Annotated in this window: 56 protein-coding genes (1 of these 56 cut by a window edge); 31 read left to right on the forward strand and 25 right to left on the reverse strand. The window is 65.4% G+C overall.

From position 1 onward, the window contains the following. Nucleotides 1-52: 52 nt before the first annotated feature. Nucleotides 53-337, reverse strand: coding sequence for a DUF6602 domain-containing protein (locus tag QUV18_RS17010; protein WP_300895217.1), 285 nt, complete (start codon nt 335-337; stop codon nt 53-55). Nucleotides 338-1079: 742 nt separating this feature from the next. Beyond that, nucleotides 1080-4637 (reverse strand): AAA family ATPase, encoded by a 3558-nt coding sequence (locus QUV18_RS17015; protein WP_300895218.1) that lies wholly within the window; start codon nt 4635-4637, stop codon nt 1080-1082. Nucleotides 4638-4955: 318 nt separating this feature from the next. On the opposite strand from QUV18_RS17015, the gene QUV18_RS17020 reads away from it, so the two are divergent. The 3 genes from QUV18_RS17020 (at nt 4956) to QUV18_RS17030 (ending at nt 7107) form a co-directional block, all read left to right on the forward strand. Beyond that, on the forward strand, nt 4956-5861 hold the full coding sequence (locus QUV18_RS17020) for a homocysteine S-methyltransferase family protein (protein WP_300895219.1): 906 nt from the start codon (nt 4956-4958) through the stop codon (nt 5859-5861). 8 nt (nt 5862-5869) lie between these two features. Further along, the gene (locus QUV18_RS17025; protein ID WP_300895220.1) at nt 5870-6607 is read left to right on the forward strand and encodes a DUF1353 domain-containing protein; all 738 of its coding nucleotides are present in this window, start codon (nt 5870-5872) and stop codon (nt 6605-6607) included. 98 nt (nt 6608-6705) lie between these two features. After that, nucleotides 6706-7107 (forward strand): hypothetical protein, encoded by a 402-nt coding sequence (locus QUV18_RS17030; RefSeq protein ID WP_300895221.1) that lies wholly within the window; start codon nt 6706-6708, stop codon nt 7105-7107. A 68-nt stretch (nt 7108-7175) separates the two neighbouring features. Here QUV18_RS17030 and QUV18_RS17035 read toward each other — a convergent pair whose 3' ends face one another. The 6 genes from QUV18_RS17035 to QUV18_RS17060 all read right to left on the reverse strand — a co-directional run bounded on the left by QUV18_RS17035 (nt 7176) and on the right by QUV18_RS17060 (nt 13510). Further along, on the reverse strand, nt 7176-7646 hold the full coding sequence (locus tag QUV18_RS17035; protein ID WP_300895222.1) for a GNAT family N-acetyltransferase: 471 nt from the start codon (nt 7644-7646) through the stop codon (nt 7176-7178). Nucleotides 7647-7742: 96 nt separating this feature from the next. After that, nucleotides 7743-8870 (reverse strand): ABC transporter permease, encoded by a 1128-nt coding sequence (locus QUV18_RS17040; RefSeq protein ID WP_300895223.1) that lies wholly within the window; start codon nt 8868-8870, stop codon nt 7743-7745. Further along, the gene (locus tag QUV18_RS17045; RefSeq protein WP_300895224.1) at nt 8867-9985 is read right to left on the reverse strand and encodes an ABC transporter permease; all 1119 of its coding nucleotides are present in this window, start codon (nt 9983-9985) and stop codon (nt 8867-8869) included. The genes QUV18_RS17040 and QUV18_RS17045 overlap by 4 nt, the downstream gene beginning before the upstream one ends. Then, the gene (locus tag QUV18_RS17050; protein WP_300895225.1) at nt 9982-11739 is read right to left on the reverse strand and encodes an ATP-binding cassette domain-containing protein; all 1758 of its coding nucleotides are present in this window, start codon (nt 11737-11739) and stop codon (nt 9982-9984) included. Before QUV18_RS17050 ends, QUV18_RS17045 begins: the two co-directional genes overlap by 4 nt. Then, nucleotides 11726-12727, reverse strand: coding sequence for an HlyD family efflux transporter periplasmic adaptor subunit (locus QUV18_RS17055; protein WP_300895226.1), 1002 nt, complete (start codon nt 12725-12727; stop codon nt 11726-11728). Before QUV18_RS17055 ends, QUV18_RS17050 begins: the two co-directional genes overlap by 14 nt. Before the next feature lie 105 nt (nt 12728-12832). Then, nucleotides 12833-13510, reverse strand: a complete 678-nt coding sequence (locus QUV18_RS17060) for a TetR/AcrR family transcriptional regulator (RefSeq protein WP_300895228.1) — start codon at nt 13508-13510, stop codon at nt 12833-12835. 404 nt (nt 13511-13914) lie between these two features. On the opposite strand from QUV18_RS17060, the gene QUV18_RS17065 reads away from it, so the two are divergent. From QUV18_RS17065 to QUV18_RS17100, 8 genes are all read left to right on the forward strand, one after another. Continuing rightward, nucleotides 13915-14913 (forward strand): YihY/virulence factor BrkB family protein, encoded by a 999-nt coding sequence (locus QUV18_RS17065; protein ID WP_300895229.1) that lies wholly within the window; start codon nt 13915-13917, stop codon nt 14911-14913. An 80-nt stretch (nt 14914-14993) separates the two neighbouring features. Then, a complete protein-coding gene (locus QUV18_RS17070; RefSeq protein WP_300895231.1) occupies nt 14994-15347 on the forward strand; it encodes an SgcJ/EcaC family oxidoreductase in 354 nt (117 codons plus the stop codon). A gap of 11 nt (nt 15348-15358) precedes the next feature. Further along, nucleotides 15359-15715: an iron chaperone gene (locus tag QUV18_RS17075; RefSeq protein WP_300895232.1), complete on the forward strand. Its 357-nt coding sequence runs from the start codon at nt 15359-15361 to the stop codon at nt 15713-15715. Between the two features lie 475 nt (nt 15716-16190). Next, entirely contained in the window at nt 16191-17480 is a 1290-nt protein-coding gene (locus tag QUV18_RS17080; protein WP_300895234.1) for an ABC transporter substrate-binding protein, read from the forward strand. Nucleotides 17481-17546: 66 nt separating this feature from the next. After that, nucleotides 17547-18515, forward strand: coding sequence for a hypothetical protein (locus QUV18_RS17085; RefSeq protein ID WP_300895235.1), 969 nt, complete (start codon nt 17547-17549; stop codon nt 18513-18515). Further along, nucleotides 18512-19657: a branched-chain amino acid ABC transporter permease gene (locus QUV18_RS17090; protein WP_300895237.1), complete on the forward strand. Its 1146-nt coding sequence runs from the start codon at nt 18512-18514 to the stop codon at nt 19655-19657. Before QUV18_RS17085 ends, QUV18_RS17090 begins: the two co-directional genes overlap by 4 nt. Beyond that, nucleotides 19654-20400, forward strand: coding sequence for an ABC transporter ATP-binding protein (locus QUV18_RS17095; protein WP_300895238.1), 747 nt, complete (start codon nt 19654-19656; stop codon nt 20398-20400). The genes QUV18_RS17090 and QUV18_RS17095 overlap by 4 nt, the downstream gene beginning before the upstream one ends. Nucleotides 20401-20404: 4 nt before the next feature. Next, nucleotides 20405-21118 carry an ABC transporter ATP-binding protein gene (locus QUV18_RS17100; RefSeq protein WP_300895239.1) on the forward strand — a complete coding sequence of 238 codons (714 nt, stop codon included), beginning with the start codon at nt 20405-20407 and terminating at the stop codon, nt 21116-21118. A 9-nt stretch (nt 21119-21127) separates the two neighbouring features. Here QUV18_RS17100 and QUV18_RS17105 read toward each other — a convergent pair whose 3' ends face one another. Beyond that, nucleotides 21128-21877: a LuxR family transcriptional regulator gene (locus QUV18_RS17105; RefSeq protein ID WP_300895240.1), complete on the reverse strand. Its 750-nt coding sequence runs from the start codon at nt 21875-21877 to the stop codon at nt 21128-21130. A gap of 571 nt (nt 21878-22448) precedes the next feature. Between QUV18_RS17105 and QUV18_RS17110 the strand changes: the two genes are divergently transcribed. From QUV18_RS17110 to QUV18_RS17145, 8 genes are all read left to right on the forward strand, one after another. Then, nucleotides 22449-22760, forward strand: a complete 312-nt coding sequence (locus QUV18_RS17110) for an urease subunit gamma (protein WP_300895241.1) — start codon at nt 22449-22451, stop codon at nt 22758-22760. Between the two features lie 22 nt (nt 22761-22782). Then, nucleotides 22783-23280, forward strand: coding sequence for an urease subunit beta (gene ureB, locus QUV18_RS17115; RefSeq protein WP_300895242.1), 498 nt, complete (start codon nt 22783-22785; stop codon nt 23278-23280). A gap of 61 nt (nt 23281-23341) precedes the next feature. Then, on the forward strand, nt 23342-25051 hold the full coding sequence (gene ureC / locus QUV18_RS17120) for an urease subunit alpha (protein WP_300895243.1): 1710 nt from the start codon (nt 23342-23344) through the stop codon (nt 25049-25051). Nucleotides 25052-25057: 6 nt separating this feature from the next. Further along, nucleotides 25058-25555, forward strand: coding sequence for an urease accessory protein UreE (locus QUV18_RS17125; RefSeq protein WP_300895244.1), 498 nt, complete (start codon nt 25058-25060; stop codon nt 25553-25555). Beyond that, nucleotides 25497-26267 (forward strand): urease accessory UreF family protein, encoded by a 771-nt coding sequence (locus QUV18_RS17130; protein WP_300895245.1) that lies wholly within the window; start codon nt 25497-25499, stop codon nt 26265-26267. The genes QUV18_RS17125 and QUV18_RS17130 overlap by 59 nt, the downstream gene beginning before the upstream one ends. A 19-nt stretch (nt 26268-26286) precedes the next feature. Continuing rightward, nucleotides 26287-26901, forward strand: coding sequence for an urease accessory protein UreG (gene ureG, locus QUV18_RS17135; RefSeq protein WP_300895246.1), 615 nt, complete (start codon nt 26287-26289; stop codon nt 26899-26901). 10 nt (nt 26902-26911) lie between these two features. After that, on the forward strand, nt 26912-27772 hold the full coding sequence (locus QUV18_RS17140; RefSeq protein ID WP_300895248.1) for an urease accessory protein UreD: 861 nt from the start codon (nt 26912-26914) through the stop codon (nt 27770-27772). 89 nt (nt 27773-27861) lie between these two features. Beyond that, nucleotides 27862-28449, forward strand: coding sequence for a HupE/UreJ family protein (locus QUV18_RS17145; protein ID WP_300895249.1), 588 nt, complete (start codon nt 27862-27864; stop codon nt 28447-28449). Between the two features lie 166 nt (nt 28450-28615). Here the strand turns inward: QUV18_RS17145 and QUV18_RS17150 are convergent, their stop codons facing one another. The 3 genes from QUV18_RS17150 to QUV18_RS17160 are packed head-to-tail and all read right to left on the reverse strand — an operon-like array spanning nt 28616 to nt 32007. Continuing rightward, nucleotides 28616-29824 carry an ABC transporter substrate-binding protein gene (locus QUV18_RS17150; protein WP_300895250.1) on the reverse strand — a complete coding sequence of 403 codons (1209 nt, stop codon included), beginning with the start codon at nt 29822-29824 and terminating at the stop codon, nt 28616-28618. Beyond that, nucleotides 29814-31355 carry a hybrid sensor histidine kinase/response regulator gene (locus QUV18_RS17155; protein ID WP_300895252.1) on the reverse strand — a complete coding sequence of 514 codons (1542 nt, stop codon included), beginning with the start codon at nt 31353-31355 and terminating at the stop codon, nt 29814-29816. The genes QUV18_RS17150 and QUV18_RS17155 overlap by 11 nt, the downstream gene beginning before the upstream one ends. Next, nucleotides 31333-32007, reverse strand: a complete 675-nt coding sequence (locus QUV18_RS17160) for a response regulator transcription factor (RefSeq protein ID WP_300895254.1) — start codon at nt 32005-32007, stop codon at nt 31333-31335. Before QUV18_RS17160 ends, QUV18_RS17155 begins: the two co-directional genes overlap by 23 nt. A gap of 413 nt (nt 32008-32420) precedes the next feature. Here QUV18_RS17160 and QUV18_RS17165 point away from each other — a divergent pair, with 413 nt between their 5' ends. From QUV18_RS17165 to QUV18_RS17190, 6 genes are all read left to right on the forward strand, one after another. Beyond that, nucleotides 32421-33659 carry an ABC transporter substrate-binding protein gene (locus QUV18_RS17165; protein WP_300895256.1) on the forward strand — a complete coding sequence of 413 codons (1239 nt, stop codon included), beginning with the start codon at nt 32421-32423 and terminating at the stop codon, nt 33657-33659. A 77-nt stretch (nt 33660-33736) separates the two neighbouring features. Beyond that, nucleotides 33737-34663, forward strand: coding sequence for a branched-chain amino acid ABC transporter permease (locus QUV18_RS17170; protein WP_300895258.1), 927 nt, complete (start codon nt 33737-33739; stop codon nt 34661-34663). Continuing rightward, nucleotides 34656-35744, forward strand: coding sequence for a branched-chain amino acid ABC transporter permease (locus tag QUV18_RS17175; RefSeq protein WP_300895260.1), 1089 nt, complete (start codon nt 34656-34658; stop codon nt 35742-35744). Before QUV18_RS17170 ends, QUV18_RS17175 begins: the two co-directional genes overlap by 8 nt. 4 nt (nt 35745-35748) lie before the next feature. Beyond that, nucleotides 35749-36477, forward strand: coding sequence for an ABC transporter ATP-binding protein (locus QUV18_RS17180; protein WP_300895262.1), 729 nt, complete (start codon nt 35749-35751; stop codon nt 36475-36477). Between the two features lie 12 nt (nt 36478-36489). Further along, entirely contained in the window at nt 36490-37476 is a 987-nt protein-coding gene (locus QUV18_RS17185) for an acetamidase/formamidase family protein (RefSeq protein WP_300895264.1), read from the forward strand. A gap of 20 nt (nt 37477-37496) precedes the next feature. Beyond that, nucleotides 37497-38192 (forward strand): ABC transporter ATP-binding protein, encoded by a 696-nt coding sequence (locus QUV18_RS17190; protein ID WP_300895265.1) that lies wholly within the window; start codon nt 37497-37499, stop codon nt 38190-38192. 46 nt (nt 38193-38238) lie between these two features. Here QUV18_RS17190 and QUV18_RS17195 read toward each other — a convergent pair whose 3' ends face one another. Then, nucleotides 38239-39189: a LysR family transcriptional regulator gene (locus QUV18_RS17195; RefSeq protein ID WP_300895267.1), complete on the reverse strand. Its 951-nt coding sequence runs from the start codon at nt 39187-39189 to the stop codon at nt 38239-38241. Nucleotides 39190-39328: 139 nt separating this feature from the next. Between QUV18_RS17195 and QUV18_RS17200 the strand changes: the two genes are divergently transcribed. The 3 genes from QUV18_RS17200 (at nt 39329) to QUV18_RS17210 (ending at nt 43891) form a co-directional block, all read left to right on the forward strand. After that, nucleotides 39329-40339: a TAXI family TRAP transporter solute-binding subunit gene (locus tag QUV18_RS17200; protein WP_300895268.1), complete on the forward strand. Its 1011-nt coding sequence runs from the start codon at nt 39329-39331 to the stop codon at nt 40337-40339. A gap of 95 nt (nt 40340-40434) precedes the next feature. Continuing rightward, a complete protein-coding gene (locus QUV18_RS17205) occupies nt 40435-42648 on the forward strand; it encodes a TRAP transporter fused permease subunit (protein WP_300895270.1) in 2214 nt (737 codons plus the stop codon). Continuing rightward, nucleotides 42623-43891, forward strand: coding sequence for an FAD-dependent oxidoreductase (locus QUV18_RS17210; RefSeq protein WP_366914676.1), 1269 nt, complete (start codon nt 42623-42625; stop codon nt 43889-43891). Before QUV18_RS17205 ends, QUV18_RS17210 begins: the two co-directional genes overlap by 26 nt. A 62-nt stretch (nt 43892-43953) precedes the next feature. On the opposite strand, the gene QUV18_RS17215 is transcribed toward QUV18_RS17210, so the two are convergent. From QUV18_RS17215 to QUV18_RS17240, 6 genes are all read right to left on the reverse strand, one after another. Then, entirely contained in the window at nt 43954-44697 is a 744-nt protein-coding gene (locus QUV18_RS17215) for an ATP-binding cassette domain-containing protein (RefSeq protein ID WP_300895272.1), read from the reverse strand. Nucleotides 44698-44708: 11 nt separating this feature from the next. Continuing rightward, complete coding sequence (gene cysW, locus QUV18_RS17220) at nt 44709-45569, reverse strand: sulfate ABC transporter permease subunit CysW (RefSeq protein ID WP_300895273.1); 861 nt, start codon at nt 45567-45569, stop codon at nt 44709-44711. After that, nucleotides 45554-45814 (reverse strand): hypothetical protein, encoded by a 261-nt coding sequence (locus tag QUV18_RS17225; RefSeq protein ID WP_300895274.1) that lies wholly within the window; start codon nt 45812-45814, stop codon nt 45554-45556. The genes cysW and QUV18_RS17225 overlap by 16 nt, the downstream gene beginning before the upstream one ends. Next, on the reverse strand, nt 45807-46640 hold the full coding sequence (cysT, locus tag QUV18_RS17230; protein WP_300895275.1) for a sulfate ABC transporter permease subunit CysT: 834 nt from the start codon (nt 46638-46640) through the stop codon (nt 45807-45809). Before cysT ends, QUV18_RS17225 begins: the two co-directional genes overlap by 8 nt. Then, nucleotides 46637-47653: a sulfate ABC transporter substrate-binding protein gene (locus tag QUV18_RS17235; RefSeq protein ID WP_300895276.1), complete on the reverse strand. Its 1017-nt coding sequence runs from the start codon at nt 47651-47653 to the stop codon at nt 46637-46639. Before QUV18_RS17235 ends, cysT begins: the two co-directional genes overlap by 4 nt. A gap of 146 nt (nt 47654-47799) precedes the next feature. Then, a complete protein-coding gene (locus QUV18_RS17240) occupies nt 47800-48261 on the reverse strand; it encodes an Rrf2 family transcriptional regulator (protein ID WP_300895277.1) in 462 nt (153 codons plus the stop codon). A 127-nt stretch (nt 48262-48388) separates the two neighbouring features. Here QUV18_RS17240 and QUV18_RS17245 point away from each other — a divergent pair, with 127 nt between their 5' ends. Further along, nucleotides 48389-48859, forward strand: a complete 471-nt coding sequence (locus QUV18_RS17245) for an Lrp/AsnC family transcriptional regulator (RefSeq protein ID WP_300895279.1) — start codon at nt 48389-48391, stop codon at nt 48857-48859. 24 nt (nt 48860-48883) lie between these two features. Here QUV18_RS17245 and QUV18_RS17250 read toward each other — a convergent pair whose 3' ends face one another. Beyond that, nucleotides 48884-50080, reverse strand: a complete 1197-nt coding sequence (locus tag QUV18_RS17250; RefSeq protein ID WP_300895281.1) for a mandelate racemase/muconate lactonizing enzyme family protein — start codon at nt 50078-50080, stop codon at nt 48884-48886. A 335-nt stretch (nt 50081-50415) separates the two neighbouring features. On the opposite strand from QUV18_RS17250, the gene QUV18_RS17255 reads away from it, so the two are divergent. Next, complete coding sequence (locus QUV18_RS17255; protein WP_300895282.1) at nt 50416-51462, forward strand: methyltransferase; 1047 nt, start codon at nt 50416-50418, stop codon at nt 51460-51462. 14 nt (nt 51463-51476) lie between these two features. After that, nucleotides 51477-51929 carry a thioesterase family protein gene (locus QUV18_RS17260; protein WP_300895283.1) on the forward strand — a complete coding sequence of 151 codons (453 nt, stop codon included), beginning with the start codon at nt 51477-51479 and terminating at the stop codon, nt 51927-51929. Nucleotides 51930-51947: 18 nt separating this feature from the next. Here the strand turns inward: QUV18_RS17260 and QUV18_RS17265 are convergent, their stop codons facing one another. The 5 genes in view from QUV18_RS17265 to QUV18_RS17285 are tightly spaced (at most 53 nt apart) and all read right to left on the reverse strand, a layout consistent with a single transcriptional unit that may run on beyond the window. After that, nucleotides 51948-52526 (reverse strand): maleylpyruvate isomerase N-terminal domain-containing protein, encoded by a 579-nt coding sequence (locus QUV18_RS17265; RefSeq protein WP_300895284.1) that lies wholly within the window; start codon nt 52524-52526, stop codon nt 51948-51950. Beyond that, the gene (locus QUV18_RS17270) at nt 52523-53632 is read right to left on the reverse strand and encodes a cupin domain-containing protein (RefSeq protein ID WP_300895285.1); all 1110 of its coding nucleotides are present in this window, start codon (nt 53630-53632) and stop codon (nt 52523-52525) included. The genes QUV18_RS17265 and QUV18_RS17270 overlap by 4 nt, the downstream gene beginning before the upstream one ends. 20 nt (nt 53633-53652) lie before the next feature. Next, complete coding sequence (gene maiA, locus QUV18_RS17275; protein ID WP_300895286.1) at nt 53653-54300, reverse strand: maleylacetoacetate isomerase; 648 nt, start codon at nt 54298-54300, stop codon at nt 53653-53655. Continuing rightward, nucleotides 54297-54992: a fumarylacetoacetate hydrolase family protein gene (locus QUV18_RS17280; RefSeq protein WP_300895287.1), complete on the reverse strand. Its 696-nt coding sequence runs from the start codon at nt 54990-54992 to the stop codon at nt 54297-54299. Before QUV18_RS17280 ends, maiA begins: the two co-directional genes overlap by 4 nt. Before the next feature lie 53 nt (nt 54993-55045). Then, nucleotides 55046-55996 carry the final stretch of a benzoate-CoA ligase family protein gene (locus QUV18_RS17285; protein WP_300895288.1) on the reverse strand. 1803 nt of this gene lie beyond the right edge of the window, so only the last 951 of its 2754 coding nucleotides appear in the window; its start codon lies off the right edge, out of view; the stop codon is at nt 55046-55048.

The raw sequence follows: 55996 nt of genomic DNA on the forward strand, positions 1-55996 counted from the left end.
TGCCTAAGCCTCCTGGTTCAGGCCCAGGTGTCCGGTCGAAAATGGGGCCAGTTCAGGTGGCCTCCGGCGTATCATTGATAGAGAAAACGGGACATAGGTGCTTCTCAAAAACGACTATGTCTTGTTGCTTACTCAGGCCACCAAAACTATCAACTACAATGCCGGAGCCGATGCCGACATTTCCCGGCAAGACCCTCTCCAGCTGCAATCGTGCTGGAGTTTCTCTCGCGGCGCCTATTAGGCCGGGATGACCTGCTCCCGCAGCCTCGTCGAAATCGTTGACGAGCCGCCGGGCCATCAACTGAAGATGATCAAATCCCGAAAAGCTTTTAGCCATTGACGCCTCCTTAAAAAGCGACCGTATATCAGACTGGTTGCGCGCGTAATCACTATATCGATGACGGCTTCTTCGGCCGTGTTCACCAGATACGCCTATCCGCTACCGAGCCCAAATCGGGCACTAGTTGCAACTATGTCGAAGGACGTCTTCGTCCGGCAACTACGACGTCTGGTCGCGCGTTACCCTCGCGGCCGCAGCGAGCGGCTGTAATCGCAACCTTGAGCAGCTCCGACCTACGGCAGGTTTGGGCCGTTCTGCCAAACTTAAAAAGTCCGCTCCCTGCACATAGCCGCTAGTGCGTCGATATGCTTGGGTATCGATCTAACCGTGCGAAGCTGCGCATCGTCGGGCCGTGGTGCGGCGAACCGACGTCTGTGAGGGGCAGTTTATGGCTGCCAAGGACGTCCATCCTTTGCGCGTGGCGCTCCATCTGCGAAATCGCCGTGCCGTCACGCCAGAGGCGTGCCGGGTATGGGCGGCGCACCCTTGGTGCGGCGGGGCGGCCCACCTCTCGGCGATTGTTGGCAATCGCCTTCCGGCCGGCGGGCGATGCGTGGCGGGCTGGCGCCCCTTGTTCTGCGCGGTATGGCTTTGCTCGAATTTCCGGGATCCCCCGATCTCTTGCCTTGCCGGGGCGACCGCGGCGCGGCCAGGGAAGGCCGGGGCGTCGTGGCCCTGCGGACAGGGCCCGCGGAAACGCGCCCAGTGCCGCGTGTGACACGAGCGCGGCCTGCAAGGGTCAGGGTCTCGCGTAGTCCTGCTCGGGGCTGAGAAGGATCTGGGCGCAATCCTCGAGGCATGCGGAGCGGACGACGTCGGCGTGGCTTCGACGATCGGCCTCGGACGAGGGCCACAGGAGAAGCTCGGCGGTGCGTATGTAGAGCGACACGATCCCGATCGGCTCCTCCGCCGCGAAGGCCAGCATCGCGTCGATCACCTCCCGCGCCAGCGCGCGGTCGTCATCCATCACGGCGCGTTCCAGGACGCTGGCGTGATACCAGAAGACCGAATGCGCGAGAGAGCCGCGCGCGATGCATTCCCGGCCCTTTGCGATCCAGTCATCGCGCGCCGCGCGGTCTTCCGCCAGCAAGGCCGCGAGGCCCAGGATCTTGCCGCCGATATACGCGTCGGAACCGGCGTCGTCGAGAAACGGCCGGATATAGTCGCGCGCCGTCTGCAGATCGCCCCGGCGCATGTGGAGATAGGCATACAGGGTCTGCACATCCTTCATGAACCGGGTTTCGCCACGGGCCGTGGCAAGCTTGGATATCGCGACCAGGTCTTCCTCGAGGCCCGCCAGGTCACCGTTGGCCGTGCGCATTTCCGCCCGTATCTCGCGGGCGATGAGTTCCGTCCGGGCGGCGCCGCACTGGACCGCGCTGTCGACGGCGACGTCGGCCAGCAGAAAGGCCTGCGGACCGGGATCGGCGAAGAAGAGCGAGAAGGCCCGCATGAACATGTATTCTTCCCGCACGAGCCCGAGACCGGCCTGTTCGGCTGTTTCGATGGCCTTGGTGAAATGGCCATACGCGGTGGTGAACCGACCGGCGGCATAGGCCGCGTCGCCGATGCCACCGTGGCCGCGGGCTATTCCGCGCGGATCGCCGGCAAGTTCGGCCGCGTCCAGCGCCGCCGCGTGATGCGCCATGCAGGCGGCATGATCCCCCCGCACGAACGCGCGGTTGCCGCGCTGTTCGTGTATTTCCGCGCGGCCGGGGCCGGCAAGACCGATGGAATCGGCGATGTCTTCGGCCGCGTCCAGCGCCCGGTCGGCCGCGTCCCCCTGGCCGAGCCGGTGCAGAACGAGCGCCTGGCGCGTCAGCATGGCGACGCGTGTTTCGGCCCTGGTGGCCAGGGCATGGGCGGTGCGATAATCCTCGAGCGCGCCGGCCATGTCGCCCCGGGTGCGACGGATGCTGGCGCGGCAGGAATACAGTTCCGCGTGCGATTCAGGGTCGGCATCGCGGGCAAGACCCTTGTCGATATAGGGAAAGGCGGCCGAAAAGCGGCGCGCGGCGACCATGGCATTCGCCGCCGCCACGGTGGCGTGCCCGGCATCGGCGTCATCCGGGGCCCGCAGCGCGTGATCGGCCCAGCGCAGCGGATCGCCGCCGCGGAAGAATGCCGCCGCACGCGCATGCCAGTCCTGCCGTGTTTCCTCGGGGATGGCCTCGTAGATCGCCAGGTGGACAAGATCGTGCCCGAAGGCCAGCCCGGTTTCGGTTTCGTGCAGCAGGTCGCCACTTGGTCGCAGGCGTGCGGTGGCGGGAAAGATCGCGGCGGCCTCGGCCGGATCGAATCCGGCCCCCAGGACCGCTGCCTGCCGCAACGCGCCGCGCTCGGCTTCGGGGAGGCGTTCGACCTGTTCCTGTACCAGTTCCGCGACGCTGGTCGGCAGGGCGCCATCGGTCCAGTTCGCCTCGAGCAGGCGGATGAGGAACAGGGGGTGCCCCGCGGCCCGTTCGATGGCCGCCTCGGGGGCGGTGTTGCCGGGCGCCAGCGCCCGGACAAGGTCACGCGCCCTGGCCTCCGGCAGGGGCGGGAGCGTGACACGCACCAGGCCGGGCAGGGCGCGCACCGCCAGCCGGCGATCGAGGCTGCGCGACCCGGGACGTTCCGTCAGCAGAACGACGGCGCGGCTGTTCTGAAGTTCCTTCACGAGATCGAGGATGAAATCGCCAGCGCCTACGGGCCTCCAGTGGCAATCCTCGATAACCACGAGCAGACCGGATGGCTGCGCCGCCCGGGTCAATGCGGCGGCGAGAACGTCGACGATCCGCTCCTGCTGCGCCTCGGGAGAGAGGGCGCTCATTCGCAACTCGACCTCGTTGCCAATATGCTCGTCGCGCAGCCACGACCACACGGCCCGGTCAATCGAGGAGGCCTCTTCGGGGCGAGGAAGCGCCGGCAGGGCGGCCATGATCCTTTGTGCCAAGTGGCGCGATCCGGGAGAGAAGGCCTCGAACCCGGCCCTGGCGATGCGCATCCCGGATTCCCCGACACTCCGGGCGATTTCGGCGGCCAGCCGGCTCTTGCCGATCCCGGCTTCACCGGCAAGGTGGATCGTCAGGCCGGACCCGGCCGTCTGCGCCGCCGTGATCGCGGCGGTGATCTGCGCCAGTTCGGTATCGCGTCCGATGATCGGCAGGTCGGGGCGCTTTCGCATCGCGCCGAGCTGCAGGGATACGGCGCGCTGGCTGCTTTCGACGGTCAGCCCGAGGCGCGGGGCCAGCTCGGCGATGACGAGAACGTCTCCGGGCTCCGCCATCGCCGCCAAGCGCCGGACCTGCACGATGGCCCGGGATGTCGCGTGCTCCGCGGTCTCCGCCGCCGCCAGGCCGAAGGACAGGGTCGGTCCTGCATCCGCGGCAAGTTGCAGGGCGGTGTTGGACACATCGTGCAACGGCTGGCCGGTGAACACGAATGCCACTTCGCCCGGCCGCGCCTCGAGCTCGACCGCCCCGTGGGCGCTGGCCGTTTCCCGCAGGGAAGCGAAATCCGGTGTGCCATCCGCCTCCATGCACAGCAGGAGGAAGGCCGTCTCGGGCGTCGGGGCATCGCTGTTTGCGCCGGTATCCGGCGCGGGGGGGCGCGGCGCGGTACCGGCGCCGCGGCGCAGCCGGTCGTAGAGAGCGCGCGTCTCGGGGTCAGGGGCGGTGCCCAGGTCACGCCGCAGCGCGGCCTCCAACTCGTTGTAGCGCGACCTGACCGCCCCGCGCATACCGCGCGCGGCATCCAGCGTCATCAGCCGCCGGTGCGCCGCCTCGTTCAGCGGATCGTGTGCCAGCAACCGGTGCGCCAGCGCCGCGGCATCGGGGCTGTCGCCCATGCGCTCAAGCTCCCGCGAGAGCGCGTCGGTGACCAGTCCCGCGAGCCTTGCGCGATGCTCCGCGACAACCTGTCCGAGTTCGAAGGCACCAACGTCGAGCCCATCCAGAAACGGCCCCCCGTACAGGCGCACCGCCTCGGTCGGATCGTTGCGCGCCAGGGCGTCGTGGAACACGTCGAGATCGGTGACCACGCCCGCGCCGAGGCGCAGGTCGTCTCCCTCTGCCTCGACCCAGCCATCGCCCCCGGCGCGACGTATCTGGAGCAGCGCCTGGCGCAGGCTTGCCCGCGCCTGATCGCTGTCGCTGTGCTCCCAGAGCAAGGCAGCAAGACGCTGCCGGGACATGGTCCGCCGCCGCGCCACGGCGAGGAGTCCGGCCAGCAGCCGGGGCTTGCGGGCGCTCAATGCCACCCGGTCACCGTCTCGAGTCATCGCGAACCCGCCAAGACATTCGAGCCGGAATTCCATTTTTAACGCACCTTTCACGCTTGAAGGCCCGGAAAGTTTAACGCCGGCCGGGCAGAAGGCATCTCACCAGACACGTTCAGAGAGCCGACACATGATTCACTTCAATTCAAAACCGGGTTCCGGCTGCAGGCCCGGACCGGCGAGGCCGCGCAAATGGCACGACCTGATCATCCGCATTCTCGGCCTGCCGCGGATAGACCCCCTCGACGAGGTGACCGGTCTGCCGCCGCAGAGCCCGAGCGTGCTTCGAAACCCTAATCTATGGTGACCCAAATGGCGACTTATCGCAATAATCTTCCCCAGGCCGGCAAAACGCTGATGCTGACCGATTCCGGGCTCGAAACGACGCTGATCTTTCACGACGGTCTCGACCTGCCGGCCTTCGCCGCCTATCCGCTGATGGAAACGCCCGAGGGGCGCGACACGCTGATGCGCTATTATCGCCGGCATATCAGCATTGCCGCGGACCACGGCACCGGTTTCGTGCTGGAAGCGCCGACCTGGCGGGCCAGCCGCGACTGGGGCGCCCGGCTGGGCCATTCCCCGGAAGACCTGGCGCGGATCAATCGCGCGGCGATCGGGTTCCTGTCGGACCTGCGCGGCGCATCCGGGTCGGTGCGGCCGATGGTGATCTCCGGCAACATCGGTCCGCGGGGCGATGGCTACCGGCCGGATACCGCCATGACCGCCGCCGAGGCCGAGCGCTACCACGGCGAACAGATCGGCTGGTTCGCCCAGACCGATGTCGACATGGTGACCGCGGTCACGCTGTCGACCGTGACCGAAGGGATCGGTGTGATCCGGGCGGCGAAAAAGGCCGGCCTGCCGGTCGTGGTGGCCTATACCGTGGAAACGGACGGCCGTCTGCCCGACGGCACGCCGCTTGGCCGGGCCTTCGAGGAAACGGATGCCCGCACCGACTGTGCCGCGGCCTATTTCATGGTCAATTGCGCGCATCCCGACCATTTCCGCGGCGCGCTCGAAGCCGGTTCCGGGTGGCTGAAGAGGATCGGCGGCGTGCGCGCCAACGCGTCCCGCCTCAGCCACGCAGAGCTGGACGACGCCGAGGAGCTCGATGCCGGCAACCCCGCCGAGCTGGGCCGCGACTATGCCCGGCTGCGCCGTCTCCTGCCGAATCTCAGCGTCCTGGGCGGCTGCTGCGGCACCGACCACCGCCATGTCGAAGCAATCGCCGATTGCTGCGTGGCCAGTTACGCGGAGTGACCCGCGCCATGACCCCCTCGTTCGCTTTTCGGCAGCTCGCCCCGGGGCGGCGCCACAGCAGCCTCATCCTTTCCCGACGGGCCCGGCGGCTGACCTCGCTGGCGATCCTGATTGGGCTTGGCGTGCTCGTTCTCACGGCGGATCCTTTCGGCGCCGGGCAGGCCTGTAGCGATGCGACGGTCGGCCGCTGCTCATTCATGAGCACGACGCCGAAAGTCGGAGCGGAGGCGATCCGGATCCCCGGCAAGCCGCATGTCTACGCGCGGCTTGCGACCCCGCTCAGCTTTACCGATCCGGCAGGCGCCGTCTGGACGGCGCCGCGCGGCACGCTGACCGACGGCGCCTCCATTCCTCCGGTTTTCGTGCCGCTGATCGGGGAGCCGCGACGCGCCGAATTCCTCTCTCCGGCGGCGCTGCACGATGCCTATTGCGGTGCGGGCAACGAAGACCTGCCCCAGTTTCGCACGCGGTCGTGGGAGGAAACGCACCGGATGTTCTTTCACGGCCTGCTTGCCGCAGGTGTTCCGCCCGCGAAGGCAAAAGTCATGTTCGCCGCCGTCTACCTGGGCGGGCCGCGATGGGATGATCCCGCGCGATCGCTGGACACCGTCCCCGACGCCGTTCTTCGCCGCGAGATGGAGGCGTGCCTGCGCTTCATCGAAGAAGACCGCCCGAGCCTGGCCGAAATAGAAGCCTGGATGCGCCGCCGCGAGCCGACGCTTCTGTCCGCGACTTCGGCGCCCTGATTTCCGCGACTGCGGCTCGTTTCTCGCCACGTGGCCTTTTGCTGGCGCGGGCCGCAAGTCACCAAAGCCCGACGACATCCACACCGGAGACCCAGACCATGACGTCCCGAACGCTTCAATCCTGCCTGTCTGCCATCTTTCTGCTGCTTGGGGCCTGGTGCCTGTTCTTTCCCGGCATGGTGGTCGGGCTCACGTTCCGGCCGGAGCTGGCCACGGCCACCGACCAGGCCCGTTTCCTGATGGGATGTTTCGGGGCTCAGGCGGTGCTCAACGGTACGATCCTGGCGACCGCGCGCTTTTCTGCGGTGACCTTCCTTGTCTTCGGCCTTGTCGGGTCGGTGCCCTTTTTCGGGTTCAATATATGGTTCTGGCTGGTTGTTCCGGTGCTCAATTCGTGGATGCTTCTGGACCTGGCCGGTAACCTTGGCATCCTGACGGCCGGTATCTGGGGGTGGCACCTGGCGCGGAAGGAAGCCGCGGACGCGGAGCCCTTCGACTGAAGGCGGGCCCATCCGGCGCCAAGCAGACATTGGCGCCATTGCTGGCCGGCGCGGGAACCTGGGTGCCCTTAGCGGATAGTTTTTTCCATCAGGTAGTTGTGGATCTGCACGTTGTTCCGCTCGAAATCGCGACGTCTGACCACACCGAAGCCTGCCCGTAGAAAGAACCTGCGGGCCGCTTCGCTTGCCTCGACATAGAGGCGTGACACCCCAGCCTCCAGCGCTTCGCGTTCCAGACGTTCGTAGAGAGCTTTTCCCACACCGCTTCCGGCGTGACCCGGATGGCAGTAGAAACAGTCGATATGGCCGTCGCGTTCCAACTCGACAAAGGCAATCGGTTTCTCGTCGTCGTCGACGGCGACAAACACCGAGCGCCCATCGGAGACACGGGCATGGAACGTGTCTGCAGGCACGGGGGCAGGGCTCCAGGCGTCGACCTGATCGCCGGTGTAATCCTTGCTGCCAATGGCATGGACAGCCTGGTGAAACACCTGAACCAGAATGGCCGCATCGTCGGGTTTGTAATCGCGTATCCTCATGGAGGCGATGTAGCGGCTTGGATCGTCAATGGGAATGGCTGTTTCGTCCGCGTGCCCCTTTATCCCGGGAGCGCGAGGCGCCGCGTGCTCCGCCGCCTACGCGAGGCGGTTGCGGAAGAACCAGGCGGCGACCGGCAGGGTGACGGCGGCGATCGCGCCGAGGGCCAGCATGTCGGGAAGCAGCACGTCGTAGCCGGCGCCTTCGAGGTAGACCCGGCGCGTGATGGTGATGGCGTAGTTGAGCGGATTGACCATCGTGAACCAGCGCAGCGCCGCCGGCATGTTCTCGGTCGGCGCCATCAGCCCGGACAGGAGCATGAAGGGCATCAGGAGCAGGAAGGTCAGGATCATCGCCTGCTGCATGTTCTTCGCGAGCGAGGACAGGAACAGCCCGATGCCGATCGCCGCCGCGAGGAACAGCATGAGGCCGGTATAGAGGACCAGGTAGGAGCCGGCGAAGGGGATGCGGAACCACAGGAGCGCCACGAGCAGGATCAGGCTTGCCTGAACCAGCCCGACCAGCATCGAGGGCACGGCCTTGCCGATCATGATCTCGGTCGGCCGGAACGGCGCCACGAGCAGCTGGTCGAAGGTGCCTTCCTCGCGCTCGCGGGCGACCGACATCGCCGCCAGCATCATCGTCATCAGCATGGTGATCGCGCCGATCAGCGACGGGATCATGTGCCACCGCGTCTCGAGCGAGGGGTTGTACCAGGCGCGCGAGACCACCTGCACCGCCGCGCCGGAGCGGCCGAGCAGGCGTTGGACGTCGGCGCCGAAGGCCGTCGCGATGGCGGCGACATAGCCCTGCGCGATGCCAGCGGTGTTGGAGTTGCGACCGTCGGCGATCACCTGCACCGCGCCCTGGCCGCCCGCGGCGATGTCCCGCATGAAGCCGGGCCCGATCGCAACGACGAGGACCACGTCGCCCGCGAGCAGCAGGGGCGCCGCGTCCTCGACCCGGTTCACGGTCGCGACACGTTCGAAGATGCCGGACCCGTCGAAGCGCGACACGAACTCGCGCGACACGACGCTGCGGTCCTGGTCGACCAGGGCGTAGGTCACCTGGTTCAGATCGTAAGTCGCCGCGTAGCCGAAGACCAGGCATTGCACGACCGGCGGCGCCAGAAGCACGGCGCGGCTGCGCGGATCCTTCAGGATCACCAGGAGCTCCTTGCGCATCAGCGCCAGGATGCGGAGCAGCGACCGCCGCAGCCCCGTCATGCGAGCCGCTTTCGCGTCAGCCGCACGGACAGCGCAATCAGGACCGCGGCCATCCCCGCCAGCACGGCCGCGTTGGGGAGGATGACGCTCCAGACGTTGCCGGCGAGGAAGATCGTCTGCAGTAGGCTGACGAAGTAGCGGGCCGGAAAGACGTAGGTGATCATCTGGATCACCCAGGGCATCGAGCGGATGTCGAACATGAAGCCCGACAGCATCATCGCCGGCAGGAAGCTGATCATCATGGCGGCCTGGCTGGCCAGGAACTGGCTCTTTGTCGCGGAGGAGATGACCAGCCCGATGCCGAGGGCGACCAGCAGGTAGAGGACCGAAACGCCGGCCAGGACCAGCGCAGAGCCGCGGAACGGCACGCCGAAGAGGACCAGGCTGCCGATGACCGACAGCGCGAGCCCGATCATGCCGAGCACGAAATAGGGCACCGTCTTGCCGAGCAGCAGCTCGGCGCTGCGCACCGGCGTGACGAACAGGGCCTCGAAGGTACCGCGCTCCCATTCCCGTGCCACGACCAGCGCCGTCAGCAGGGCGCCGATCAGCGTCATCACCAGGACGATGAGGCCGGGGACGAGGAAATAGGTGCTCTCGTTCGCCTCGTTGAACCACATCCGGCCCTGGACCGAGACCGGCGCCACCGCCAGCGCGCGCCCGCGAACCGCCTCGCGGGCCATCCAGGCGGCGACGGCCCCGCGCGCGTACCCCAGCGAGATCCGCGCGGTGTTGGCGTCGGCACCGTGCACGATGACCTGGATCTCGGCCTGCTCGTTCTGGACGTCACGCGCGAAGTCGGGCGGGATGCGGACGATCGCACGGACGGTGCGGTCGAGCAGCAGTGTCTCGGCCTCGGCCATCGTCTTGACGTGGACCGCGTCGAAATAGTTCGAGAGGTCGAAGCCCGAGGCCGCGCCCTGGGCATCGGCCGACGTCTCTTCCATGACGATGGCGACGGGGACATTCTTGACGTCGAGGTCGAGCCCGTAGCCGAAGAGCAGCAGCATCGCCAGCGGCATGACGATGCCGATCGCGATGCTGCTGGGGTCGCGCAGGAGCTGCCAGGTCTCCTTGCGGATCAGCGCGGCGGTTCTGCGCGCGGCACCGGTCATGCCGCACCCCGCGCGCCCGCCTGCCGGGCCTTTTCGACGATGGCGATGAAGGCGTCCTCCATCGTGGCCGCCGTGCCGCCCGCGCGGGCGCGGACCTCGGCGGGGGTGCCCTCGGCCAGGGCGCGGCCGGCATCCATGATGATGATCCGGTCGCAGTATTCCGCCTCTTCCATGAAATGCGTGGTCACGATCACGGTGACACCGCTTTCGGCAAGAGCGGTGATGCGGCCCCAGAACTCGCGCCTGGCCAACGGGTCGGCACCGCTGGTGGCCTCGTCTAGGAACAGGATCTGCGGTTCGTGCAGCAGCGCGGCGGCCATGGCGAGGCGCTGCTTGAAGCCGCCCGGCAACTGCCGGCTTGGCAGCGTCGCGAGGGGGGCGAGGTCGAACTGGTCCTTCGCCCAGGCAATGCGTTCGCGCCGGCGCCGGCCGCGCAGGCCGTAGGCGCTGGCGAAGAAGCGCAGGTTGTCGTCGACGCTCAGATCGCCGTAGAGCGAGAATTTCTGCGCCACGTAGCCGAGCCGCTCCCGGGCCTCGGCGCGCGAGGTGCGCAGGTCGGCGCCGGCCACGTGCAGCGTGCCCGCGCTGGCCGGCAGAAGCCCGCAGAGCATCCGGAACGTGGTGCTCTTGCCGGCGCCGTTCGGGCCGAGCAGGCCGTAGATCTCGCCGCGCCGGACCTGGAAGCCGATACGGTCGACGGCGGTGAAGTCGCCGAAGGTCCGGACCAGATCGCGGACCTCCACCGCGACCTCGGCGCTGCCTTCTTCGGCGGCGCGTAGGTCGAGCGTGTTGCGGGCGCTGTCCCCGGCCACCGCGGCAAAGACGGTCATGAACCCATCCTCGAACCGGGCGGGAACGGGCTTCAGCGTCACCTCCTTGCCTTCGATGCCGATGGGCGCCCGGTTCTCGCGGGTGGCGCGCACGACCCTCACCTTTCCGGCCTCGGGCACCGCGTCGACCACGCCGGGGGTCGCGAAGAGGCGCGCCTGCAGCGACCTCGCCGGCATGCCCTCGGGCGGCGCGGCGATGTAGCTGCACCCTTCGGCCTTCGCGGTGATCGTTCCGGGAGCGCCCTCGGCCAGCATCCGGCCCTCGTGCAGGACGACGCAATGGTCGCAGCGCTCCGCCTCGTCGAGGTAGGAGGTGCTGACCAGGACGCTCAGCCCGTCCTCCTCGATCAGGGTGGTGACGATTTCCCACAGCTCGCGGCGGGACAGCGGGTCGACCCCGACCGTCGGCTCGTCGAGCAGCAGAAGCCGCGGCGTGCGGACCAGCGTGCAGGCGAGGCCGAGCTTCTGCTTCATGCCGCCCGAGAGCTTGCCGGCCAGCCTCTGGCGAAACCGGCCGAGCTGGGTCATCTCCATCAGGCGGGGATAGATCGCCGCGCGCTCGTCCCGGGTGACGCCGTGCAGGTCGGCGTAGAGGTCCAGGTTCTCCTGAACGCTGAGATCCTCGTAGAGGCCGAATTTTTGGGGCATGTAGCCGACGACGTTCTGAACCTCCTGCGGGGCGGCCGAGACGTTTTGGCCGAGCACCTCGACCTCGCCGTCATCGGGCAGCATCAGGCCGCAGAGCAGGCGGATCAGCGTCGTCTTGCCGGCGCCATCCGGGCCGATGAGCGCGGCCAGGGTGCCGGGGGCGACGGCGAAGCCGATCCCGTCCAGCGCCGTCACCGTCTCGCCCGTCTCGCGCTGGAATGTCTTGCGAAGGTCGCGCACCGCCACCACGGCGCCCGCTGCGCTATCGCCCGGCATTGGCGGCCTCGCCCGTCTGCGGCACAACCGTCGCCGGCATGCCGAGGCGCAAGACGTTCCCGGGGTCCTTCACGATCACCCGCACCTCGTAGACGAGGCTCGTCCGCAGCTCCTCGGTCTGCACGCTGCTCGGCGTGAACTCTGCCACCGGCGAGATGAACCCGATCCAGCCGTCGAAGCCATGGCCCGGGAAGCTGTCGACGCTCACACGGGCGGACATGCCGGGGCGCAGCCGTCCGAGATTTGTCTCGGAGACGTAGGCCCGCACCCATTTCGGATCGCTCCGCGCCAGGGACACCACCGGGCGGGTCGGCGAGGCGATCTCGCCCGGCTCCATCAGGCGGGAGAGGACGACGCCCGCCACCGGCGAGGCCAGTTCCGCGTCGGCGAGCTGCGACTGCATGTAGTCCAGCTGGCTCCGGGCCGCCTCGAACTGTGCCTCTGCCTGGGCAATCTCCTCGTCGCGCGGGCCGGCAACGACAAGGTCGAGTGCGCGCTCCGCCTTGGCCGCGTTGGCCTGTGCGCTGTCGGCAGCGGCCTGCGCCTGATCGAATTCCCGCTGGGTCGTGGTGCCGTTGTCGCGCAGGGCGATCTGCCGCTCGAACTCTCGCTGGGCGTTCCTGGCCACGGCCTTGGCGGCAGCGAGGTTCGCCTCGGCCTGGGCGATCTCCTCGGGCCTGCTGCCACTGCGAAGCTCGTCGAGTACCGCCTGCTGCGCCGCCACCTGGGCCCTGGCCCGTGCGACCTGCGGCGCGAGGCGGGCGGTGTCGAGGCGGGCCACGACCTGCCTTTCGGCGACGGGGTCGCCTTCCTCGACCAGAACCTCGGCGATGCGCTCGCTGCCCTGGAAGGCGAGGGAGACCTGGCGCAGCTGCACGTTGCCCGTGAGGACGAACGCCTCGGGGCCGCCCTGACGGTTCAGATACCACCAGACACCGGCCGCGGCAGCGGCCAGGACGACAAGGGCGAGGACGAGACGCTTTGGCATTGACCTATCGCTTCCCGGGTCCGCCGCCGGTGCCGGGGCGGATGTTTGCAAGGGTGTCCGAGTGGTTCATGGTGCCGAACACGCAGTTTCCGGCGAAAAACAACATCATGCGTTGGGCTCCGGCGGTGTTCCATCTGCGTGGTTTTTCAGCAGGCCGTGCAGGATCGCGTCCGAGTGCTGCCGGGCGAGGCGATCGAGATCGAGGCCGGGGACGTCCAGCTTGCCGAGGACCTCGGTGAACAGCAGCCCGACGATGATCGGGCCCATAATCGAGAAGACCTGAAGCCGGGCGTCCCCCTCGCGGATTTCGCCGCGCGCCTGGGCGCGGCTGAGCGCGGTCTCGACCGCGCCCAGCATCGGCCCGGCGACGGTCTCGAACCAGACCTGCGCGAGGTCGGGGAAACGGTCGACTTCCCGAAGGATCAGGCGCGCGATGGCCGGGGCGCGGCTCTTGCCGATGGTCTCGACGAACCGGCCGGTCAGCATCGGGACGAGGTCTTCGAGCGGCATGTCGAAGCCGCTTAGCTCGGTCATCTGCTGCACGTTGGCGGACGCCACATGCTGCACGACGGCGCGGAAAAGCTGCTCCTTGGTCTCGAAGTAGATGTAGATGGTGCCCTTGGCGATGCCGGCCCGCCGCGCCACCTCGTCGAGCTTCGTGGCTTCGAACCCGTTCTCCAGGAAGCAGTCGAGGGCGACCTCGACGATCTCGCCGGGCCGCGCCTCCTTGCGGCGGCGACGGACACCCGCTGTCTTCTTCGGCTTGTCGGTCTTTCCAGTCATGTTTCTCCTGCTGTTCCTGGCCCATGACGGTGACGGCCCTCGGCCCGCCCTTGACGGCACCGCAAGCCGGCAGCCGCCCGGCCGGGCGGAGGATCCCGGTCGAGAGCACGTTGATGAACCGCCGGCCGTGGCCGCGCTCGGTCATCTTCAGCGCGGCTGACTTGGCGATGAAGAACGCGCCATCGAGGTCGGGTATCGACCGTCCTGTCTTCTTGGTGACTCCGCGGTCAGTGACTGTCAAGTCATAATGACTCGGACACGCCCCTCCGACCCTGCAGGCCGTGGGTGGCGGGTGACGTGGCCTTCGCCGTGAAACCGCCCTGCAAAAATTTCCCCTGTCCCCCCGATCTTTTGACCTGCCGGAGCGTTCTTCTACGTAAGTGACCATGTTGAGGAGCACCGACATGCAAGCCAAACCCCGGGGCCAGGCGGCCACCCATCCGGTCGAGATACCGCGGCGCGGATGGTGGGATATCGTGCGCCGGCTGGTCTGGGGCATTCCCGCCGATCACCTGTCGGTGGTGGCCGCGGGGGTGGCGTTCTTCGGGCTGCTGGCGATCTTTCCCGCCGTGGTGGCGCTGATTTCCATCGCCGGCGTGCTGCTCGACCCGGTGGACGTGGCGAGCCAGCTCGAGGCCTATATCGGGATGCTGCCGCAGGAGGCGGCGGCGATCATCCAGGACCAGGTTCTGAAGGTGACCGGCGGTGACGAGGCGGCCACGGGCTTTGCCGCCATCCTCGGGCTGCTGCTGGCGATCTACGGCGCCACGCGGGGCATGATGACGCTGATGGAGGGGATGAACATCGCCTATGGCGAGAGCGAGACCCGCGGCTTCGTGGCGCTTTACGCCACCGGCGTGGCGCTGACGCTGGTGATCATCGTGGGGCTGCTGACCGCGCTGGTCTTCATGATCGTCCTGCCGGCGGTGGTCGGGTTTCTCGGGCTGCCGGGGAAGGTGGAGACGGCGATCGTCTGGCTGCAATGGCCGGTGCTGGCGCTGCTGGCGGTGCTGGGGCTGGCGGTGCTCTACCGGTTCGGGCCGGCGCGGGCCAAGGCGCGGTGGCGCTGGATCAGCCCCGGCGCGGTGGTGGCCACGTTCCTGTGGATGTTGGGGACGATCGGCTTCTCGCTCTACACCCAGAATTTCGCCAGCTACAACGAGACCTATGGCACGCTGGGCGGGGTGATCATCCTGCTGACATGGCTGTGGCTGTCGTCGTTCATCGTGCTGGCCGGCGCCAAGCTGAATGCCGAGATCGAGCACCAGACGCGGCGCGACACCACCACCGGACCGCCCAGGCCCGAGGGGGAACGCGGGGCGATCAAGGCGGATACCTATCCCGACGGGCTGACGGCACCGGAAGAGGGGCCGGGCCGGGGCCTGCGCAAGCCGGACATCTGAGCGGCCACCAGATTTTCGTGGACAGGCGGGCGGAGAGGATTCACCATGGATGCGGGATCTGTGACGGGGGGGGATCGGGGATGGCCGAGGAAGACGAGTTGATGGCGCTGTTCCGGCGTTACGAGGCGGCGCTGCGCGCCGGGGATTCCGAGGCCTGCGCGGCCTGCTATGCCGAGGACGCGGAGTATATCGCCTCGGCCATGGCGCCGGTGCACGGGCGGGAGGCGATCCACGACCTGCATGACGAGCTGTTCCTGGTGGGTGTCAAGCAATGGTCGGTCAAGGTGCGGAGCGTCGCCGTGTCGGGCTGGATGGCCTATTCGCGGCAGAAGGTCGTCTCGGACGGGACGGCGTCGGACGTGCTGCTGGTGGCGGTGAAGGGCCGTGACGGGGTCTGGCTGATCCAGGCGGAGGCGGAAATCCCGGTGCGGTAGAGGGGGAAGGCATGGCGGAGTTCGTGGGTCACGAGGCCTATATCGCGGCGGCGCCCGAGGCGTTCCGGCCGCTGCTGGAGGAACTGCGCGCGGGGCTGGCCCGGGCGTTGCCCGAGGCGGAGGAGGTCATCCGCTACGACATGCCGGGATTTGCCATCGGCGACAGGATCGTGGCCGGGTACGCGGCGTTCTCGAAGCAGTGCGGGCTTTACCTGGCCAAGGGAGCGATTGCGGCCCATGCCGATGATATCGCCGCGGCGGGGCTGAAGGCCACGAAGACGGGGGTGACCTTCACGCCGAAGCGGCCGATCCCGGCTGCGCTGGTGGCGAAGCTGGCGGTCGCGTCGCGCGAGGCGAACGGGGTTTGAGGGGGCCGGTCGGGCCCGTGGCGCCGAGCTGAGTAGACGTCATATTTTTCAGGACATGTTCAATCGCCGGGGCCGGACCCTGCATCCGGCGACGTCGCGGGCCCGCGTGGCAAACCCCGTCTTCCCGGGGGGCTACGCGCCATCCTGGCGCCGCGAGTCCCGTCATCGGGCAAAGGGACGGGACCAGCCGGCCGGCCTCACCCCTACCTGAATGGGGGAGCCCTTAAGGGGAAATGACAGGCAGGGCGCATCCAATATCATGAAGAGCGTGCAAATAACCGGCATGTCATGCGGCCTCGTGGCTTCGCTCATTTTGCTCATCCGAGTGGCCTGCGGGCGATGAGCGACGTCTGGTCGCGTGCTCCTCGCGGCGCCGCCGGTTCCTTTGGGCATGAACAACGAAAATGGGGCGCAACCCCCCGGGAACAGATTGACGCGGGTTCGACCTGCGGAACCACAACAAGGAGAAACTGAAATGCGCGCTAGGAATTCACGGGCCCGACGGCTGAATGCGACGGCGATGCTTTGCGCGGCCTTCGCCGGGCTCTCGACAACGGCCGCCCAGGCGGCGACGGACGAGGAAATCGTGCTTTGCACGATCGACGACACGACCGGCAACCTGGCCGCGATGTCGACGCCCAAGACCTGGGGCTACGCGCTTGCGGTCGAGGAGATCAACGAGGCCGGCGGCATCATGGTGGATGGCGTGCAGAAGATGGTCAAGCACGTGCAGTATGACGGCCAGTCGGATGTCGGCCGCTACGGTCAGCTGACCCAGCAGTGCATCTTCGAGGACGAGGCCGACGTCGTCATGGCCGGCTATACCGGCGCCGAGCGCGAAGCCGCGCGCGTCGAGGCCGTGCGCAACGAGACGATCTTCTGGCACAACAACCAGGGCGAGGGCGGTATCGCGGACCGGTATTCGTTCTTCTCCGGTCCGACGCCCGAACAGCAGGTGCTTCCCGCGCTCGAATGGATGATCGATGAATTCGGGCCGCGCATGACCTTCATCGGGGCCGATTACAACTTCTGCCGCGCCATCGGCGCATGGGTGCGGACCGCCGCGGGCCTTTACGAGGGCGACCTCGTGATGGAGGAATACTTTCCCTTCGACGTGAACCAGTGGCAGCAGACCATCGGTGAAATCCAGAACATCGGGCCGGACTTCCAGGTTCATTGCCTGGTGGGCGGCGACCAGGTGCAATTCTATCCGCAGGCCGATGCCGCCGGGCTCAAGACGCCCGCCTGGTCGAACGTGACCATCGCCGATGGCTACGAACACAAGATCTTCCCCGCGCCCCAGCTCGAGAACATGCACGTTCCGCCGGGCTATATCGAGGACGTGCCGGGCGAGAACAGCGAGGCGTTCGCGGCCAAGATCCGGGAACGCCATCCGGACGCGCCCTACGTGAACGAACACGCGGCCTTCGGCTATGTCGCGGTGAAGGCGATGGCGAAAGCCTGGGCGGCGGCCGGCACGACCGAGACCGAGGCGGTCATCGAGGCGCTCGAGGCCGGTGTGACGGTCGAGGAGGCACCGGGCGGGTCGTGGTCGCTGGTGGGCGATCAGCACCATGCGGCGCTTCCGACCTACCTGTTCAAGGTCGAGGCCGATCACTCCCTCTCGCTCATCAGCGAACTGGGCGTGACCGAACCGTCGTTCCTTTCCGACATCGGTGTCGACGTGCGCGAATTCGGATCGGGCGACGGCGAGACCTACCTGCCGACCGACAACCCCGCCTGGGCGGACTTCTTCGCCGAGTGAGCCAATGACAGGCGCGGGTTCCGACCCGCGCCTGCATGACAGGAAACAGAGGTTCGAGCCAATCCCATGGACGCTTTCACCCAGATCTTTGGCTTCGCGTTCCAGTATCTCGACAGCGCCGCCTATCTCATCCTCGCGGCCCTCGGGCTGTCGATCATTTTCGGGATGATGGGCGTCATCAACATGGCGCATGGCGAGCTGATGATGATCGGCGCCTATATCACCGCGTTCTGCATGTATGGCGGGATACCCGCGCCGATCGCGATCCTTCTTGCAGGCGTGGGGGCCGGGATCGCGGGCATGATACTCGAGCGGCTCATCATCCGGCACTTCTACAAGCAGCTTCTTTCGTCGCTGGTGGTGACCTGGGGCCTGTCGATGATCATCTCGCAGGTTTTCCTCATCATGTTCGGCCCGAACATGCCCAGCCTTCCGACGCCGTTCTCGGACATCAAGATTCTCGTGGGGGGAGAGGTTGGTTTCGCCCTGGTCGGCGCCGAGGGGTTCGCCCGCGTGACGGGTGAGACCGGACGTATGCCGCCGGGTGTCGAAAGCTTCGGCATCTACCGGCTTGTCATGTTCGCCGTCGCGGTGCTGATGGTCGTGGCCGTCTGGCTTCTCTTGCGGAAGACCGAGTTCGGGGCGCGGGCCCGTGCCACCATGGACAATCCGACGATGGCCAACGCGCTTGGTATCTCCACCCCGCGCATCTATGCCTACACGTTCGGCCTTGGATCGGCGCTGGCCGGTATCGCGGGCGGGCTCTTCGCGCTCACCTCCGCCATCACCCCGTATTTCGGCGCGGCCTATACCGCGCGGGCCTTCATCACCGTGGTGGTCGGCGGGGCGGCAGGCGTCATCAACGGGCTCGTCGCCAGCGTCGCGGCCCTGGGCGGGGTCCAGACGATCCTGTCGAACCTCTTCAGCGTCTATATCGGCTTCGTCGGCATGATCGCCGCGGCCTTCCTCATCCTGCTTGTCATGCCCACGGGCATCTCGGGTTACATGGAGAAGCTCAGGGGGCGGTCCAGATGACCGGGCGCGCAGACGAAACGACACCCGTGAATTCGCATGCGAAGATCCCTTTCGGCTTCCTGAGGCTGGTCGAGGGACCGCAGACGATGGGGCGCGGCTGGCCGTTCTGGACCGGCTTCGCCATCGTAATCCTTCTCGCCTTCCTCGCGCCCACCTATTTCGGCATCCGCCCCTACCGGGTGAACGAGTTCATCGTTTCGGGTTTCCTGGCGGCGAGCCTGTCGATCCTTTGGGGCTATGCCGGCATCCTGAGCCTCGGGCAAGCGGCCTTCTTCGGGGTTGGCGGGTACGTGTTCGGGATCATCGGGATCAACCTGTTCGACGCGACCGGCAACACGCATCTCGCGCTCGCCGGCGGCATTCTGGCGCCCACGGTCTTCGCGGCCTTCGTGGGGGCGATCATGTTCTTCGCGCGGCTCAAGGGGGTCTATATCGCCATCCTGATGCTGGTCTTGTCGCTGCTGCTGGAAACCTTCATGCTCCAGACCGCCGATCCGGAGGTCTACCGGATCGGCGAGGCGCTGTTGGGGGGCGCGAACGGGTTGCGTCCCGCCTCCGACATCCCCTCCGTCGCCTTCGGCTGGGGCGAGGCGGTGGCCGAGATCAACGGGCGGCGCGAGGGCTTCTACTATTTCGCGCTGACGCTGCTGATCGTGGTCTACCTGGGCCTGCGCATGCTTCTGAACTCGTCCTTCGGCTATCTTCTGGTCGCGGTGCGGGAAGACCCGGACCGGACAGAAACCTTCGGCTACGACGTGCGCCTGATCCAACTGGCCGTGTTCTGCCTTTCCGCCGCGCTTGCAGGGCTCGCCGGCTCGCTCGACACCGCGCGGATCAACCGGGTGGACCCCGAGCTTGTCTTCAGCGTGTCGGCCAACATCATGGTCGTGATCTGGGTCGCGGTCGGGGGGCGCAAGGACCTGACCACCGCGATCCTCGGGGCGATCACGCTCGAATGGCTCTACCTGTGGCTGACGACATCGGGCAGCCCGGAATACGCCACGCTGGTCATGGGCGGCATCCTCGTTGCGGCAATGCTGATCGCGCCGGAAGGGGTGTTCGTCTGGATCGGCAACCGGCTGGGCAGGCTTTTCGGACGATCCCGGACGCCCGCCGCCAAGGCCGCGGAGGCGCGCCAGTGACCGCCCCGGCTGCCAAGACCGCCGCCCACGGGCGCCCGATCCTCGAGATCCGCAACGTGACCAAGGATTTCGGCGGCGTGCGCGCAACTGATGACCTCAGCCTCGCCATCGCGCCGGGGGAGCTGCATTGCATGATCGGCCCGAACGGCGCGGGCAAGAGCACGTTCTTCAAGCTGCTGATGGGCACGATCCGCCCCACGAAAGGCGAGATCCTTTTCAACGGCGAGGATATCACCCGCCTGCCGCCGCATCAGCGGGCGCGCCGGGGGCTGGGGATCAAGTTCCAGAACATGCAGGTCTATTCGGAACTCACGGTGTTCCAGAACTTCTTCATCCCGCTCCGGCGCAACCACAAGCCTTCGGCAATGCCCGGGCTGGTGGCCGACATTCTCGACCGTATTCACCTGTCGGGGCTGGAGGACGAGCTTGTCCGCAACCTGAGCCACGGGCAGCAGCAATGGCTGTCGATCGGCATGTCCATCGCGCTAGAGCCCAAGGTCCTGCTGCTCGACGAGCCGGCGGCCGGCATGGGCCGGGACGAGACGCAGTCGACCGCCGAGATCATCAAGTCGCTCAACGCGGAGGGCATGACGATCATCGTCATCGAGCACGACATGGAATTCATCCGCAACCTCAGTTCACGCACCTCGGTGCTGCATCTTGGCGCGCTGTTTGCGCAGGGCAGCTACGAGGAGATCGAAACCGACGACGACGTGCGCAAGATCTATCTCGGCAAGGTGTGACCAGATGGCAGGCAGAACACTTCTCAACGTGAACAAGCTGCGCTCTGGCTACGGCAATGTCGCGGTCATCAACGGCCTGTCCTTCGACGTGAAGGAGGGCGAGATCGTCGCCATCGTCGGGCGCAACGGCGTGGGCAAGACGACGCTTCTCAAGACACTGATCGGCGAATTGCCCTGCCAGGGCGGGGATATCGAGTTCCGGGGCAGGTCCATGAACGCGGTGCCCGCCGCGGAGCGTGCGCAACTGGGCATCGGCTACGTGCCGCAGGGCAGGGGGCTCTTTACCGGCCTGTCGGTCGAGGACAACCTGCGATTGGGAAAGCTGGTCGGCGGGCGGCCGAAGGAGATGAATTTCGACCGCGTCTACGGCTTCTTTCCCATACTGAAGACGCGCCTGTCGCAGATTGCCGGCACGATGAGCGGCGGGCAGCAACAGCAGCTTTCCATCGGGCGCATCCTGATCGGGAACCCGTCGATCATGCTGCTGGACGAGCCGTCGGAGGGCATTCAGCCCAATATCGTACAGGAGATCGGCGAGATTATCCGCCGGATCCGCACCGAGGAAAAGCTTACCGTCATCATCGTGGAACAGAACCTCGACCTGATCCAGGCGAGTGCGGATCGCTGCATCGTCATCGACAAGGGCGCGATCGTGGACGAGATCCTGCCGTCCGACCTCGACGATCCGGAGATCGCGCGGAAGTATCTCGCGATCTGACGGCGGTTCTCAGTAGGCCGTCAGAACACCCAGCTGCACCGCCTTGGCGACGGCATGGGTCCGCGTGCTCGCGTCGAGTTTCAGCATCGCGTTCTTGATGTGCAGGCGCACCGTCTCGACCGACCTGTCGAGGATCATCGCGATCTCGGGCGAGGTCTTTCCGAGCGCGGCCCAGCGCAGGCATTCGCCCTCGCGCGGGGAGAGGATATTGGGGAGGGCCACCTCCACCTCGTCCACGAACCCGCGCTGTGAGATCGTCTTGTGGAACATGTGGGTGAGGTGGAACATCGTGTCGTAGGTGTTCTCGTACAGGGAATCCCAGTCGACATTCGATCTGTCGAGGATCGCGCTCACCACGGCGAACTTGCCGTCCGGCAGGTGGATCGGGATCGTCATGCCCCGGTCCAGCCCGAAATCGGCGAGGTACTGCCACGCTTCGCTTTCCTTGTGGCGGAGCTTGTCATTCGACTGAACATCGCTCCAGTCAAACGGCAGGGTGCCGTTGAAGCAGGCGTGGTAATAGGGATCGTGGGCCTCGAACTGTCGCCAGGTATGTTCCCAGCCTTTCGGGAAGTTGCGGGTGTTGAGGCGCAGGGGAACCCATTCATGTTCGCTGAGGCGGGGATTCACCACCTGGCGGGCGTAGAGCACCTGGGTGAAGCCAAGGTCCTGCACGACCTCGTAGAGCGTGTCGAGGGATTGCTGGAAGCCGGTCGCATCCTTCAACCCGTCACGGAGTTTGATCGTCCACTTGTCCATGTTCGCCCCCTCATTTCCCTGAGTAGTTCCGAAAGCGCCTGTCGGACGAGCGTCGCCGACACGTTGGGCGTTGATCGCTCTGGCACTTCGATTGCGTCACCTTTCGGACGACTTGGCAAGACGCCCGGCCACCATCCCGCAGAAGAACCGGTGCGGTGCCGAATATTTGCGCGGAAAATTCACTCAGCGCACATATCCATGGCGATAGCGTCTGGCATTGCGTTTTTGCGCACAGAAAAAATGCGCGCGCCCGGCCCAGCGGCCCGCGCGAGCGCCCGTGTCGGTCATGTCTTTTCAAGGGCGTGCGGTGCCGGTGACCCGTCCGCAAGCTGCGACCTGCGTGGTCATCTCCGGCCCCCACTCCGGTTGTCCAGGTTAAGCCGATGTTAGTGGGCGGGTCCGGGCGCTCTCAACTACCCGATCGGGTAGCCCCCTTTTGGGAATAGTGCTTCGCGCCGCGATTTGATCGACTGACCCCATCCCACCCCGAGCTGGCGGCGACGACGTCCGAGGACGCAGGACCGGCGGTTGCGACGGGCGAGCATCACAGAAACGACGGAGCGTTGCGTCCATGCATATGACTTTGCGAGAAGAAGAGCGCCTTCAAATCTGGACGGCAGCCGAGATGTCCCGGCGGCGGCTCGAACGGGGGATGCGGCTCAACTACCCCGAGGCCGCGGCGGTGATCTGCGACGAGATCCTGGAGCGTGCCCGCGAAGGCTCGATCCCCATGCTGACCGACATGATGGAATACGGGGCGACCATTCTGAAGAAGGAACACGTCATGGAGGGGGTGCCCAACATGATGAAGATCCTTCAGGTCGAGGCGCAGTTCCCGGACGGGACGAAGCTCGTGACCGTCATGAACCCGATCCGCGACTGAACACCTTTTTCGAGGGAACACCATGGCCAAACCATTCTGGACACCGCCCGAACTTCCGAAATCCATCATCCCCGACGAGGCGTTCGACGTCGGAGACCGCGCCAATTGCGCGATCATCGAGTTTGCCGACACCGATATCGAGATCAACCAGGGGCGCCCGACGAAAGAGATCGTGATGATCAACACCGGCGACCGCCCGGTGCAGATCGGTGCGCACTATCACCTTGCGGAGTGCAACAAGGCGATGGCCTTCGACCGGGAGGCCGCCTTTGGCTTCCGGCTCGACGTGGCGTCGGGAACCGCGATCCGCTTCGAACCCGGGCAGAGCCGCAAGGTGCAGATCACGACCTATGCGGGGCGCGAGGTCGCCTATGGCATGAACAACATGACCAACGGCTCGCTCCGCTCCGAGATCATCAAGGCGCAGACGATGCGCAAGCTTCGGGCCGAGGGCTATTGCTTCGAGGGCGACGCCTATCCGGTCAAGCCGTCGCCCGACAGCAAGTACGCCAACAAGTGAAACCCATCTGCCGGGCAGGCGCGCCCAGGCAAGGGCGCCGTCCGGACCAGGAGAAACCGACATGAGCATCAAGATCACCCGGCCTGACTATGCCGCCCAGTACGGCCCGACCAAGGGCGACAGGATCTATCTTGCAGATACCGGGCTCGTTGCCGAGATCGAGGACGACCTGACGACCTATGGCGACGAGATGGTCTTCGGGGGCGGCAAGACCATTCGCGACGGCATGGGCCAGGGCTCCAAGTGGAAGGCCTCCGACGGTGCGCTCGACATGGTGATCACCAACGCTGTGATCCTCGACCCTGTCCTGGGCTGCATCAAGGCCGATATCGGCGTGCGCGACGGGCTGATCGTGGGCATCGGCAAGGCCGGCAACCCGGATACGATGAACATCACGCCGGGCCTGATCGTATCGCCCAACACCGACATCCTCTCGGTCGAAGGGTCGATCGTCACGCCGGGCTTCATCGATATCCATCCGCATTTCGACTCGGTTCAGCAGCTTTACGAATACCAGAACGCGGGGTTCACCACCGTGATCGGCGGCGGGTCGGGACCCAAGACCGTGGGCATCGAATGTCCCGGCGCGTTCAACCTTCAGCGCATGCTGGAGGCAATGGCGGATTTCCCGCTGAACTACGGCAATTTCGGGAAGGGCAACGCCTCGACCCCCGGCGCGCTTGTCGAGCAGATCCTCGCCGGGGCCACGGGCCTCAAGATCCACGAGGACTGGTCGTCGTCGCCTGCCGCCATCGAGATGACGATGGAACTGGCCGACGAGTACGATTTCCAGGTCCAGATCCACGCCGATACGCTGAACGAGACGGGGTATTACGAGGACACGATCGCGGCGATCAACGGCCGGGTCATGCATATCTATCACTGTGAAGGGGCCGGCGGGGGCAACGCGCCCGACATGATGCAGATCGTGGGCGAACCGCACCTCATGCCGTCTTCCACGAACCCAACCAACCCGTTCTCGATCAACACGTATGACGAAGAGATCGACATGCTCATCACGTGTCACAATCTCAACAAGAGCGTGCCGACCGACATCGCCTTCATCCAGGGGCGTGCGCGGGCGGAGACGATGCGCGCCGAGGACGTGCTGCACGACATGGGCGCGATCTCGATGATCGGGTCGGATTCGCAGGGCGTGGGCCGGGCGGCGGAATCCGCGCAACGCGCCTTCCAGCTCGCCGCGGTCAATAAGGTTCGCTATGGCAGCCTGTCCGAGGACGGACCGTCGAACGACAACTTCCGCATCCAGCGTTACCTTGCCAAGGTCACGATCAACCCCGCCATCACCTTCGGCGTGAGCCAGTATGTCGGCTCGATCGCACCGGGGAAACTGGCGGACCTCGTGATCTGGCGCCCGGATCATTTCATCGCCAAGCCGGAAACGACCCTCAAGGGCGGTTTCATCTCCCATGCCGTCATGGGCGATCCGGCGGGCTCGCTGATGACCGGGCAGCCGCTGAAGTACCGGCCGCAATACGGCTCCTACGGGGCGAACCCGTCGCGCCTGTCCTATTCCTTCGTCACCAAGGCGGCGATCCAGAACGGGCTGGAAAGCCAGTTGCGCACGCACCAGACGCTCATGCCGGTGCACGGGACGCGCACGATCTCGAAGCGGGACATGGTCCACAACTCTTACATGCCCAATATCGAGATCGATCCGGAAAGCTACAACGTCTACGTGGACGGCGAGCGCATCACCGTCAAACCTGCCAAGACGCTGCCGCTGTCGCAGCTCTACTACTTCCGGTGAGGCGCCATGTCCGTCATCACGCAGATCCTCTTTCCCGCCGACGCCCGCCCCGCGGGCGGTACGGAGGACCCGGTCTTTCTGACCTCCGAGCAGCGCTCGAGTCCGCATGGCGTGCTCAGGACCGCCGGCGGGCGGACCCTGCGCATCTCGCTGCCGCGGGGGAGCGAGTTGGCCGACGGTGACGTGCTGGCACGGGACGGCGAGACGATTGTCGTTGTGCGGGCGGCCGCCGAAGCGCTGTTCCGGGTCGCGCCGGACGACGCGCTGATGTGGGGGGTCGCGGGGTTCCACCTCGGCAATCACCACCGACCCGTCCGTTTCACCGATACGGCCATGCTGACGCCCGCCGATGCGAAGGTGGCCGACGTCCTGCGCGACGCGGGCCTGCCCTTCGCGGCGATCGAGGCGCCCTTCGTGGGCCGGCGCTTCGGCTCCTATGCCGGGCATGACCATGACCACGGCGATCACGACCACGATCATCACGGCCACAGCCATGAACATTAGCCGGTCGTCGAACTTCGCCGCACAGGACCAGGAAAAACAGCTCTTCCTGCTGCAGGTCGCGAATTCATCCTTTCCAACGGGGGGCTTCCAGCACTCCTACGGGTTCGAGACATGGTTCCAGAGCGGCGCGGTGCATGACGCCGGGACGTTCCGAACCGCCTGCCGCGACTGGCTTCGCTACAGCCTCGCCCGGTCCGAGGGTATCGCGGTGGCGCGCGCCTGCGACATGGCGCGGTTCGAGGATTTCGACAGCCTTCCCGCGCTTGACCGCAAGCTGGGCGCGCTGAAGCTCAGCCGCGAGGCGCGGGAGGCGTCGTCGATGACCGGCCAGGCCCTGCTTTCTTCCTATGGCGACATTTTCGGCCGCCCCGGGCTCGAAGGTTTCGCGCGACAGGCCGAGGACGGCACGGTCGCCGCCCACCATGCCGTTGTCTTCGGGGCGATCTGCGGAGCGCATGACATCGGCGCCCCCGAGGCGGTGCTTGCGTTTCTGCAAGCTGCGGTCACGAGCCTTGCCGGCGTCGCCTGTCGCCTGATCCCGCTGGGCCAGGTCGAGACGCAACGGACGATCACCGACGCATGGCCCTTCATCCAGGCTTTCAGCCGCGAGGTCATGGAGCTTGGCATCGACGACATGAACACCGCGATGCTTTCCCTCGACGTGGCCGCGATGCAGCACGAAACGCTGCGCGGGCGGCTTTGCATATGCTGACGCAAGCAAGGAGACACCGATGCGACGACCTGTAAGAATTGGGCTGGGAGGGCCCGTGGGGGCCGGCAAGACCTCGATACTCGTGTCGCTTTGCCGCGCGCTCGGCGACCGATACTCGCTGGGTGTCGTGACGAACGACATCTACACGAAGGAGGACGCGCAATACGTGGTCGAGGTCGGGGCCGTCGAGGCCGACCGCGTGATCGGGGTCGAGACGGGCGGCTGCCCCCACACCGCGATCCGCGAGGACGTGTCGATGAACGCCCACGCCATCAAGACGCTGCAGAAGCGCTTCGACGACCTCGATATCGTCTTCGTGGAGAGCGGCGGCGACAACCTTGCCGCGACCTTCAGCCCCGAGCTGGTCGACAGCCATATCTACGTCATCTCGGTCGCGCAGGGCGGGGACATTCCGCGCAAGGGCGGGCCGGGGATCGAGAAATCGCCGCTTCTTGTCATCAACAAGTCCGACCTCGCGCCTTACGTCGAGGTCGACCTTGCCCGGATGGAAACCGACGCGCGCGCCAAGCGGGCCGGCAAGCCCTTCGTGATCACCAACATGAAGACCGGCGACGGGCTGGACGAGATGGTGCGCTGGATCGAGCGCGACGTCCTTCTGCTCGAAGACGCGTGAGGAGCGGCGGATGATACATACCAACATCTATCCCGACCCCGACTGGATCGTGGGCAAGCAGGCGCTGATGAACGTGCGCGCGCACGTGGTCGGGGGGCGGACCATCGTGCAGCCTTCGGCCTGGCGGATCCCGTTCCAGTGGCAGGGCTACCACTACCAGGATCATGACGACCAACCCTTCATGCTCATGGTCAATTCGGGCGGCGGCTTCGTCGAGGGCGACGGGTCCTACTTCTATGGCAGCGTCGAGGAGGGGGCGCGGGCGCTGTTCACGACCACGGCCTCGGGCAAGTTCTACAAGTGCCTGAACGGGATGACCTCGACGGAGGTGGTCGAGTTCAACGTGGCGCCCGGCGCGACGCTCGAGTACCTGCCGGACGAGGCGATTCCCTACGCGGCGAGCCGGTCGAGGCGCCGCATCCTCGTCAACCTGCATGATACGAGCCGGATGTTCGGCTCTGACATGGTGTCGGCGGGGCGGGTTCACTACGGGCGGGAGATCTTCAAGTTCCACGCGATGGATTCGAGCTTCGAAATCCGTGTCGGGGGCGAGACCCTCGCGGTCGACAGGATGCGCCTCGACACGCCCGAGGAGGTCGCCGACCTCGAACGGCTCTGGAGCGGGGCGCGCCATGCGGCGCTGGTTTTCGCCTATGCCCCGGACCTGCCGGCGGATGCCGAGGAACTTACCCGTCTGCATTGCGCCGATGTCGAGGACACGCAGGTCGGCGTCACCCGGATCGGCAACCTCATGTCCATCCGCATCCTGGCGTACGAGACCTGGCAGGCGCATGAAGCCATCTTCAAGGCGTGGACCGCCTTGCGCCCGGCCATCGCGGGCAAAGCCGCCCGCCCGATCCTGAAATGCTGACACCCACCGTCCTCCAGACCCACCGGGTCGCTCACGCCTCACCGTCGGCAGATGGTGCGGCCGAACCTGTCACGAAAGGACCAGGAACCATGAAACGTCTTCTTCTTCCCCTCGGCCTCGCCGTCACGGCCAGCCCGGCTTTCGCCCATCTCGACCCCGGCGCGCACGGCTCGTTGATGGCCGGCTTCTCGCACCCGTTGTTCGGGCTGGACCACGTGCTGGCGATGGTCGCGGTCGGCCTCTGGGCCGGGCTGCAGGGCGGCCGGGCCCGCTGGGCGTTGCCGGTTTCCTTCGTGGCGGTCATGGCCTTGGGCTTCGGGCTGTCACTGCTGGGCGTGCCGTTGCCATTCGTGGAATCGATGATCCTGGCCTCCGTGATCGTGCTTGGCCTTCTCGTCGCGGTGGCGGCACGTGTCGACATGCGTGTCGGGGCCGGGCTTGTGGGCCTGCTCGCCGTCTTTCACGGCCATGCGCATGGCACTGAACTGGGGCAGGCCGGGGCGCTGAACTACGGCCTCGGCTTCATGGCCGCGACGATCGTGTTGCATGTCGTCGGCATCGCGCTCGTGCTTGTGGCCGAAAAGGCAACGCCGATGATGGGCGACCGGGGGCGGCGCATCGTGCGCACGCTCGGCGGTGTGTTCACCGTCGTGGGGGCCGGTCTGGCCTTGGGATGAGTGTCGCGGTCCGGGCGACCGGAGCAGCCGCGCACCCGGGCCGCCCGTGATCCGGGCACACACTTGAGGGCCGAGCGTCTGTGCCGGTCAGTTACCTTGATCTTGCACGGACGCGGGCCGAGGCCCCGAAACCCGAAATGCTTGTGGGGGACGGCGGGTCATGTCGCTACGACGTGAACCACGGAGGCTGAATGAAAGGGTCGACATCGTAGGGCTCGGGGGCAATCAAGGCCAGGCCGCGATCCAGGCTTTGAACTTGGAAGAACAGGTGCGGCATGCCCAGCGATGGGTCGTTCGACTGGTCCGGGTAGGATACGGCAGTCTGCCATTGCTCATGATAGTGCGTTGCGCCGGATACGCCTCGCCACGTGATGTCCTTGAGGCTTTGGGCGACGCGGCGATTGGTGGTATGTTGGCCCGGCGCACCGGACCCCCCGGCGGCGGCGACGGCGAGAGCATAGTGCTGCACGGCGTTGTAACACTGGCAGCCAACCTGTGGCGTGGAGTGGGGGCCGAACCGCTCCAGATACCGGCGGGAGAACGCGCGCCCCATCTCGTCACGCAACAAGCTGGTCACGGCACTGACCACGACACCGATCGCGTTCTCCTGAGCCAGTTCTGAGAAGCTACGATGCATCGCGCCATATTGCAGGTAGACGAGGCTGTTGGACGGGGCTTCCATGAATTGTGACTGGAAATGCGCGAGATCCCCGGCATAGAAATGCGTGTTCGCGATAACGGCCGGATCGGTCGCGGTGGCCCGAGCTATCACGTCCCGCCAATCGGAGCGTGGTGTCTGGACGATCTCGGGGCCGAAAGCGACGTCCCAGCCAAACGTCCTTGCGGAGCTTGCCATCGCCTTTGCAATCACGATGCTGTATGGCTTGGAGCCCGAAATGATCGCCAGTCGATTGTTGTGTGGGCGCCATGCGGACCGCTCCCTCAGGGCGGACAGGAACTTCAGAAAACCGCGACCGTACCAGTATTCTGCCGGGTTCCCCATGAAACACCCGAAGTATCGCTCGGGATCACTGAGGACCGTGTCGTGGTGCTGGAGCAAGGTGTTGTGGTGGATGTAGATGATCCCGGCATCCGCGATCGGCTCGTACTCCGCGTTCTGCGGCCCGATATTGTAGCCATTGATGATCGCGTGGACGTGCTTGTGTTCGATCAGTCGATTTGCAGCGGCCACGACCTCTTCGGGGGTCTGGCGGCCGGTGTCCTCGAAATGCGGATGTAGCTCCTGGCCGAGCACTCCGCCTTTGGCGTTGATCTCTTCGCAGGCCATGAGCACGCCATTGCGAAATTCCCGCCCATCGACGGCGGACGGCCCGGTCAGGGGGACGAGCGACCCGATCGGAATTTCAGAAAGCATCTGCGTTCCCCCTTTGCTCGCCCAGATTTTCAAAGAGAAGGTTGTGCATCATTACGCGAAGGCGGGGCGGGCTCACGGGTTTGATAAGTACCGGGAAGCCCTGCTGGCGAATGCCCGAAACGACCTCGGGGTCGATCTCTGCCGTTACGATCAGAACGGGCAGCGACGCGCCATAGCGTTCGCGGAGACGTTGCCCAGCCATGGTGCCGAATTCACCCCGCAGGGAGAAATCGGCGATGACCAGATCCGGTATGACCGGTGTCGCGTCAAGCAGACGGTCGGTTTCCGCCATGGATGCGGCCGGGAGCACGACTATGCCCCAACGCTCCAGCAGCGCACACATGCTGTCACGAAGGACGGGATCATCCTCTATCAGCACGACGTTCAAACCTACGAATTCGCCGCCGAGGCTTTCGGAAATCTCTGGTTCATTCGCCTGTGAGTGCCATACGTCGCCGGCGGGAACGGTCAAGCGAAAAACGGTGCCGGAACCCGGTTTGGACGAGACACTGACCGGTATACCCAAGAGTTCCGCGAGCCGCGATACGATATTCAGGCCCAATCCGAGGCCGGCACGACGGGTGTGGACGAGATCCGGGACCTGATAGAATTCGTCGAAGATTCTCGACAGATGCTCGTCACCAATGCCACGTCCGGTGTCCCAAACCTCGATCCGCAGGCGATCGCCAAACGGACGACAGCCGACGACGACTCTGCCCGTGTCTGTATAGCGGATCGCATTCGCGACAAGGTTGGTGACGATACGTTCCAGTAGCGCACGGTCGGTAGATGCGGTGTAGCGATGCCCGCGAAATCGTACCTCCAAACCCTTGGTACGGGCTTGATGTTCGAACTGTACCTCCAGACGCTCGAAGATCTGCGACATCTGGAATATCGTGACGCGGGGCTCGATCTGTCCGGCATCGAGCTGACCGATCTGCAGTAACGCCCCGAGCAGATCTTCCATGATTGCCACGGACATATCCATCGTGTGCAGCAAGTCTTGCCGGTGCTCATGGTCCAGTTCGGTCAGGCAGCTGTAGATCAGGATCTTGAGCGTGGCGAGAGGCTGGCGCAAGTCGTGGTTCGCCGCTCGCAGGAAGCGGGACTTGACTTCGTCGGACGTCTCGGCGGCGTCGCGCGCGCGCCGCAACTCGAACTCGATCTTCTTGCGGTTCGATACGTCATGGGTCGTCAGGGTTACGCCGCCGTCCTCTGCGACGGTCTGGTGAACTTCGATCGTGCGACCGTCTGCCAGGAGTTGCTCCCAGATGCAGCTCTTTCCGGAAATCGTGTCCGTGCTCAATGGCGCGCCGGTCAGATCATGTGCCATCGACGCGCCGTACTGCACCAGGAATGCCTGAAGAAAATCGCGATAGGGCTGATCCATCTCGATCGAGGCTTCCGTGGGCAGCAGCATTCTGAACGGTTCGTTGGCATAGATCAGATCCCCGGTCGCCCCCCAGATGGCGAGACCGACAGGAGCCTTGTCGAGGCCGGAGAAAAGGTCAGTCTTCGCGGGTGTCTGCATTGGTTTGGCTGCGGAAGGTCGATGTCTTGGCGAGGTTGATGGCGAAGTGGATCGTTTCGGCCCGGTCGGAGTGACCGAGCTTGCGCACCAGGTTGCTCAGATGGACGCGTACGGTATGGTCGGAAATGCCCAGCGCCTCGGCGATTTTCCGGACGGAGTAGCCATTTCCGAGGAATCCAAGCAATTCTTTTTCTCTCGGCGTGAGTGAGGCAACCGCGTCGTTGGGGATCTCTACTGGCGGGGTCGATGACGCGCTCTGCCGGATCAGGCGGCGCGGAAAATAGACGTCGCCCGCGAGAATTCGCTCGATGGCGCTCTCGATTTCTTGCCCGCTCGCGGATTTCGGGATGTAGCCGACCGCGCCTGCCTCGATAGCGAACATCAGACGTTCCCGGTCCTCGTGGACGGACACGACCGCGATCGGCACGTCGGGAAATTCGGACCGGACACGCTGCAAGCCGACGAACTCGTCGACGCCGGGCATGACGAGATCGACGAAGAACATCTCGACATCATGATTTGCGGAAAGCACCTCAAGCGCTTCATCGAAACTTGACGCTTCGAGGACGGTCTGTCCCCGGTCCAGCCTTCGGAGAACGGCCTTGAGGGACTCGCGCACCATCCAGTGATCGTCAGCTATCAGAATCGTCAATCAAGTTCCTCCTCCGAGATCGGCCGCGGCCCCTGGTGAAAACCCCTACCCGAACAGGGCGTTTCCGCCAACGTCAGCGCCAAACCATCCAGCGACCAAGTGCTGGACACTGGTTAATCATTATGTCCAACCGGACGAAACGTCTATAGCAGATGCTCCTGCTTTGCGAAAACGGGACTCTTTCGGGATCGGCGTTGCGGCGAATGGCAGCGGCGATGAATCCTTGAGCAGCCTAATAATCTGTGCATCTTTTGCCGCTCTAAACAAATGTTCTGCTTGACAGGCATTTGGGTATTGATCCTACATTTAGGTACGAAAGCAAATTTACGGACAAAACGTCTAATCAATAGGCGGAGCGTCTAAAACGTCCCAACAGTCTGGAGTCCAAGATGAACATTTCTCGCCGCTCACTAATGAAGACATCGGTTGCTCTTGCTGCGACGAGCACGGCGCTCGCCCCGGTGTCTGCATTTGCGCAGGAAGGCCCGATCAAGGTCGGTATCATTGACGATGCGTCCGGCGACTTTGCCGCTGCCGTCATACCGAAGACCCAAGGAGCGCGGATCGCAATTGACGAGATCAACGCGGCGGGAGGCGTTCTCGGCCGCGAGCTCGAATTGATCCACTATGACGGACAGTCCGATGTGCGCCGCCATCAGGAGTTCGCGCAGCGTGCGATCCTGCAAGACGAAGTTGATGTGCTCATGGCCGGTTATACAAGCTCCGAACGCGAAGCCGCGCGGGCCGTTGCGGTCGAGAACGAGACGATCTTCTGGCACAACAACCAGGGAGAGGGCGGTATTGCGGACGAGTATTCCTTCTTCACCGGGCCGGTTCCCGAACAGCAGATCCTGCCCGGCCTGGAGTACATGGTCGAGAAATACGGCAAGCGGGTGTACGTTCTTGCAGCCGATTACGGCTTTGGCCAGGTCAGCGCGCAGTGGGTTCAGGCAAGTGCGGGAATGGCCGGCGCCGAAGTGGTCGGGCTGGAGTTCATCCCGCTCGGCAACTCGGAGTTTTCGTCCTCGATCGCCAACATCCAGAATGAAGAGCCTGACTTCCTGTTCCTTCTGTTGGTGGGTTCCGCCCAGTCGCAGTACTTCCCGCAGGCCCAAGCCGCCGGCATCGCGATTCCGTCGATTTCGACGGTTAACCTGCAACAGGGATACGAGCACAAGCTCTTCCCGGCGCCCACGTTGGAGAACCTCTACGTGCCGGTGACGTTCATCGAAGAACTGGCGCAGGAAGTCGAGAGCGCGCAGGTCTTCGTGGACAAGGTGCGCGCCGCATTCCCCGATACCGAATACGTGAACCAGATGACGCGGTGTGCCTATGTTGCCGTGCATCTCATGGCCAAGGCTTGGGAGGCGGCGGGCACGACGGACACGCCCGCGGTGCTTGAGGCACTTCACTCTGGACTGACCTTCGATGCACCGGAAGGGCCGGTCACGCTCGATCCGGCGACACATCACCTCGCCATGGATATCCGCCTCGCTCAGGTGCAGCCGGACCATTCCGTCGAGTTCGTCGAGGACTTCGGCGTGATCGAACCGTGGTGGCTCAAGGAGATGGGGGTGAACCTCGCCGATACGCCGCAGTCGCGGCAGTATCTTCCCGGTGATGACCCTGATCTGGCTGCTTTCCTCGAGTAAGGGCCCACTCAAGAAGGGGCCCGTCTTCACTGCCACGGGCCCCCATCCACCATCAGTGCAAAAGGAGCCGCCTGTTCATGGGGGACATCATAAGCTTTGCCTATCAGTATGCCGACAGCTTCGCGCTACTCGCTTTGTCTTCGATCGGGCTCGTCATCATCTTCGGGATGATGGGCGTCATCAACATGGCGCATGGCGAATTCATGATGATTGGTGCGTTCGGCGCGTCGTTCGGCTTTCAATGGGGGCTGCCGCTCTCGCTGGCGATCGTCACGGGCGTATTCGCGGCGACGGCGATCGGGTTGCTGCTTGAGCGGCTCGTCATTCGCAAGCTCTATGGGCGGCTGCTATATTCGCTGGTTGCAACATGGGGCATCAGCCTCGTGCTAAGCCAGGGGGCACTGGTACTCATCGGTCCGTCCGTGCCGAGCTTGCCGAACCCGTTCGGCACGGTCAGCGTGGGCGGGATGAATTTCTCGGTTTACCGGTTGTTCCTCGTCGCCCTTGCCATTGCGTTGATCGTTACCCTCTGGGCGCTCATGAGGTTCACGAATTTCGGTCTCCATGCTCGTGCGACAATGACGGAACCGGACATGGCCGAAGCGCTCGGCGTTCGAACGACACGCATCTATATGGTGACGTTCGGGCTTGGTGCGGCGCTTGCCGGGTTCGCCGGGGCGATCTTCGGCCTGAGCGCGCAGATCCAGCCGACCTTCGGAGCGGCGTACACGCCAATTGCATTCATCGTCGTGGTCGTCGCCGGGTCGCGAAACATCATTGCAGGGCTCTTGGCCTCGGCACTCGTGCTGGCGCTGGTCAAGACAAGCTTCACGGTCGGCTTCAACATTCTGACCGGTTATGTCGCGATGCTCGTAACCGCCCTGATCATCATTCGGCTTTCCCCAACGGGGATCCTCGACCTGATCGGCAAGCTCAAAGCGCTGGCGTCCCAGCACAGGTCATCGACCGCGGGGACCAGCGCCGAGGAGACCAAGAATGCGTGAGTTGCTGAACGGACGTATCGAGCCGGGAAAAGGTCCGGTTTTCTGGATCGTAGGCGCGCTCCTGGTCATCGGAATGCTGTTTCTGCCGGGTCTTGTCGGACGATACACGCTCCTCAATTTCAATTCTTTCCTGTTGATGGTGTTCCTGGCGACCGGTCTTGCCCTCCTTTGGGGGTTCTGCGGCGTGCTGAGCCTCGGTCAGTCGGCATTCTTCGGGATAGGAGGCTATGCCTACGGGATTGTCGCGATCAACCTCGCCGACAGCCCCTGGGCCTCGCTGGCCGGCGTTGCCGGTGGCATTGTCGCCGCGGTTGTCTTTGCCGCGCTTCTTGGATGGCTCACCTTCTACGGACACTTGCGAGGCGTCTACGTGAGCATCGTGACCCTCGTCGTCACCCTGGTGATAGAAAGCTTCCTCAACCAGACGGCGGGCCCGCAGTGGAAGATCGGCACCGCACATCTCGGCGGGAACAACGGCCTCGGTCGGTTCTCTGGTGCGGCCGAAAACATCCCCTCGCTCACGATCCCGACGGGCGGAGGGAATTCCCTGGTCATTTCAGGTTCGAGCCCGACGTTCTATTACGTTTTGATCGGTCTGATCGTATTCACGTATCTCCTGCTAAGGGCACTTGTGAATTCTCGTTTCGGGGTCGCGCTCGCTGCCGTGCGCGAAGATCCGGACCGGGCCGAGACGCTTGGCTATGACATCCGGTTGCTCCAGTCGATGACCTTTTGTATCGGTGCCGCTCTCGCAGCCATGTCGGGACTTCTGTACGTGGCCTGGGGCAACTTCATCACGCCTTCGGTGTTCGGCGTCACCGCCAACGTCCTGCCCGTGATCTGGGTCGCCGTCGCGGGCCGGAAGAGCCTCGCGGCCGCGATCCTCGGCGCCGTGGTTCTGCAATGGGGCGCTCAGCAACTGGCGATATCTGGCGGGGAATGGGCGTTGATCGTGCAGGGCGCGCTTCTTGTCCTTGTCGTACTGCTTTTGCCCGAAGGGCTTTTGTCGCTCCGGCAACAGTATTCAAGGATGCGCGACGTCAGATCAAGCTCTCTGAAATCCCAATCCAGGCAGGGCTGACGTCATGTTGCTGAGCGTTGAAAAACTCTTCAAGAAATTCGGTGGCGTGGTGGCCTGCGACAATGTCGACTGGTCGATAGGTTCCGGCGAAACGCAATGCATCATAGGGCCCAATGGCGCCGGGAAAAGCACTTTCTTCCAACTGCTTACCGGCCGTCATGCGGCCGACCACGGGCGTATCATCTTCAAAGGCGGTGATATTTCCCGCCTTCCGCCCTTTGCGCGGGCGAACCGCGGCATCGCGATGAAGCCGCAAACCCTGGGCGTCTTTCCGGAGCTGACGGTCGAGCACAATATGCGCCTGACGCTTCAGCGTCACATGTCAGGCGCCGCCTTGCGGGATGCGATCGAGGCGCGGCTCGCCGACCTCGATCTCGCGCATACATTGAACCGACAGGCGCGAGAGCTTTCTCACGGGCAGCGCCAGTGGCTTGGCCTCGGCATGGCGATCGGGTCAAACCCGGACCTTCTTCTGCTGGACGAGCCGACTGCCGGCATGTCCACCGCGGAAACGCAACGCACCGTGGACCTCATCCATCGCATAGGCGCGACGGGCACCGCGGTGCTTGTCGTCGAACATGACATGGCTTTCGTGCGCCAGCTTGCTGTACCCACGACCGTTTTTCATCAGGGCCGCATCTTCGCCAGCGGCACGTTGTCCGACATCGAAACGAACCTCGATGTGCAACGCCTCTATCTAGGAAAGCAAGGGGTGGCGAAGCTCCGCAATTAAGGAACCGACAGGATGAAGACCATCAAGATAAACGAGGTTCAGAAGTACCTCCTCGATGCGCGGGACGAGCCGGTGCTACGCGTTGCCGCCGGCGAAACGTTCTGCGTGGAAACCGACGATGCGCTGACCGGCCTCGTACAGGACCTGAGCGACACGCCGAAAGTGCGTGACATGCAGGACGATCCACTCAGCAAGGAACTTTTGTCCTTCAACCCGCCCAAGCTGAACCCGGTCGTCGGCCCGATTTACGTCGAAGGTGCCGAACGGGGCGACGTGGTCGAAATCGAAATCGTGAGCGTCGAACCCTGGCGGTGGGGCTACACCGGCATCTTGCCGAACAACGGCGCGTTGCGTGACAGCCATCGCTGGGGCGCCGAAGTGCGCGACCTGCACATCGAACTTATCGAACACGTGCCGGGCCCTTCCGGCTCCACCGCGGATGGCAAGGCGAAATACGGGGCGATCGAATGGGACCTTGATCCCTTTATCGGTACGCTCGCCGTGGCACCGGATCGTGAAGTCGTATCGTCCCTGACGGGCCAGGGCGATTTCTGCGGCAACATCGATTGCCGAGATATCCAGGCCGGCAACAAGATCCAGATCAATTGCAACCATGATGGCGCCCTGGTCTACGTGGGCGATTGCCATGGCGGCCAGGGCGATACCGAGTTTACCGTGCTTGCGGACGAAACCCGTGCGACCGTGAAGCTCAAGGTCAACGTGATCAAGAACAAGAAGATACCGGGGGTGCGTATCGAGAAACCCGACAGTATCGTCGCCATCGGAATGGACCTGCCGCTCGACGAAGCCGTCTATTCTGCGGCGGACAACCTGATGCATTGGATGCAGGATGAGTACGGGATCAGTCCCCGCGATTCGTACCTTCGGTTCTCGGCTGACCCGGATTTCCGCGTGCGCACCTACCAGATGGTCCGGGCGAGCATCAGCCACATCGCAGGTGCCGAGTACCCGAAGTCACGTCTCAAACCGGCCTTTTGATTGATCCCGAGGAGCCAGACATGCTCACCCTGACATCCGTTTATGCCGGCTATGATTCAACCCCGGTGCTTCACGATCTGACCTTCGAGGTGCGTCGCGGCGAAATCGCTGCGTTTATCGGAAGAAACGGTGTCGGGAAGACGACCCTGGCCCGCACCGTCATCGGCCTGATCAAGCCGACGCAGGGATCGATCTTGTTTGCAGACGAGGACGTGACCGGGCAACCCGCCCGGTCGCGTGCCCGCAAGGGGGTCGGCTATGTTCCGCAGGGTCGGGGGATATTCGGCGACCTGACGGTGGAGGACAATCTCAAGCTTGGCCGGACGATCGGCCCGCTTGCGCCACGCCCGCTGGAATATGCCTATGACATGTTTCCGATACTTGGCGAACGCCGGTCGCAGATCGCCGGCACGATGTCGGGTGGCCAGCAGCAACAATTGGCGATTGCCCGCGCACTGATCGGTCAGCCCGATCTTCTGCTTCTGGACGAGCCGTCGGACGGAATCCAACCGAATATCGTCGAACAGATCGGCGAATTGTGTACGAAGCTCAACCGGGACGAGGGGCTTACGATCTGCCTTATCGAGCAAAACGTCGACCTCATCACCTCGTGCGCGCACCGCTGCCTGCTGCTGGAGAAAGGCCAGATCACGCAACGATTCTCGCCTGACAAGTTGCAGGATCCGGAAGTGGCGAGAATGGCGCTGGCTATCTAGGTGGCGCTGCCGGAGCGAGGGGCAGATCGCCGGTCGCTGCGTCCGTTCACGATGTCCCCGGCTTGCGCACCACCTCGTCGACGTAGCTTTGCCAGCGTGTCGCGAATTCGTGGGCCAGGCGAGACGGCGGGCGCTGTTGCGGGGTGATCAGGGCATAATCGAAGGGCACGGCCGGGTCGAACCTGACGAAGCTTATCGCCCCGTTCTGCCGGTTCTGCTGCCGGTAGCTTTCCGCGCTGAGGGGGTCGACGATCGCGCAGACCTGGCCGGCTTCGACGAAATGCAGAAGGGGCAGGAAATACTGTGCATCGACCCGCAGGTTGAACGTGGCGCCGCAGGCGTCGAACGCCGCCCGGGTCCTGGTCACCGTCGAATGCCCGGGTTGCAGCGTGCCCATCGGCTGCCCGTCGAGATCGCGCGGGGTGACGACCTCGAGACCGGCCAGGGGATGGCCGGTGGGCAGGGCGCAGACGCAGTCGCAGGTCGTGGCGACGCTGCGGAACAGCTCGTCTGACAGGGAGTTCGACATGATCTCGCCGGCGCCGAGATCGCAAAAGCCGATATCGAAACTCTGTGCCGCGACGAGGTTCAGGATCTGGGGCGAGCTGCGGGTCGACAGGGTCACGCGGATGTCGGGGGTGCCATGGGTGAACCGGCTTACGAAGGCGGGCAGGAGATAGGCCGAGGGCCCCGGCATCGCGACGATGCGCAGCGACCCCCGGACGCGGTCGCGCATACCTTCCATGTTGGCACGGGCTGCCGACAGCCTGTTCAGCACGTCGGTCGCCTCGGACAGCAGGTAGCGCGCTTCCGGAACGGGCACGAGACGGCGGCCGTCGCGGTGAAACAGGTCCATGCCGAGACTGTCTTCCAGCGCCTTGAGGGCGGCGCTGACGGCCGGCTGCGTGCGGTGAAGGTTGCGAGCCGCGGCGCTCATCGAGCCGGTGTTCATGATCTCGCGGAAGACGGCCAGTTGCTGCAGGTTCATGTGCGCCATTCATATAAGGAAAATTTTGCAAATCAAACATATTTCAAATTTGTATTTATTCATATGCTGGTTTCTTATCGCTCCTGTCATTCTGAAAACCAGTGGACGGGCCGATGCCCGGACCACGCAACAAACGGGGAGCTATCATATGACATTCTTGGCAAGGTTGACCTGCACGGCACTGGCCACGGTCATGACTGCCGGCCTGGCTGCCGCGCAGGAACCGACCTTTTTCCGGATCGGAACGGGAAGCGCCGGCGGCACCTATTTTCCCATTGGCGGGACCATCGCGAACGGCATTTCCTCGCCTCCGGGTTCGCGCCCCTGCGAGGAGGGTGGCCAGTGCGGCGTGCCCGGCCTGATCGCCATCGCGCAGTCGACCACCGCGTCGGTCTTCAACAACACCGCCGTGCAGAACGGCGAGCTCGAGGCCGGCATGGCCGCGGCCGACGTGACGCGTTCGATGTACCTGGGCGAGGGCAAGTTCGACGGCAAGCCGCATGAAAAGCTGCGGATCGTCGCGAACCTCTACCCGGAAGACCTGCATCTCGTCCTGCCGGAAGGCGCCTCGATCGAGAGTCTGGCGGACCTCGAGGGCAAGCGGGTCGGCATCGCACAGGCCGGTTCGGGCACGCAGGTCGCCGTGCTGCAGATGCTCGAGAAATGGGGCGTCAACCGCGACAACATCGAAGAGGCCGAGCTGAACAACAGCCAGTCGGCCGAGCGGCTGGCCGACGGTCAGCTCGATGCCTATTTCTACGCCGCGGGCTGGCCGGTTTCCGCCATGGTGCAGCTGGCCACGACCAAGGGCATGGAACTGCACAGCTTCACCGAAGAGGACCTGGCCACCATCAACGAGGCCGTCCCCGCCTATATTCCGTCGAGCATTCCTGCCGATGTCTACGAGGGGATCGACTACGAGGTGAAAACCCCGGCGGTCTCGGCCCTGCTGGTCGTGTCGTCGGACCTGAGCGAAGAGCTGGTCTACGGGATCACCAAGGCGCTTTGGAACGACAACACCCGCACCCTGCTCGACAATGGCCATGCCAAGGGCAAGCAGGTCACGGCCGATACCGCGCTTGACGGGATCGAGGCGCTTGGCGTGCCGCTGCATCCGGGGGCCGAGAAATACTACGAGGAAGCGGGCCTGCTCGAGTAGGGCGCGGCTTGAGCTGACCCGAGATCACCGGGCGGCGGGCCAGCGACGCCGGCCGCCCGGACCATCATTTCCAGTCGAACGCGAAAGGGCAGGCCATGCCGAAGAGTGGCGCGCAGGACACGCACGACCGGTCCGCCGAGGACCTGGCCGAGATCGAGCAGAAGTTCGACGAGGGCGCGGCCACCCGCACCGTCGCACCGGCCTTCGGGTACTTCCTGCGATATGTCGCCCTTGCCTTCGCGACCTACCATTACCTTACCGCCGGTTTCGCGCTGCCGCCGGATTTCTGGCACATGGGCTGGCACCTGTCCGGCCTCTTCATCCTGACCTACGCGCTGTTCCCCATGGTCAAGACGAAGACTTCCTTCGACCTGAACACCGGGGCGCTGCGGCTTGGCGGGGTGCCGTATCTGGATATCCTGCTGATGATCCTCGGCACCGCGTCGGCGCTTTATCTCGGCTTCGCCTGGCGGGGGATCCCGTGGCTGGGGATCGAGGAACAGACGTTCCGGATGGGCAACCCCAACACCTATGACATGGTGTTCGGCTGCATCCTGATCCTGCTGGTGCTGGATATCGCGCGGCGCACGCTGGGCTGGATCCTGCCGCTGATCATCTGCGTCTTCATCTCCTACGCGCTGTTCGGGCCGGTCTTTCCCGGGCTGCTTCAGCATCCGGGCGTCAACTTCAGGACGTTCGTCAGCTCGATGTATTTCCCGCAGGAGGGGATTTTCGGCGTCACGCTCTGGGTGGTGTCGACCATCGTCTTCCACTTCGTGCTGTTCGGGGTGATCGCCCAGCGGACGGGGCTGGGACAGCTTTTCATCGACAGCGCCACGATCCTGGCGGGGCGGTATACCGGCGGGCCGGCCAAGGTGTCTGTCGTGTCCTCGGCCTTCTTCGGCACGATCTCGGGCTCTTCGGTGGCCAACACCGTATCGACCGGCGCCTTGACCATCCCCAACATGAAGCGACTGGGCTACCCGGGCCATTTCGCGGGCGGAGTCGAGGCCGCGGCGTCGGCCGGCGGGCAGATCACGCCGCCGATCATGGGCGCGGCGGCCTTCATCATGGCCGAGTTCCTCGAGGTGCCGTACACCACCATCGTCATCGCCGCGATCTTTCCGGCCCTGCTGCATTACGTGGGCGTCTTTGCCGTCGTCCACCTGATGGCGCGCCGGCTTGGCCTGCAGGGGCTGGCCAGGGACAAGCTGCCGCAGTTCAAGGCGGTCTGGAGCCAGGGCTGGGCCAACGTGGTGCCGCTGATCGGCCTGCTGCTGGTGCTGTTCGCGGGGTATACGCCCTACATGTCGGCCTTCTGCGGCATCTCGTTGGCCATCGTCGCGGGCATGTCGCGGATCAGGCAGCCGCTGACGCTGATCTATTCGGCGGGGTTCATCGCATTCGTCCTGTGGAAATACCTGAATGGCGGGTTCGAGATGGGGATGTCTGCCATGCTGATCGCGGGCGCGGTGCTGGCCACGCTGAACCCGCAGCCGCGCACCAGCCTGCGGGAGATGGCCGACACGTTCGAGACCGGGGTGAAATACGCGCTCGCGGTCGGGGCGGCGGCGGCGGCCGTGGGGATCGTGATCGGCGTCATCAACACCACCGGTGTCGGCTTTCGCATCGGGTTCATGGTGACGCAGGCGGCGACGAACCTCGGCACCGATCTTCATGGCCTGTTCAGCCTCGGCACGTGGGAGCTGTTCACGGTCGAGGACCTGACATTGTTCATCAGCCTCGTCTTCATCGCGCTGGCCTGTATCCTGATGGGGGCAGGGGTGCCGACGACGGCTCTTTACATCATGCTGGTGTCGGTGGCGCAGCCCGCGCTGGCGCAGCTGGGCATTCCGCCGATCGCCAGCCACATGTTCGTGCTGTATTACGGGGTCGTTGCGGAGATCACGCCGCCGGTCTGTACATCGGCCTATGCCGCCGCCGCCATCGCCGGCTCGAACCCGTTCCGCACCGGGATATCGGCCTTCACGCTGGGGCTGGGCAAGGTGGTGGCCCCCATGGCGTTCGTTTATGCGCCTGTTCTGCTTTTCGTGTCCGAGGCCGGGTTCGATTTCTGGCAGTTCACCTACACGGCGGCCAGTTGCATCTTCGGGGTGATCTGCCTGTCGGCGGCGGTGGTCGGCTACTGGCTGGTGCCGATGGGGGCGGTGTTCCGGTGCATGATGGCGCTGGCCGGGCTGGTGTTCATCGCGCCCTCGCTCGAGGCGGATCTCGTGGCGCTGATCATCGCCGCGCCCGCGCTGGTCAGCCAGGTGATCCATCGTGGCCGATCGGCGCAGGCGGCCTGACCCGATGCAGCCGGAGGTGACAATTCTCGGGGCCGGCATCGTCGGCATCTTCACGGGCCTTGCGCTGGCCGAGCGCGGGGTGCGCGTGCGCCTGATCGACCGGGGTGAGCCGGGGCAGGCCACGTCCTTCGGCAATGCCGGCGTGATCTCTCCGTGGTCGGTGATACCGCAATCCGTGCCGGGCCTGTGGAAGAAGGTTCCGGGCTGGCTGCTCGATCCCCTGGGGCCTGTCACCGTCAGGCCAGGCTACCTGCCGCGGGTGGCGGGGTGGGGGCTTCGGTTCCTTGCGCAGGGCCGCGAGGACCGGGTGCGCGAGGTGTCGGGGGCGATGTCATTGCTGAACGCGGATTGCGTGACGCTTTATCGCCATTTCCTGAAAGGCACCGGCCACGAAGACCTGGTTCGCGACAGCTATTACGTTCACGCGTTCCGCGATGGCAGCGCGGCCCGTCTCGACACGCTGGAGAATACCCTGCGGCGGGAGGCCGGCGCGGAGCTTGAGCGGATCGAGAGGGCGGAGCTGCAGCGGCTGGAGCCGGCGCTTTCGCCCGATTTCGAGGCGGCGATCGTGATCAAGGGGCAGGCGCGCGCCTTGTCGCCCGGTCGTGTCGGCAAGGCCCTGTGCGACAAGCTGCGCGGTATGGGCGGCGAGGTCATCACGGCGGAGATCCGGAGCCTGCGGCCGGTGGAGGCTGGCGGGTGGCTGTGCGTCACGGACGCCGGAGAGTTCACCTCGCCCCGGCTGGTGCTGGCGATGGGCGCCTGGTCGGCCGAGCTGCTTCGGCCCCTTGGGATTCGCATCCCGCTGCAATCCGAGCGCGGCTACCACGTGTCGTTTACCGATCCCGGCATCACTCTCAACAACTCGGTCATGGACGTGGACCGGAAATACGTGGCCTCGAGCATGGAAGACGGGCTGCGGGTCGCCGGGACGGCCGAGTTCTCGGGCCTTGATGCCCCCGTGAACCAGAAGCGGCTCGATGGGTTGGTCACGCTGGCAAAAAGCCTGTCGCCCGATCTGAACGCCAGCGACTACACCACCTGGTCGGGCCAGCGGCCGAGCCTGCCCGACAGCCTGCCCTGCATCGGCGAACCGGAGGGGTTTCCCGGCCTGATCACTGCGTTCGGCCATGGGCATTGCGGGCTGATGATGGCGCCGAAGACCGGCCGGATCGTCGCGGATATCGCGACGGGACAGCCCGTGAACCATGACCTGAGCGCTTTCAGCCCGGACCGGTTCTAACCGCCAGGACTGTAATGCGGGGTGGTGGCGACGGCCGCCGCCACCTGGCGCCCCGGGTTGCCTTATCCCGGGATCGCCGCCGTCGGGGTGCGTCCGATGAACTGTTCCACGAAGCCCGGCGCCGGCCGCTTGCGGATATCGGCGGGGCTGCCGACCTGCTCGATCCGGCCGGTCGACATGATGACTACCCGGTCGGCCAGCGCGAAGGCCTCGTCCTGGTCGTGGGTCACGAACACCGTCGTCAGCCCGGTGGCATCGTGGATGTCGCGCAGCCCCGCGCGCAGTTCCTTGCGGACCTGCGCGTCGAGCGCGCCGAAGGGTTCGTCGAGCAGAAGCATCCGCGGCTCCGTTGCCAGCGCCCGGGCCAGGGCGACCCTCTGGCGCTGTCCGCCCGAAAGCTGCGAGGGATAGCGCGGGCCGATATCGGGCAGCCGGATCAGCCCGAGCAGCCCGTCGACCCGGCGTGCGATCTCCGCCCGCGACGGGCGTTCCCGCCGGGGCCGCGCGCGCAGGCCATAGGCGATGTTTTCGAACACCGTCATGTGCCGGAAGAGCGCGTAGCTCTGGAAGACGAAGCCGGCGCGCCGTTTCTGTACCGGGATGCCGGTGGCATCCGCGCCGTCCAGCAATATCCGCCCGGTGGTGGGCGCCTCGAGCCCGGCCAGGATGCGCAGCAGCGTGGTCTTTCCCGACCCCGACGGCCCCAGGAGAGAGACCAGGGCGCCGGAAGGGATTGAGAGCGAGGTGGGCTGAAGCGCCTCGACCCGGCCGAAGGTTTTCGCGATTGCGTCGATTTCGATATGCATGGTGATCTCCGTCAGTGGCGGCGCGACGCGGCGATCGCATCCGCGTGGTGCCATTCAAGGAATGACTTGAGGGCGAGTGTCAGAAGGGCGAGGCCGGCCAGCAGCGCGGCCATGGAGAAGGCCGCGACCGAGAGATACTCGTTGTAGAACATCTCGATGAGGATCGGCATCGTGGTGGTCTGGCCGCGGATCTTGCCCGAGATCACGGCCACCGCGCCGAACTCGCCCATGGCGCGGGCGTTGCACAGCAGTACCCCGTAAAGCAGCGCCCACCGCACGTTGGGCAACGTGACTGTCCGGATCATGTGCCAGCCCGAGGCGCCGAGGGTCAGCGCCGCCTCTTCTTCCGCGCGGCCCTGTTCGGTCATCACCGGGATCAGCTCGCGCGCGACGAAGGGAAAGGTGATGAAGAGGGTGGCGAGCACGATGCCGGGCAGGGCGAAGACGACCTTGAGGTCATGCGCCGCCAGCCAGTCGCCCAGCACGCCATGCGCGCCGTAGAGCAGGACCAGCGCCAGCCCGGCCACGACGGGCGAGACCGAGAAGGGCAGGTCGATCAGCGATATGAGGACCGCCTTGCCGCGGAAGTCGAACTTGGCGATGGCCCAGGCGGCGGCGAAGCCCGCGATTACGTTGAGCGGCACCGCGATGGCGGCCACGGTCAGCGTCAGGCCGATGGCGGCGCGGGCGTCCCTTTCGGAGACCATGTCGAGCGCCGCCGCGGCCCCCTCGCGGAAGGCTTCGGCGAAGACGACGGCGAGGGGTGCCAGAAGGAGGATCGCGGTAAGCGTGAGGGCCACGAGGCAGAGGGTGACGCGGAAGGGCCGCGACTCTGTCGTGACGTGGGTCGTGGGGGTTATCGAGAGGGACATGGATGCGGGTTCCCTGTTTCGCGAGGTCGGCAGGATGAGCGGCGCTGGCTATCCGAGAGGAAGAGCACGGCCAGCGAGAGGGCGGGCAGCCCGAGATAGGCCATGAGGAGAGGGACGAGGCCGGCGCCCGAGAGCCACAGGAGGAGGGGCAGGATCAGGCCGGGCAGGGCCAGGAGGGCGGCGAAGACCATTCCGCCCCCCGGCGGCAGTTCGGATGCCGGGGCATGTGCCGGGGGATTACACATGTCCGACCCTCCGCCGCCCCCAGACCTGGAAGAGGTTGATCAGCAGCAGCATCGCGAAGGAAATGCCGAGCATGGCAAGGCCGATCGCGGTGGCCGCGTCGTAATTGTATTCTTCCAGCCGGATGACGATCAGCAACGGCGCGATCTCGGTCACGTTGGGCAGGTTGCCCGCGATGAAGATGACCGAGCCGTATTCCCCGACCGACCGCGCCAGCGCGAGGGCGAAGCCGGTCAGAAGGGCGGGCGTCAGCATCGGCAGAACGACGCGGACCATGGTACGGAGCCGCGATGCGCCGAGCGTGGCCGAGGCTTCCTCCCATTCCGGGTCGATCTCCTCGATGACCGGCTGCACCGTGCGCACGACGAAGGGCAGGCCCACGAAGACCAGCGCCAGCCAGATGCCGGCCTCGGTATAGGCGACCTGCAGGCCAAGCGGTTCCAGCAGCTTGCCGAACGTGCCGTTGGGGGCGTAAAGCGCGGTCAGGGCGATGCCGGCCACGGCGGTCGGCAGCGCGAAGGGCAGGTCGAGCGCCGCGTCGACCAACCGCCGCCCCGGAAAGCGGTAGCGGGTCAGGACCCAGGCCAGCAGCAATCCGAAGACGAGGTTGAAGGCCGACGCGACGAGGGCGGAGCGGAAGGACAGCACCAGGGCGCTGGCCACGCGCTTCGAGCCAAGATGTTGCCAAAGCTCCACCGGCCCCATCAACACGCCACGGCCGATCAGCGTGCCGAGGGGCAGGAGAACGACAAGGGTCAGCGCCATGAGCAGAATGCCCATGCCGAGCCCGAAACCGGGGAGGGGGGAGGGCCGGATCACCTGGCTCACTCCGAATAGATCTGGTCGAAGATGCCGCCGTCGCCGAAGAAGCGCGGCTGCGCCTCGGCCCAGCCGCCGAACTCCTCGATGATGACGAGGTCGAGCTCGGGGAAGCGGTCGGCGTCTTCCGGGGCGGCCTTCGACGTGTCCCAGGCGCGGTAGTAGTTGGCCAGTGCCAGCGCCTGGGCCTCGGGGCTGTAGAGATGCTCGAGATAGGCCGTGGCGACGCGGCGCTGTTCGTCGTCGAGGTTGCCCTCGACAAGCGCCACCGGCGGCTCGGCGAGGATCGAGACCGAGGGCACGACGATGTCGAACTTGTCCTCGCCGATCTCGGCCAGTGCCAGGAAGGCCTCGTTCTCCCATGCCAGCAGCACGTCGCCGACCCCGCGCTGTGCGAAGGTGGTGGTCGCCCCCCGCGCGCCGGTGTCGAGCACCGGCACGTTGGCGTATAGCTTGCGGGTGAAGTCGAGCGCGGCATCCTCGTCGCCGTCCATGGTCTTGAGCGCCCAGCCCCAGGCGGCCAGGAAGTTCCACCGTGCCCCGCCGGATGTCTTGGGATTGGGGGTGATGACCTGAACGCCGTCGCCGACCAGGTCGCCCCAGTCCTTAATGCCCTTCGGGTTGCCCTCGCGGACGAGGAAGACGATGGTCGAGGTGTAGGGGGCGGAGTTGTGCGGCAGGGTCTTCTGCCAGTCTTCCGGCACGACATCGGAGTTGCCGGCGATGGCGTCGATGTCGGAGGCCAGCGCCAGGGTGACCACCTGCGCCTCGAGCCCGTCGATCACCGCCCGGGCCTGTGCGCCCGAGCCGCCGTGGCTTTGTTCGATGGTGACGGGCTCGTTGCCCTGGGCCGTCCACCAGTCGTTGAAGAGGTCGTTGTATGCCCGGTAGAACTCGCGCGTCGGGTCGTAGGAGACGTTCAGAAGGGTGGTTTCGGCATGGGCCGGCGTGCCGAGGGAGGTTCCGGCAAGAAGGGCGGCCAGCAGCGGGGCGCGGCCATGTCGCAGGATGAAAGGGGTCATGGAGGGCACTCCTCGTTTAGAGATTGTGATGAATTAAATCTCTATCGAGAAGGTCGCCTTTTAAAGGGGAGAGAGTCAGCGATCTGACCGGTGGCGGGAGAAGGATTTTCTCTCGCGGTGACCCGGGATAACGAGAAACTTTCCCGTCAGGACCGGGGTGCGGGCTGGTCGTCGAGGATTTTCATTGTGCCGTCAGTACCTTGAAGGAAATCCCGCAGGGTGAGCGACTCGATCAGCACGAGGTAGCTGTAGAACACCTCGCCGAAGACACGGCGCAACTGGCAGCTGGCCTCGTCGGTGCAATCGTCGCATTTGCGGTAGGCTTGGCGCGACAGACAGGGCAGGGGGGCGATCGGACCGTCGATCTTCTGCAGCAGTTCACCGAAGGAAATCGACGACGGGGGCTTGATCAGGAAATACCCGCCGGACCGCCCGCGCTTGGCGCCCACATAGCCCGCCTTGCGCAGATCGAGAAGGATATGTTCGAGGAACCGTTTCGGTGCCCCGGATCGTTGGGCCACTTCCTCGATCGTCAGCGCCTCGCCCTGCGGCAGGTTGCCGAGGGCCATGAGCGACTTGAGCGCGTACTTGGTCTTCTGGGTGATCATGCGATGATTAAAACATCGAATAATCGGCAGGAAAAGTCGTCTTTTCATAAAAGACGAGAATGCCAGTAGACTTTATGCATTTTTAAGGCATCCTGACATCGTAACCGACTCGACAGGAGGCCCGACCGTGGAACTTGACCGAATCGACCGCAAGATCATTGCCGCCCTGATGGCCGACGCGACGATGCCGCTGGCCCGCCTTGCCGACAGGGTCGGCCTGAGCAATACGCCCTGCTGGAAACGGGTGAAGCGCCTGACGGAAAGGGGGGTCATCCGGGCCCGCGTGGCGGTTGTCGATCCCGAACGCCTCGGGCTGGGCATGACCGCCTTCATCGGCGTGACCGCCCCCGACCAGTCGCCGGAGTGGCATGACAGCTTCTCTGACGTCGTCTCGTCGATTCCCGAAATAATGGAAGCCCACCAGCTTGCCGGGAACCACGACTACGTGCTGCGCGTGGTGGCGCGCGACATGACGGATTTCGACCGGATCCGGCAGTGTCTCGTCAGCCGGATCGCGGTCAGGGGGCTGACGGCCAGCTTTGCCATCAGGCGCGTGAAATCGGAAACGGTCTTGCCGCTGGATACGGTCAGCGCGTGACGGCCTGGGCCCGGGCGCAGCCGCTCAGAGATCCGATAGTGCCTCGGGCATCCAGTGCACGCTCTTGCGGCTGCCCCGGAAGAAGCAGCGCCCGTACGTCTCGAGGTTGCGCTGGTCGATCTCGAAACCCAGCCCGGGAGCGTCGGGCATGTGGAACCAGCCTTCCTTGTGCAGGAAGGGCTGCGCGAAGATCAGGTCGCGCGCTTCCGGGATCCAGCCGGGCGGTGACAGCGGGTATTCGAACAGCGCCTCCCCGGCAAAGCCGCTTGCCGCGAAGACATGCGCGTTGACGATGAAGCCGAACCCGTTCGACCAGCAATGCGGCGTGAATTTCAGGCCCTTCTCGCGGCACAGGGCCGCGACCTTGAGGCATTGTCCGATGCCTCCGGCCCACATCGCGTCGGGCTGGTAGATGTCGTAGCATCCCATTGCCAGCATCCGCGCCAGTTCGCGGTAGCCCATGACGTGCAACTCGCCGCCTGCAACGGGCACGCGGGCATGGGTCGCGAGCTGTGCCATCTCCTCGTGCCATTCGCCGAAGAGCGGCTCCTCGACCCAGGCGAGGCCGACATCGGCGGCGGCATCGACGAACCGCTTCGCGCGGTCGAGCGACCAGAGCGGTGCATCGCCGTTCTGGGTCAGCCGGAAGGCCTGGTTGCAGTCGACGGAGATTTTCATCCGCCCCTGCATGTACGTGGCGATGTCGGAGATATGCTCGATATCGACCGCCTCGTCGAAATCGTGGACACGGATCTTCATCGTGTCGAAGCCTTCGGACAACCGCGCTTCGGCTTCCTCGCGGCGGTCGGCCGGGGCGCGCAATTCGCCAGAGGAGGCGTAGAGCCGGATACGGTCATCGGTCCCGCCCAGCAGTTTGTAGAGCGGCAGGCCGGCGGCCTTCGCCTTGATGTCCCAGAAGGCGGGTTCGATCCACCAGTTGAAATTGCCGCCCGCCGCCATGATCTGGATGCGCTCGGCCATGGTGTCGATGTCCTCGGCGTCCTGGCCCAGGAAAAGCCCCGCCAGCAGGTCGCCAAGCCCTGCGCGCTCTCGCCCTGCAGCGGGAAAGCCGCTCCAGCCTTCGATGCCGTCCTCGGTGACGAAGCGGACGATGCACATGGAGACATGCTCCCTGATCGTGCCGGGAATCCACGAGGGGGCGTGCGGGGCCGGCAGGGGCGTTTTCACGTAGTATAGCTCGACACGGTCGATCACTTGCATGGCCTGTCCTTTCAATGGGGCGCCGCGTTTTCCGAGGCCGGGCTGCGCGGTCTTTCCGGCACGTTAGAAAGGCATTGGTCTGGCTGACATATCCACAATGGCGAAAATCGTGGACCAATTTCGGATGGACGGGGAGGGACGGACCATCGAGCCGGGACGGCCCGGACCACCTGCACCCCCCGCCCGATCGCGGGTCATCCTTGTGCCGATCGCCTGAAATCTACGCAATCCGGGGCCGGCCACGGCTCGTCTGCCCCGCATCCGGGCCCGCGCGTTGTGTTTTCGCCCCCCGCTGTATGTACTAGGGGCGCTCGGAAAAAAACCGGAAAGAGGACATGATGCTCGACCAAGAGACGCCGACCAGTGCCAATGCCATCGAAAGTGCCGAGGACCTGTCGGCGATCGCGTTCAGCTTCATGGCCTCGAAGGCGCTGTTCGCCGGACTTCACGCGGATATCTTTTCCGTCCTGTCGGACGGCCCCAGGACCGCCGCCGACCTGGCCTCGGCCGTTGACATTCCGTTGAACCGGATCGTGATGCTGACGACGGCGCTTGCCAGTGTCGGCCTGCTGGTCATCGGCGATGACGAGAAGATCGGCAACTCCCCCGCCGCCCAGAACTTCCTGTCGCGGCACTCGAAATACGATTTCGGCGACTACCTGCGCTACCAGATCGATCAGCAGATGTACCCGTTCCTTCTGCAGCTCAACGCCGTCATCAAGGGCGAGCTGACGGAGGATGCGATCTCGTCCTACAAGCACTGGATGGCGGACGAGGCGCAGGCCTCGATCTATTCGGAAAGCCAGCATGCGGGCTCGCTCGGGCCGGGCCGGACGCTGGCGCGGAAGGTCGACCTCAGCCACGCGTCCACCCTGCTCGACGTGGGTGGCGGCACCGGTGCGATGACGATCTCGCTTTGCCGGGCCTACGAAAACCTGCAATCGACGATCATCGATTTCCCGAACGTGGCCGAAATCGGCTGGCGTTTCATATCGGAGGCCGGTCTCGTCGACCGGGTTCGCTATATTCCCGGCAACGCCGTGGAGGTGCAATGGCCGGGCCAGCAGGATGCCATCCTGATGTCCTATCTCATGAGCGGCGTGCCGGGCGACTCGGTCGATGCGCTGCTGGCCAGCGCCTTCGACGCGCTGGCGCCGGGCGGGAAGCTTCTCGTCCATGATTTCATGGTCGAGGAAGACCGGCGCGGCCCGACGCTTGCGGCGCTCTGGCAATTGCAGCACATGGCCTTCACGCCGGATGCGCGCTCGTTGTCCGTGGGGTGGCTGACCGAGGCCGGAACGCGGCTGGGGTTCGACGTGGACATGGCCGACAACCTCATCCCGGCGATGACCAAGCTGGTCGTGTTTTCCAAGCCCGCCTGATACCGGAGACACGGATGACCACGTTTCGCCTGCACGAAACCCCGCTTCGGGAGGATTGGCTCGATGCCTACGGGCATCTGAACGAGGCCTATTACCTTGTGCCGTTCAGCGATGCCTCCTGGGCGTTGCAGGACAGGTTCGGGGTGGGAACCGAGTATTTCGAGCGGACAGGATGCGCCCTTTACACGCTCGAGACGCACCTGCGCTACCTGGACGAAGTGCGTGCCCCGGCGACGCTGTCGATCGAGTCCTGCATCCTGGGCGCGGATGCCAAGCGGCTGCACGTGGGGCACATCATGTGGTCCGGCGACAGCCAGTGCGCGAGTTTCGAATGCATGCTGTTGCATTACGACACGAAAAAGCCGGGGGCGGCGCCGTTTCCGGAGGATGTGTCCGGGCGGCTTCGCGAGGCCGTTCTGAAGCCCGCCCCGGATTGGGCCGGGCGGAGCCTGCGGCAGTTGTCCTGAACGGGCAGGGCGGCGCGCCTACCAGGTGCGGAATGCGCCCGTATCGGCCAGCACCTCCGAAGGCACGTCGACGGACCGGCCTCCGGCCGAAAGGTCGAGCGAGGCACGCCAGAGGCTGGCGGCGCGAAGGTGGGGCAGGGCCGAGACCGCCAGTGTCTCACCTTCGGGCGTGATCAACGCGGCATGCCACTGCTCGGCGCCGAGGTCGCGGAACTCGACGTTCAGGTGAACCTCGGAATGGGCGAAGAGGTTTCGCAGGGCGCGGGGCGGCAGGCTGGCCGTGACATCCAGCGCCGGGCGTTCGATCGTCCGGAAATCCTTCGCCACATGGTCGTCTCCCTGCCGGAGGGCAGAGAGCGCCTCGCTCATCCGGCGGGCCTGAAGACTGACCTGCGCGACCAGGTGCGCACGCGTGGGCGCGGCGTCGACGGGGGCGGCAAGGTCGCTGTCGGACAGCCCGTTCAAGAGCCGCGCGAAATACGCGGTGCCGCGCCGGGCAAGGCCCAACGCCCCGGCGGGGGCTTCGGGCGCGTCGTACCGCGCGCCCCCGCCTTGCCGGGCGCGGAGTTCCTCGCGCCGGGCGTCGAGCTGGCTCATGCCTCCCTGCCGCCGATGAAGGTGCGGTCGAAATTGAGCCTCTCGATGATCGGTGCGTCGGAAAAACGGAACAGGTCGAACTGGCTTTCCGCCTCGAGCGACCAGCCGACCCAGGAGGGCACGACGAACATGTCACCCTTTTCAAGCTTGTGCGTTTCGCCATCCAGTACCACCGCGCCGGTGCCGTCGAAGACCTGGAAGACGCTCGAGCCGACCTCCTGCCGTTCGGGCGTCTTGGTGCCTTCGCGCAGGCGGTGGAACTGGCAGCGGATGGTCGACATCACGTCGCCGCCCGTGGTGGGGTTCACGTAGCGGATTGCCGCGTGGCCCTGTTCCACCGTCGCGGGCTGGCCTTCCTCCTCTAGCAGAAGTTGTTCGGTAAGGGCGCGGTCGGTGTGCTCCCACCGGTAGGCGCCGATGGGCGAACTGACCGTGTCGCGCAGCCCCGAAAGCGGGCGCAGGCCGGGATGGGCCCAGAGGCGTTCCGAGCGGGAAAAGCGCGGCGTGGCGTAATCGGTGACCCGGTCGGAGCCGAACTCGAAGAAGCCCACGTCGTTGTGCTGGCTGAAGGGGATATCGAGCCCGTCGATCCAGGCCATCGGGTGGTCGGTGTCGTTGTGGTGGCCGTGGAAATGCCAGCCGGGCGTGAGCAGCAGGTCGCCGCGCGACATCCGCACCGGGTCGCCGTTGACCACGGTCCAGACGCCTTCGCCCTCGACCACGAAGCGGAAAGCGTTCTGCGAGTGGCGGTGTTCGGGGGCGGTTTCGCGCGGCCCGAGATACTGGATGGCGGCCCAGAGTGTTGGCGTGATGTAGGCGTTGCCGCCAAGGCCGGGGTTGGCGAGGCCGAGCGCCCGGCGCTCGCCGCCGCGGCCGACCGGCACCAGGTCGCCCGAGCGTTTCGCCATCGGCAGCAGGTTGGCCCATTTCCAGACATGCGGCACCGCCCGCGGCTTTGGCGTGAAGGGCATGAGATCGCCCCGCTGTGTCCAGAGCGGCATGATGTGCTCGCGTTCGAAGGCGGCGTAGAGCTCGCGCAGTTCGGGCGTGTCGTCGGGCTGCATGCCTTCCTTGGGCGGGTCCTGATCGAAGCTGTCGTCGGCCATTCTTGGTGTCTCCTCTCCTGTCAGGCCGCGTCCGGCTGTCTTGGCGGGGCGGCGTCGGCGAATGCCGGAATGTCATCCAGTGCCTTGAAAATGCGGGCGATGGTCGGCCAGGGGTCTGGCGAAATATCGAAGCGGCGGTTGTTCCAGACCTGGGCGTAGAGGCAAAGATCGGCAAGCCCGGGGGTGTCCCCGTGGCAGAATCGGCCGGTGGCCGCGTCACGCGCAAGGGTGGTTTCCAGCGCGTCGAAGGTGGCGGTGACCCAATGGGTGAACCACGCCTTCTGCGCCGCCTCGTCGGCGCCGAAGGTCTTCGCCAGGTGGCCAAGGACCCGCAGGTTGTTCAGCGGGTGGATCTCGCAGGCGACCATGTAGGCCAGTGCCCGCACGCGTGCGCGCCCGTCGGCATCCCGGGGCAGGAGCGGCGGGGCGGGGTGCGTCTCGTCCAGCCATTCGATGATGGCGAGGGACTGGGTCATCACCTGGCCATCCTCGCGCTCGAGGCTGGGGACAAGGCCGGCGGGGTTCATGGCGAGATACTCGGGCGTGCGGGTCTCGCCGTCGCGCAGCACGTAGGCGACGTAGTCATACTCCAGCCCCTTGAGGTTCAGCGCCGACCGAAGCCGCACGGAGGTCGAGGAGCGGAAGAAGTTGTGCAGCCGGAGCGTCATGCCCTTGGTCCGATGATGGTGGTGATCTCGCCCAGCCCTTCGATCGACACGACGCACTTGTCGCCCTCGACCAGCGGCCCGACGCCGGCGGGGGTGCCCGTCATGATGACGTCGCCCGGTTGCAGCGTCACCGACTGGGACAGGATCGAGACAATCTCGGGGACAGACCAGATGAGTTCGGCCAGGTTGGCATCCTGCTTTGTCTCGCCGTTCACGGTGAGGCGGATCGAGCCCGTGTCGGGATGGCCCACGGCCTCTGCGGGATGCACGGGGCCGATCACCGCCGAGCGGTCGAAGCCCTTGCCCATGTCCCAGGGCCGACCCTTGTCGCGGGCCTCGAGCTGCAGGTCGCGGCGGGTCAGGTCGTTGCCGATGGCATAGCCCCAGATATGGTCCTGCGCGGCGGCCTGGTCCACGTCGGTCGCGGTGCGGCCGATGACGACGACAAGCTCGGCCTCGTAATGCAGGTTGCCGGTCAGGGGCGGGTAGGCCACCGTCTCGCCATCGCCAACCACGGCATCGGCCGGCTTGGTGAAGAAGAAGGGCGGGTCGCGATCCGGGTCCTTGCCCATTTCGCGGGCATGGGCGGCATAGTTGCGGCCCACGCAGAAGATGCGCCGCACCGGGATGCGCGTGTCACTGTCGGCGACGGCAAGGCTGGGGGTGGGCAGCGGGTCGAATACGAAGCTCATTCCATTCTCCAATCAAGGGGGTGTTCGGGCAGGGCGCGCAGGCCTCTGGCCCGCTATGCCGGTTGCCTGGTCTCGGTCGTCATCGCGCGGATGGCCTGGCGGTCGATCTTGCCGGTGCCGGTCTTGGGCAGGTCGTCCACGTAGTCGATGATGCGCGGATACTTGTAGGGTTGCAGCGCCGTCTTCACATGCGCCTGCAGCCGGCTGGTCGCCGCGTCGTCCGCCGCGACGCCGGTGCGAAGGCGTATGACGGCGCGCAGGGTCACGCGGCGGTCGGGCAGGTCGTGGGCCAGCACGGCGCATTCATGCACGTCGGGGTGATCGTTCAGGCAGCGTTCGACCTCGAGCGGCCAGACCCACTGGCCCGAGACCTTGATCAGTTCGTCGGCGCGGCCCTGGAAGTAATAGTACCCGTCACGCTCGACGAAGCGGTCGCCGGTATAGAGCCAGTCGTCCCGCATGGTTTCGCGCGTCTTGTCGGGGCGGTTCCAGTAGCAGGGGGCCGAGGAATGGCCACGGACCAGCATCACCCCTTCCTCGCCGGGTTCCGCGAGCGTGCCTTCGGGTGTTTCCAGCCGGATTTCGTAGCCGGGCACACGCGCCCCCGCGGCGCCGATGCGGTGATCGTCGAGGCGGTTCGACAGGTAGATATGCAGCATCTCGGTCGAACCCAGCCCCTCGGTCGGGCCATGGCCGGTCAGGGATTTCCACGCCTCGTAGACGTCTTCCGACAGGATTTCCGCGGCCGACATCGACTGTCGGAGCGAACCGAGGTCGCGGTCGGCGACGCCCTCGCTCCGGCAGAGCGCGGTGTAGAGCGTGGGCAGGCCGAAAAGCACGGTGGGCCGGTATGCCTCGATCGTGTCGAGCACGGCCTCGGCCTTGGGCTGGCCCGGCATCAGCACCGCTGTCGCGCCCACCGAGAAGGGGAAGGTGACCGAGTTGCCGAACCCGTAGGCGAAATAGGTTTTCGGCACCGAGAAACAGATGTCGTCGGGGCCCAG

The sequence above is a fragment of the Roseovarius sp. genome (assembly GCF_030373445.1).
Taxonomy (GTDB): Bacteria; Pseudomonadota; Alphaproteobacteria; order Rhodobacterales; family Rhodobacteraceae; genus Roseovarius.

Bases quoted from the DNA above. Each gene is read 5' to 3' on its own strand.
- QUV18_RS17015 (WP_300895218.1), bottom strand. From the start codon at position 4,637: ATGGAATTCCGGCTCGAATGTCTTGGCGGGTTCGCGATGACTCGAGAC.
- QUV18_RS17140 (WP_300895248.1), top strand. From the start codon at position 26,912: ATGATACATACCAACATCTATCCCGACCCCGACTGGATCGTGGGCAAG.
- QUV18_RS17040 (WP_300895223.1), bottom strand. From the start codon at position 8,870: ATGACGGGGCTGCGGCGGTCGCTGCTCCGCATCCTGGCGCTGATGCGC.
- QUV18_RS17125 (WP_300895244.1), top strand. From the start codon at position 25,058: ATGTCCGTCATCACGCAGATCCTCTTTCCCGCCGACGCCCGCCCCGCG.
- QUV18_RS17205 (WP_300895270.1), top strand. From the start codon at position 40,435: ATGCCGAAGAGTGGCGCGCAGGACACGCACGACCGGTCCGCCGAGGAC.
- QUV18_RS17105 (WP_300895240.1), bottom strand. From the start codon at position 21,877: ATGGACAAGTGGACGATCAAACTCCGTGACGGGTTGAAGGATGCGACC.
- QUV18_RS17060 (WP_300895228.1), bottom strand. From the start codon at position 13,510: ATGACTGGAAAGACCGACAAGCCGAAGAAGACAGCGGGTGTCCGTCGC.
- QUV18_RS17170 (WP_300895258.1), top strand. From the start codon at position 33,737: ATGGGGGACATCATAAGCTTTGCCTATCAGTATGCCGACAGCTTCGCG.
- QUV18_RS17075 (WP_300895232.1), top strand. From the start codon at position 15,359: ATGGCGGAGTTCGTGGGTCACGAGGCCTATATCGCGGCGGCGCCCGAG.
- QUV18_RS17025 (WP_300895220.1), top strand. From the start codon at position 5,870: ATGACCCCCTCGTTCGCTTTTCGGCAGCTCGCCCCGGGGCGGCGCCAC.
- QUV18_RS17045 (WP_300895224.1), bottom strand. From the start codon at position 9,985: ATGACCGGTGCCGCGCGCAGAACCGCCGCGCTGATCCGCAAGGAGACC.
- QUV18_RS17155 (WP_300895252.1), bottom strand. From the start codon at position 31,355: ATGCAGACACCCGCGAAGACTGACCTTTTCTCCGGCCTCGACAAGGCT.
- QUV18_RS17035 (WP_300895222.1), bottom strand. From the start codon at position 7,646: ATGAGGATACGCGATTACAAACCCGACGATGCGGCCATTCTGGTTCAG.
- QUV18_RS17150 (WP_300895250.1), bottom strand. From the start codon at position 29,824: ATGCTTTCTGAAATTCCGATCGGGTCGCTCGTCCCCCTGACCGGGCCG.
- QUV18_RS17185 (WP_300895264.1), top strand. From the start codon at position 36,490: ATGAAGACCATCAAGATAAACGAGGTTCAGAAGTACCTCCTCGATGCG.
- QUV18_RS17260 (WP_300895283.1), top strand. From the start codon at position 51,477: ATGACCACGTTTCGCCTGCACGAAACCCCGCTTCGGGAGGATTGGCTC.
- QUV18_RS17280 (WP_300895287.1), bottom strand. From the start codon at position 54,992: ATGAGCTTCGTATTCGACCCGCTGCCCACCCCCAGCCTTGCCGTCGCC.
- QUV18_RS17200 (WP_300895268.1), top strand. From the start codon at position 39,329: ATGACATTCTTGGCAAGGTTGACCTGCACGGCACTGGCCACGGTCATG.
- QUV18_RS17215 (WP_300895272.1), bottom strand. From the start codon at position 44,697: ATGCATATCGAAATCGACGCAATCGCGAAAACCTTCGGCCGGGTCGAG.
- QUV18_RS17085 (WP_300895235.1), top strand. From the start codon at position 17,547: ATGGACGCTTTCACCCAGATCTTTGGCTTCGCGTTCCAGTATCTCGAC.
- QUV18_RS17065 (WP_300895229.1), top strand. From the start codon at position 13,915: ATGCAAGCCAAACCCCGGGGCCAGGCGGCCACCCATCCGGTCGAGATA.
- QUV18_RS17225 (WP_300895274.1), bottom strand. From the start codon at position 45,814: ATGTGTAATCCCCCGGCACATGCCCCGGCATCCGAACTGCCGCCGGGG.
- QUV18_RS17130 (WP_300895245.1), top strand. From the start codon at position 25,497: ATGACCATGACCACGGCGATCACGACCACGATCATCACGGCCACAGCC.
- cysW (WP_300895273.1), bottom strand. From the start codon at position 45,569: ATGTCCCTCTCGATAACCCCCACGACCCACGTCACGACAGAGTCGCGG.
- QUV18_RS17010 (WP_300895217.1), bottom strand. From the start codon at position 337: ATGGCTAAAAGCTTTTCGGGATTTGATCATCTTCAGTTGATGGCCCGG.
- QUV18_RS17145 (WP_300895249.1), top strand. From the start codon at position 27,862: ATGAAACGTCTTCTTCTTCCCCTCGGCCTCGCCGTCACGGCCAGCCCG.
- QUV18_RS17240 (WP_300895277.1), bottom strand. From the start codon at position 48,261: ATGATCACCCAGAAGACCAAGTACGCGCTCAAGTCGCTCATGGCCCTC.
- QUV18_RS17190 (WP_300895265.1), top strand. From the start codon at position 37,497: ATGCTCACCCTGACATCCGTTTATGCCGGCTATGATTCAACCCCGGTG.
- QUV18_RS17255 (WP_300895282.1), top strand. From the start codon at position 50,416: ATGATGCTCGACCAAGAGACGCCGACCAGTGCCAATGCCATCGAAAGT.
- QUV18_RS17250 (WP_300895281.1), bottom strand. From the start codon at position 50,080: ATGCAAGTGATCGACCGTGTCGAGCTATACTACGTGAAAACGCCCCTG.
- QUV18_RS17020 (WP_300895219.1), top strand. From the start codon at position 4,956: ATGCTGACCGATTCCGGGCTCGAAACGACGCTGATCTTTCACGACGGT.
- ureG (WP_300895246.1), top strand. From the start codon at position 26,287: ATGCGACGACCTGTAAGAATTGGGCTGGGAGGGCCCGTGGGGGCCGGC.
- ureC (WP_300895243.1), top strand. From the start codon at position 23,342: ATGAGCATCAAGATCACCCGGCCTGACTATGCCGCCCAGTACGGCCCG.
- QUV18_RS17195 (WP_300895267.1), bottom strand. From the start codon at position 39,189: ATGGCGCACATGAACCTGCAGCAACTGGCCGTCTTCCGCGAGATCATG.
- maiA (WP_300895286.1), bottom strand. From the start codon at position 54,300: ATGACGCTCCGGCTGCACAACTTCTTCCGCTCCTCGACCTCCGTGCGG.
- QUV18_RS17270 (WP_300895285.1), bottom strand. From the start codon at position 53,632: ATGGCCGACGACAGCTTCGATCAGGACCCGCCCAAGGAAGGCATGCAG.
- QUV18_RS17110 (WP_300895241.1), top strand. From the start codon at position 22,449: ATGCATATGACTTTGCGAGAAGAAGAGCGCCTTCAAATCTGGACGGCA.
- QUV18_RS17180 (WP_300895262.1), top strand. From the start codon at position 35,749: ATGTTGCTGAGCGTTGAAAAACTCTTCAAGAAATTCGGTGGCGTGGTG.
- QUV18_RS17175 (WP_300895260.1), top strand. From the start codon at position 34,656: ATGCGTGAGTTGCTGAACGGACGTATCGAGCCGGGAAAAGGTCCGGTT.
- QUV18_RS17055 (WP_300895226.1), bottom strand. From the start codon at position 12,727: ATGCCAAAGCGTCTCGTCCTCGCCCTTGTCGTCCTGGCCGCTGCCGCG.
- QUV18_RS17100 (WP_300895239.1), top strand. From the start codon at position 20,405: ATGGCAGGCAGAACACTTCTCAACGTGAACAAGCTGCGCTCTGGCTAC.
- QUV18_RS17265 (WP_300895284.1), bottom strand. From the start codon at position 52,526: ATGAGCCAGCTCGACGCCCGGCGCGAGGAACTCCGCGCCCGGCAAGGC.
- ureB (WP_300895242.1), top strand. From the start codon at position 22,783: ATGGCCAAACCATTCTGGACACCGCCCGAACTTCCGAAATCCATCATC.
- QUV18_RS17030 (WP_300895221.1), top strand. From the start codon at position 6,706: ATGACGTCCCGAACGCTTCAATCCTGCCTGTCTGCCATCTTTCTGCTG.
- QUV18_RS17165 (WP_300895256.1), top strand. From the start codon at position 32,421: ATGAAGACATCGGTTGCTCTTGCTGCGACGAGCACGGCGCTCGCCCCG.
- QUV18_RS17090 (WP_300895237.1), top strand. From the start codon at position 18,512: ATGACCGGGCGCGCAGACGAAACGACACCCGTGAATTCGCATGCGAAG.
- QUV18_RS17050 (WP_300895225.1), bottom strand. From the start codon at position 11,739: ATGCCGGGCGATAGCGCAGCGGGCGCCGTGGTGGCGGTGCGCGACCTT.
- QUV18_RS17080 (WP_300895234.1), top strand. From the start codon at position 16,191: ATGCGCGCTAGGAATTCACGGGCCCGACGGCTGAATGCGACGGCGATG.
- QUV18_RS17235 (WP_300895276.1), bottom strand. From the start codon at position 47,653: ATGACCCCTTTCATCCTGCGACATGGCCGCGCCCCGCTGCTGGCCGCC.
- QUV18_RS17070 (WP_300895231.1), top strand. From the start codon at position 14,994: ATGGCCGAGGAAGACGAGTTGATGGCGCTGTTCCGGCGTTACGAGGCG.